The sequence below is a fragment of the Mycobacterium sp. genome (assembly GCF_046091765.1).
Classification (GTDB): Bacteria; Actinomycetota; Actinomycetes; order Mycobacteriales; family Mycobacteriaceae; genus Mycobacterium.
In genome coordinates this window covers 1-56271 of sequence record NZ_JBJTCF010000058.1, presented here as the reverse complement: position 1 = coordinate 56271, position 56271 = coordinate 1, and the positions used below count along the sequence as shown (strand labels likewise).

General features: G+C 69.5%; 57 protein-coding genes, 1 other RNA gene and 1 pseudogene (1 of these 59 only partly in view). 19 read left to right on the top strand and 40 right to left on the bottom strand.

Annotation, left to right across the window (positions count from 1 at the left end; genetic code table 11):
• The 3 genes in view from ACKOB8_RS06100 to ACKOB8_RS06090 are tightly spaced (at most 23 nt apart) and all read left to right on the top strand, a layout consistent with a single transcriptional unit that may run on beyond the window.
• Positions 1-569, top strand: the end of a protein-coding gene (locus ACKOB8_RS06100) for an alpha/beta fold hydrolase (protein WP_526376319.1). Its footprint begins 814 nt before the window's first position; 569 of the gene's 1383 nt are visible here — the last part of the coding sequence; its start codon lies beyond the left edge, outside the window; the stop codon is at positions 567-569.
• A 9-nt stretch (positions 570-578) separates the two neighbouring features.
• On the top strand, positions 579-803 hold the full coding sequence (locus ACKOB8_RS06095; RefSeq protein ID WP_526376318.1) for a hypothetical protein: 225 nt from the start codon (positions 579-581) through the stop codon (positions 801-803).
• 23 nt (positions 804-826) lie between these two features.
• Positions 827-1684 carry an aminoglycoside phosphotransferase family protein gene (locus ACKOB8_RS06090; RefSeq protein ID WP_526376347.1) on the top strand — a complete coding sequence of 286 codons (858 nt, stop codon included), beginning with the start codon at positions 827-829 and terminating at the stop codon, positions 1682-1684.
• Between the two features lie 3 nt (positions 1685-1687).
• Here the strand turns inward: ACKOB8_RS06090 and ACKOB8_RS06085 are convergent, their stop codons facing one another.
• From ACKOB8_RS06085 to ACKOB8_RS06065, 5 genes are read right to left on the bottom strand one after another with little or no spacing between them, the layout of a single operon-like run.
• Complete coding sequence (locus ACKOB8_RS06085) at positions 1688-2707, bottom strand: Acg family FMN-binding oxidoreductase (RefSeq protein WP_526376317.1); 1020 nt, start codon at positions 2705-2707, stop codon at positions 1688-1690.
• A 25-nt stretch (positions 2708-2732) separates the two neighbouring features.
• The gene (locus ACKOB8_RS06080) at positions 2733-3203 is read right to left on the bottom strand and encodes a type 2 periplasmic-binding domain-containing protein (protein WP_526376316.1); all 471 of its coding nucleotides are present in this window, start codon (positions 3201-3203) and stop codon (positions 2733-2735) included.
• Complete coding sequence (locus ACKOB8_RS06075; RefSeq protein ID WP_526376315.1) at positions 3143-3838, bottom strand: transporter substrate-binding domain-containing protein; 696 nt, start codon at positions 3836-3838, stop codon at positions 3143-3145. The genes ACKOB8_RS06080 and ACKOB8_RS06075 overlap by 61 nt, the downstream gene beginning before the upstream one ends.
• A 2-nt stretch (positions 3839-3840) precedes the next feature.
• Positions 3841-4170 carry a hypothetical protein gene (locus ACKOB8_RS06070; protein ID WP_526376314.1) on the bottom strand — a complete coding sequence of 110 codons (330 nt, stop codon included), beginning with the start codon at positions 4168-4170 and terminating at the stop codon, positions 3841-3843.
• A gap of 46 nt (positions 4171-4216) precedes the next feature.
• Positions 4217-4855 carry an LGFP repeat-containing protein gene (locus ACKOB8_RS06065; protein WP_526376313.1) on the bottom strand — a complete coding sequence of 213 codons (639 nt, stop codon included), beginning with the start codon at positions 4853-4855 and terminating at the stop codon, positions 4217-4219.
• Positions 4856-4931: 76 nt separating this feature from the next.
• Between ACKOB8_RS06065 and ACKOB8_RS06060 the strand changes: the two genes are divergently transcribed.
• Positions 4932-5915 (top strand): alpha/beta fold hydrolase, encoded by a 984-nt coding sequence (locus ACKOB8_RS06060; RefSeq protein WP_526376312.1) that lies wholly within the window; start codon positions 4932-4934, stop codon positions 5913-5915.
• Here the strand turns inward: ACKOB8_RS06060 and ACKOB8_RS06055 are convergent.
• Positions 5908-7242: a flavin monoamine oxidase family protein gene (locus ACKOB8_RS06055; protein ID WP_526376311.1), complete on the bottom strand. Its 1335-nt coding sequence runs from the start codon at positions 7240-7242 to the stop codon at positions 5908-5910. The two genes, ACKOB8_RS06060 and ACKOB8_RS06055, sit on opposite strands and share 8 nt — an antisense overlap.
• Positions 7243-7298: 56 nt before the next feature.
• Here ACKOB8_RS06055 and ACKOB8_RS06050 point away from each other — a divergent pair, with 56 nt between their 5' ends.
• Positions 7299-8297, top strand: coding sequence for a TIGR03617 family F420-dependent LLM class oxidoreductase (locus tag ACKOB8_RS06050; RefSeq protein ID WP_526376346.1), 999 nt, complete (start codon positions 7299-7301; stop codon positions 8295-8297).
• Between the two features lie 7 nt (positions 8298-8304).
• On the opposite strand, the gene ACKOB8_RS06045 is transcribed toward ACKOB8_RS06050, so the two are convergent.
• From ACKOB8_RS06045 to ACKOB8_RS06035, 3 genes are all read right to left on the bottom strand, one after another.
• Positions 8305-9678 carry an MFS transporter gene (locus ACKOB8_RS06045; RefSeq protein ID WP_526376345.1) on the bottom strand — a complete coding sequence of 458 codons (1374 nt, stop codon included), beginning with the start codon at positions 9676-9678 and terminating at the stop codon, positions 8305-8307.
• Between the two features lie 23 nt (positions 9679-9701).
• Positions 9702-10412, bottom strand: a complete 711-nt coding sequence (gene deoD, locus ACKOB8_RS06040; protein ID WP_526376310.1) for a purine-nucleoside phosphorylase — start codon at positions 10410-10412, stop codon at positions 9702-9704.
• A gap of 173 nt (positions 10413-10585) precedes the next feature.
• Positions 10586-10975, bottom strand: a complete 390-nt coding sequence (locus ACKOB8_RS06035) for a hypothetical protein (RefSeq protein WP_526376309.1) — start codon at positions 10973-10975, stop codon at positions 10586-10588.
• A gap of 120 nt (positions 10976-11095) precedes the next feature.
• On the opposite strand from ACKOB8_RS06035, the gene ACKOB8_RS06030 reads away from it, so the two are divergent.
• Positions 11096-12316 (top strand): DUF222 domain-containing protein, encoded by a 1221-nt coding sequence (locus tag ACKOB8_RS06030; protein ID WP_526376308.1) that lies wholly within the window; start codon positions 11096-11098, stop codon positions 12314-12316.
• Between the two features lie 14 nt (positions 12317-12330).
• Here the strand turns inward: ACKOB8_RS06030 and ACKOB8_RS06025 are convergent, their stop codons facing one another.
• Both ACKOB8_RS06025 and ACKOB8_RS06020 read right to left on the bottom strand, forming a co-directional pair.
• Positions 12331-13446, bottom strand: coding sequence for an Rv3169 family protein (locus ACKOB8_RS06025; RefSeq protein WP_526376307.1), 1116 nt, complete (start codon positions 13444-13446; stop codon positions 12331-12333).
• Positions 13447-14592, bottom strand: a complete 1146-nt coding sequence (locus tag ACKOB8_RS06020; protein ID WP_526376306.1) for a phosphotransferase family protein — start codon at positions 14590-14592, stop codon at positions 13447-13449. It lies immediately after the preceding gene.
• 349 nt (positions 14593-14941) lie between these two features.
• On the opposite strand from ACKOB8_RS06020, the gene ACKOB8_RS06015 reads away from it, so the two are divergent.
• Both ACKOB8_RS06015 and ACKOB8_RS06010 read left to right on the top strand, forming a co-directional pair.
• A complete protein-coding gene (locus ACKOB8_RS06015) occupies positions 14942-16171 on the top strand; it encodes a glycosyl hydrolase family 17 protein (RefSeq protein ID WP_526376305.1) in 1230 nt (409 codons plus the stop codon).
• Between the two features lie 9 nt (positions 16172-16180).
• Complete coding sequence (locus ACKOB8_RS06010) at positions 16181-17398, top strand: hypothetical protein (RefSeq protein ID WP_526376304.1); 1218 nt, start codon at positions 16181-16183, stop codon at positions 17396-17398.
• Here ACKOB8_RS06010 and nuoN read toward each other — a convergent pair.
• From nuoN to ACKOB8_RS05890, 24 genes are read right to left on the bottom strand one after another with little or no spacing between them, the layout of a single operon-like run.
• Positions 17395-18954: an NADH-quinone oxidoreductase subunit NuoN gene (gene nuoN / locus ACKOB8_RS06005; RefSeq protein WP_526376303.1), complete on the bottom strand. Its 1560-nt coding sequence runs from the start codon at positions 18952-18954 to the stop codon at positions 17395-17397. The two genes, ACKOB8_RS06010 and nuoN, sit on opposite strands and share 4 nt — an antisense overlap.
• Positions 18954-20519, bottom strand: a complete 1566-nt coding sequence (locus ACKOB8_RS06000) for an NADH-quinone oxidoreductase subunit M (RefSeq protein WP_526376302.1) — start codon at positions 20517-20519, stop codon at positions 18954-18956. Before ACKOB8_RS06000 ends, nuoN begins: the two co-directional genes overlap by 1 nt.
• 4 nt (positions 20520-20523) lie before the next feature.
• On the bottom strand, positions 20524-22419 hold the full coding sequence (gene nuoL, locus ACKOB8_RS05995) for an NADH-quinone oxidoreductase subunit L (RefSeq protein WP_526376301.1): 1896 nt from the start codon (positions 22417-22419) through the stop codon (positions 20524-20526).
• A gap of 10 nt (positions 22420-22429) precedes the next feature.
• Entirely contained in the window at positions 22430-22729 is a 300-nt protein-coding gene (nuoK, locus tag ACKOB8_RS05990; protein WP_526376300.1) for an NADH-quinone oxidoreductase subunit NuoK, read from the bottom strand.
• A complete protein-coding gene (locus ACKOB8_RS05985; protein WP_526376299.1) occupies positions 22726-23457 on the bottom strand; it encodes an NADH-quinone oxidoreductase subunit J in 732 nt (243 codons plus the stop codon). Before ACKOB8_RS05985 ends, nuoK begins: the two co-directional genes overlap by 4 nt.
• On the bottom strand, positions 23454-23945 hold the full coding sequence (gene nuoI, locus ACKOB8_RS05980) for an NADH-quinone oxidoreductase subunit NuoI (protein WP_526376344.1): 492 nt from the start codon (positions 23943-23945) through the stop codon (positions 23454-23456). Before nuoI ends, ACKOB8_RS05985 begins: the two co-directional genes overlap by 4 nt.
• A gap of 49 nt (positions 23946-23994) precedes the next feature.
• Positions 23995-25233, bottom strand: a complete 1239-nt coding sequence (gene nuoH / locus ACKOB8_RS05975) for an NADH-quinone oxidoreductase subunit NuoH (RefSeq protein ID WP_526376298.1) — start codon at positions 25231-25233, stop codon at positions 23995-23997.
• The gene (locus tag ACKOB8_RS05970; RefSeq protein ID WP_526376297.1) at positions 25230-27590 is read right to left on the bottom strand and encodes an NADH-quinone oxidoreductase subunit G; all 2361 of its coding nucleotides are present in this window, start codon (positions 27588-27590) and stop codon (positions 25230-25232) included. The genes nuoH and ACKOB8_RS05970 overlap by 4 nt, the downstream gene beginning before the upstream one ends.
• The gene (gene nuoF / locus ACKOB8_RS05965) at positions 27587-28891 is read right to left on the bottom strand and encodes an NADH-quinone oxidoreductase subunit NuoF (RefSeq protein WP_526376296.1); all 1305 of its coding nucleotides are present in this window, start codon (positions 28889-28891) and stop codon (positions 27587-27589) included. Before nuoF ends, ACKOB8_RS05970 begins: the two co-directional genes overlap by 4 nt.
• Complete coding sequence (gene nuoE / locus ACKOB8_RS05960) at positions 28888-29598, bottom strand: NADH-quinone oxidoreductase subunit NuoE (RefSeq protein WP_526376295.1); 711 nt, start codon at positions 29596-29598, stop codon at positions 28888-28890. Before nuoE ends, nuoF begins: the two co-directional genes overlap by 4 nt.
• A gap of 7 nt (positions 29599-29605) precedes the next feature.
• A complete protein-coding gene (gene nuoD / locus ACKOB8_RS05955) occupies positions 29606-30910 on the bottom strand; it encodes an NADH dehydrogenase (quinone) subunit D (protein ID WP_526376294.1) in 1305 nt (434 codons plus the stop codon).
• A complete protein-coding gene (locus ACKOB8_RS05950) occupies positions 30910-31581 on the bottom strand; it encodes an NADH-quinone oxidoreductase subunit C (protein WP_526376293.1) in 672 nt (223 codons plus the stop codon). Before ACKOB8_RS05950 ends, nuoD begins: the two co-directional genes overlap by 1 nt.
• The gene (locus ACKOB8_RS05945) at positions 31578-32132 is read right to left on the bottom strand and encodes an NADH-quinone oxidoreductase subunit B (RefSeq protein WP_526376292.1); all 555 of its coding nucleotides are present in this window, start codon (positions 32130-32132) and stop codon (positions 31578-31580) included. The genes ACKOB8_RS05950 and ACKOB8_RS05945 overlap by 4 nt, the downstream gene beginning before the upstream one ends.
• Entirely contained in the window at positions 32123-32482 is a 360-nt protein-coding gene (locus ACKOB8_RS05940; protein WP_526376291.1) for an NADH-quinone oxidoreductase subunit A, read from the bottom strand. The genes ACKOB8_RS05945 and ACKOB8_RS05940 overlap by 10 nt, the downstream gene beginning before the upstream one ends.
• A gap of 60 nt (positions 32483-32542) precedes the next feature.
• Positions 32543-32950, bottom strand: coding sequence for an Rv3143 family two-component system response regulator (locus ACKOB8_RS05935; protein WP_526376290.1), 408 nt, complete (start codon positions 32948-32950; stop codon positions 32543-32545).
• 10 nt (positions 32951-32960) lie between these two features.
• Positions 32961-33479, bottom strand: a complete 519-nt coding sequence (locus ACKOB8_RS05930; protein WP_526376289.1) for a YceI family protein — start codon at positions 33477-33479, stop codon at positions 32961-32963.
• A gap of 24 nt (positions 33480-33503) precedes the next feature.
• Entirely contained in the window at positions 33504-33845 is a 342-nt protein-coding gene (locus ACKOB8_RS05925) for a DUF6285 domain-containing protein (RefSeq protein ID WP_526376288.1), read from the bottom strand.
• Positions 33842-34798 carry a phosphotransferase family protein gene (locus tag ACKOB8_RS05920; protein ID WP_526376343.1) on the bottom strand — a complete coding sequence of 319 codons (957 nt, stop codon included), beginning with the start codon at positions 34796-34798 and terminating at the stop codon, positions 33842-33844. The genes ACKOB8_RS05925 and ACKOB8_RS05920 overlap by 4 nt, the downstream gene beginning before the upstream one ends.
• An 8-nt stretch (positions 34799-34806) precedes the next feature.
• Complete coding sequence (locus tag ACKOB8_RS05915) at positions 34807-36045, bottom strand: acyl-CoA dehydrogenase family protein (protein WP_526376287.1); 1239 nt, start codon at positions 36043-36045, stop codon at positions 34807-34809.
• A 2-nt stretch (positions 36046-36047) separates the two neighbouring features.
• Positions 36048-36668 (bottom strand): TetR/AcrR family transcriptional regulator, encoded by a 621-nt coding sequence (locus ACKOB8_RS05910; RefSeq protein ID WP_526376286.1) that lies wholly within the window; start codon positions 36666-36668, stop codon positions 36048-36050.
• Positions 36665-37579, bottom strand: coding sequence for a hydroxymethylglutaryl-CoA lyase (locus ACKOB8_RS05905; protein WP_526376285.1), 915 nt, complete (start codon positions 37577-37579; stop codon positions 36665-36667). Before ACKOB8_RS05905 ends, ACKOB8_RS05910 begins: the two co-directional genes overlap by 4 nt.
• A complete protein-coding gene (locus tag ACKOB8_RS05900) occupies positions 37576-38778 on the bottom strand; it encodes a CaiB/BaiF CoA transferase family protein (protein ID WP_526376284.1) in 1203 nt (400 codons plus the stop codon). The genes ACKOB8_RS05905 and ACKOB8_RS05900 overlap by 4 nt, the downstream gene beginning before the upstream one ends.
• Complete coding sequence (locus ACKOB8_RS05895) at positions 38775-39956, bottom strand: alpha/beta hydrolase (protein WP_526376283.1); 1182 nt, start codon at positions 39954-39956, stop codon at positions 38775-38777. The genes ACKOB8_RS05900 and ACKOB8_RS05895 overlap by 4 nt, the downstream gene beginning before the upstream one ends.
• Positions 39953-41071, bottom strand: a complete 1119-nt coding sequence (locus ACKOB8_RS05890; RefSeq protein ID WP_526376282.1) for a homogentisate 1,2-dioxygenase — start codon at positions 41069-41071, stop codon at positions 39953-39955. The genes ACKOB8_RS05895 and ACKOB8_RS05890 overlap by 4 nt, the downstream gene beginning before the upstream one ends.
• Before the next feature lie 189 nt (positions 41072-41260).
• Here ACKOB8_RS05890 and ACKOB8_RS05885 point away from each other — a divergent pair, with 189 nt between their 5' ends.
• Complete coding sequence (locus ACKOB8_RS05885) at positions 41261-42238, top strand: alpha/beta hydrolase (protein ID WP_526376281.1); 978 nt, start codon at positions 41261-41263, stop codon at positions 42236-42238.
• Here the strand turns inward: ACKOB8_RS05885 and ACKOB8_RS05880 are convergent.
• Genes ACKOB8_RS05880 through hisN form a run of 4 tightly spaced genes read right to left on the bottom strand, consistent with a single transcriptional unit; the run spans position 42235 to position 46703 of the window.
• Positions 42235-43230: an oxidoreductase gene (locus ACKOB8_RS05880; protein ID WP_526376280.1), complete on the bottom strand. Its 996-nt coding sequence runs from the start codon at positions 43228-43230 to the stop codon at positions 42235-42237. The two genes, ACKOB8_RS05885 and ACKOB8_RS05880, sit on opposite strands and share 4 nt — an antisense overlap.
• Positions 43231-43270: 40 nt before the next feature.
• Positions 43271-44485: an acyl-CoA dehydrogenase family protein gene (locus ACKOB8_RS05875; RefSeq protein WP_526376279.1), complete on the bottom strand. Its 1215-nt coding sequence runs from the start codon at positions 44483-44485 to the stop codon at positions 43271-43273.
• A complete protein-coding gene (locus ACKOB8_RS05870) occupies positions 44486-45874 on the bottom strand; it encodes an acyl-CoA dehydrogenase family protein (protein ID WP_526376278.1) in 1389 nt (462 codons plus the stop codon).
• A gap of 37 nt (positions 45875-45911) precedes the next feature.
• Complete coding sequence (hisN, locus tag ACKOB8_RS05865) at positions 45912-46703, bottom strand: histidinol-phosphatase (RefSeq protein WP_526376277.1); 792 nt, start codon at positions 46701-46703, stop codon at positions 45912-45914.
• 48 nt (positions 46704-46751) lie between these two features.
• On the opposite strand from hisN, the gene ACKOB8_RS05860 reads away from it, so the two are divergent.
• Positions 46752-47081: a hypothetical protein gene (locus ACKOB8_RS05860; RefSeq protein ID WP_526376276.1), complete on the top strand. Its 330-nt coding sequence runs from the start codon at positions 46752-46754 to the stop codon at positions 47079-47081.
• A gap of 9 nt (positions 47082-47090) precedes the next feature.
• On the opposite strand, the gene ACKOB8_RS05855 is transcribed toward ACKOB8_RS05860, so the two are convergent.
• The gene (locus tag ACKOB8_RS05855; RefSeq protein ID WP_526376275.1) at positions 47091-48467 is read right to left on the bottom strand and encodes an FAD-dependent oxidoreductase; all 1377 of its coding nucleotides are present in this window, start codon (positions 48465-48467) and stop codon (positions 47091-47093) included.
• Between the two features lie 37 nt (positions 48468-48504).
• Between ACKOB8_RS05855 and prfB the strand changes: the two genes are divergently transcribed.
• The 9 genes and pseudogenes from prfB to ACKOB8_RS05810 all read left to right on the top strand — a co-directional run.
• Positions 48505-49620 carry a peptide chain release factor 2 gene (gene prfB / locus ACKOB8_RS05850; protein ID WP_526376274.1) on the top strand — a complete coding sequence of 372 codons (1116 nt, stop codon included), beginning with the start codon at positions 48505-48507 and terminating at the stop codon, positions 49618-49620.
• 2 nt (positions 49621-49622) lie between these two features.
• Positions 49623-50549, top strand: a complete 927-nt coding sequence (locus ACKOB8_RS05845; RefSeq protein ID WP_526376273.1) for a mechanosensitive ion channel family protein — start codon at positions 49623-49625, stop codon at positions 50547-50549.
• Positions 50549-50995 carry an Rv3103c family proline-rich protein gene (locus tag ACKOB8_RS05840; protein ID WP_526376272.1) on the top strand — a complete coding sequence of 149 codons (447 nt, stop codon included), beginning with the start codon at positions 50549-50551 and terminating at the stop codon, positions 50993-50995. Before ACKOB8_RS05845 ends, ACKOB8_RS05840 begins: the two co-directional genes overlap by 1 nt.
• A 14-nt stretch (positions 50996-51009) precedes the next feature.
• On the top strand, positions 51010-51699 hold the full coding sequence (gene ftsE, locus ACKOB8_RS05835) for a cell division ATP-binding protein FtsE (RefSeq protein ID WP_526376342.1): 690 nt from the start codon (positions 51010-51012) through the stop codon (positions 51697-51699).
• Complete coding sequence (gene ftsX / locus ACKOB8_RS05830; RefSeq protein ID WP_526376271.1) at positions 51700-52593, top strand: permease-like cell division protein FtsX; 894 nt, start codon at positions 51700-51702, stop codon at positions 52591-52593.
• 2 nt (positions 52594-52595) lie between these two features.
• Positions 52596-53108: an SsrA-binding protein SmpB gene (gene smpB, locus ACKOB8_RS05825; RefSeq protein WP_526376270.1), complete on the top strand. Its 513-nt coding sequence runs from the start codon at positions 52596-52598 to the stop codon at positions 53106-53108.
• Positions 53109-53131: 23 nt separating this feature from the next.
• Positions 53132-53983, top strand: a complete 852-nt coding sequence (locus ACKOB8_RS05820; protein WP_526376269.1) for a maleylpyruvate isomerase family mycothiol-dependent enzyme — start codon at positions 53132-53134, stop codon at positions 53981-53983.
• A gap of 161 nt (positions 53984-54144) precedes the next feature.
• Positions 54145-54513: a transfer-messenger RNA gene (gene ssrA / locus ACKOB8_RS05815) on the top strand.
• Between the two features lie 385 nt (positions 54514-54898).
• A pseudogene (locus ACKOB8_RS05810) lies at positions 54899-56271 on the top strand (hypothetical protein); the annotation flags it as partial.

The window sequence follows — 56271 nt, the reverse complement described above, 5'->3', positions numbered from 1 at the left end:
GGTCGCGGATGCTCGCCCTGGTCGAATCCGCGCAGTACAACCCGACGACGGGGTGGCCGAGTCTGCGCGCGACGCTGGCCAAGGCTCTGGACGGCGAGTGGCCGGAGGTGGTGGAGGCCGCCTACTCGCCGGACCTGATGGTCAACCCCGCCGACTCGGAGTATCTGGCGGTGGTGTGCACCGACTTCGCCACCGAGCGTGATCCGCAGGAACCCGAGCGGCTGGCCCCGGAGTGGGCGCGGGAGAGTCCGGTCAGCGGCGGCAACCGGGCGTGGTCGCTGGCGCCCTGCGAGTCGTGGCCGGTGCCCCCGGTGCGCAAACCCGGCCCGGTGAATCCCAAGGGCGCGGGCCCGGTGATGTTGCTCAATACCGCGGGGGATCCGGCCACGCCGTTGGAGTGGGCGAAGTCGCTGCACGATCAGATCAGCGGCTCGACGCTGGTGATCGCACCCGGGGTGGGGCACCTGGCCAGTTCGCAGAACACCTGTGCCGACGAAGCTTTGATCGCCTTCCTCAAGGACGGCACGCTGCCGCCCGAGTCGGTGTTCAACTGTCCGCCCAACCCGTAGTCTTTCCCGGTGGCGTCCTTCACGGTGCCCTACACCGACCACCAGATCGAGGTCGATAGCGACCGCCGGGTGGTGATGTTCTACCGCAACGCCTGGAACCGCGAATCCAGTGGAACACCGGACGAGACCTACGGCTTCGACGTGCTGCGCGCGGACCGCGGTCTGCTGACGCTGCTGACCGGCATGCTCGCCACCAACGACGCCGCGGAGTTGGAGCGGCTCGTGTGGTCGTGACGGTCCCGTCCGGTGTCGCGGCGATGGCCGCCCGCGGGCCCGACTGGTCGGCGTGGGTCGACGGGCTGGCGGTGACCGTCGACGACCTGTTCTCCCGGTGGGACTTACGCGCCGACGGAGCGCCGACCAACGGGCACTGCTCGCTGGTCCTCCCGGTGCGGAGCGCCGACGACGTGGCGGCGGTGCTCAAGATCGGCTTTCCCGACGAGGAATCCGAACACGAACACCTGGCGCTGCGCAGCTGGCACGGCGACGGTGCGGTTCGGCTGCTGGCTGCCGAACCCCGCGTCCGTGCGTTGCTGCTCGAACGGCTGGGTCCGGGTGATCTGTGCGGCGTTCCCGACCTGCAGGCGTGCGCTGGGGTCGCCGGGCTCTACAGCCGGTTGCACCGTCCGGCACTGGCCCGGCTCCGGCCGCTGTCGGCGTTCGTCGAGCAGTCGACCGCGCAGCTGGCCGGACTGCCGCGCAGCGCGCCGATTCCGCGCCGGCTGGTCGAGCAGGCCGTCACACTCGGCCGCGAGCTGGCTGCCGATGGCGCGGTCGCCGATCGCGTGCTGCACACCGATCTGCACTACGCCAACGTGCTGGCCGGCGTTCGCGAACCGTGGCTGGTGATCGACCCCAAACCGGTCAATGGCGATCCGCACTACGAGATCGCGCCGATGCTGTGGAACCGCTGGGAGGAGATGGCCGGGGACGTTCGGGCCCGCGTGCGGGCCCGGTTGTCGGTGCTGGTCGAAGTCGCCGGGTTCGACGCCGAGCGGGCACGTGCCTGGGTGGTCGTGCGCATGATGCACAACGCGGCGTCGGCGCTGACCGAGGGAGCGGATCCGACGTGGCTGACCACCTGCGTCGCGGTCGCCAAGGCCGTGCAGGACTGAATCTCAGTCGGTGAGCACGTCGGCTACCGGCAACCGGCTCGCGGCATGCACCGGCTCGGCCAGGCCGAACCGGAGGAGCAGCTGTGGGTTGGTGACCTTCAACTGCCGGGCCAGCTGTTGTCTCGCTGCTGGTAATTCACACGGCTGGTTCATGTACGCCGACGCCCGCCCGGCCGACTCGGCCAGCAGCGTGACGTGCGCGAGCGCGCGGCCGGTGGCAAGCCAGGATGTCGCATCGTCAGCCCTGGTCCACAACGCCGCCAAGTCCGGTGAGCCCTCCGTGAGCTGCTGATCGCGGGCGGCCTGCATCTTGCCCACGTCGAAGGTGCGAACCACCAGTGGCGCGACGTAGGCGGCTACGCCGCGCTGTCCGAGCAGATCGGCCGCCATGCCGTCGTCGCTCGCGGAGTTCTTGGGGCGCATCCACTGCGCGAGTTCATGGCGGAACTCCCGGGAGGACATCTGCTCACGGTCGGACTCCATGATCAGCTGCACTATCGCGGCGCGGGTCGCCTCGTCGGCGAGCCATCGCAGTTCGATCCCGAACCGGGCACACGACCCCTCCAGCAATGACCGCAGCGGCTGTCCCATCGGGTCACCGTGGTAAGCCGTGCGGTTGGTCCGCCGGGTTGCCATCGCGTGGATCAGGTCGGGGTGGTTCTCGTAAGGCTGACCCGACCCGGTTCGCACCCGCGCCAGCACGTCGCGGTCGTCTGTGTCGGGCAGAATCTCGACGTCGACGGGTACGCCGTCGAGGCCCAGCCGGAGCAGCAGGTGTTCCAGGGCGGCACCGCACCCGATATGCAGTTCCCGACCGTCGGGGTCGCACACCGGGAGCAGCCGCGAGTTGTCGGCCCGGAGATCGATGATGCCGTCGCGCACAGACCACGACCACGGCTGGGTGTTGTGCGGTGAGGGGGCCAGTACGGCCCACGCCAGCAGCGCGCGGAGCCGATCGTCGCCGCCCGGCGGCGGCTCCTCGGTGATCGCCAGATAGGGGTCCAACTCGAGCAAGCCCGGCACGCCCCTAGTTTATCCGGCTTCAGCCCTACCGAGTCCGCTTCTCACCGAACCATTTCCGCTCGATAAGTTCGTAGTCACCGGTCTCCCGGATCCCAAGCAATCCTTCGTCGACCTTCTTGCGCAAGTCGCTGCCCAGCGGGAAGGCGATCCCGTAATCCTCGTGGTGGAAGACCGGGCCGACGAGCTCGGCGACTCCGGCGCCCTGGTTCTCCAGGTAGTACATCAATAGCGGCGCGTCGAACACGACCGCGTCGAGCTGGCCTTGTTCGAGTTGTGAGTAACAGTCGTCGATCTTGGGTGCCGCGTCGAAGCCGACGCCGATGCTCTCCAGGTAGTTCGCGGTGGTGCTGTTGGCCAGCGTGCACACCCTCTTGCCGGCGAGATCCGACGGCGAATTGATCTCCCCCTTGAACTTCTCCACCGTCAGGTTGGCGGTCAGGATCGCGGTGTAGTACGCGACGAAAATGATGCTGACGAACGCCCACAGCAGTGCCACGCTGCGGGTCTATGTCGGGGGGCGTCGTCGGGCTGCGCCGCGAGCATGCCCAGACTCCATCGGAAAGCCTGAAATACGCCGGGGAAATAGGACTTCGACACCATTGACTGGGGGTGGCGGCGTTCCAGCAGCCAGGTGATGTGGGCCGGAATCACCGTCAGCACCAGGGCGACGCCCAGCCAGACCAGCATGGTGCTGGAGAACAACAGCTTGAGGAAGTCGGTCAGCCCGGGCGCAATGGGTTTGTCTCTGCCGATCGGGACAGCGATCTGCAGGCCGGAGTTGAGGATCGGCTGGGAGAAGTCGAACGACTTGCGGCGTTCGGCGGTGATGGAGATCGACCCGACGGCGGCGTCGGCGCGGCCGTCGGTGACCGTCGTGAGTTGCTCGGTGCTGTTTGTGGCCCCGGTGTCGAGGTAGGTGATGGTCCAGCCGGTGCGCTTGGCGATCAAATCCAGCAGGTCGACAGCGAAGCCGGTCTTGACCCCGTCGCGCGTCATCACGAAGGGCGCGACCTCGCGGGTGGCCACCGTGATCTCGCGCGGGGACTCCGGTGCGGCCGACGCCGATAACCTGGTAAGGCCGCTGACGGACGCGAGCAGCAGGGCGACGACGATCGCTACCCGCGCGCGCACGATCAGAAGCAGGGAGCGTTGCCGGGTGTGTAGTAGGGCTGGCCGGTGGGCAGATAGCACGGCAACTCGCCCGGGAACGACGGGAAGGCCAGATAGCCCACCGGCAGCGGCGGCCAGCCGGCGGCGGGCGGGATGCCGTAGGGATGGTCGACCGCGGCGCCGAGGACTGCGGCGTCGGCGATGTCGCCACCGATGTTCGCGCAACCTCCGACGTCGACGTGGCGGCCGCCCACGTCACCGCAGACGTCTGCCTGGGCCGCCGGAGCGACCGCGATGCCCACCGACGCCGAGACTAGCGCGGTCAGCAGTGCCACCTGAAATGTGTTTCTCATAGCGTCCGATTATCGCCGATCCGGCCGCCGCCGCGGGGACCGGGGGCTATTTGTTGACGACCGTCGCGGTGAAGTTCCCCGAGCCGTCGTTGAGCCAGGTGATGGTGCCGTTCTGGAACTCGCCGATCCAGCCCCCGTTGGTTTGACTCGGGCCGCCGCCGGTCTCGGTCTCGTCGGCGGTCGGCCAGCCCAGCGGGCCGGCTGGGCCGCCCGCGGCGAGATAGGACCGAAGGATCTCGCCCTGCACGACGTGGGCCCCGGCGGCGGGGGAGGAGTAGACGGTGCCGTTGGCGAAGGCCACCGCGGTGCCGTCGCCGATCTTCTGCGGCTGGCCGGTCGGCTGTCCGAGCGCCGCCTCGCCGCCGGCCTTCTGGTAGGCCTCGGCGGCGGGTCCGTCCAGCGCCACTTCGCCGCCCGGGGCGCTGACCGTGGTGGGCGCACCGCTGAGCACCGAGGACACCACGCTGGAGGCAGCACTGCTCGCGCTGCTGGCCGCGCTGCTGGCCGCACTGGCGGCGCTGGAGGCCGCGCTGCCCGCCGCGCTGGCCGCCGACGAGCCGATGCTGGAGGCGCTGGAGGCGATCTCGCCGCCGATTTCGCGGGCCTGCGAGCAGCTGACCGCGACGGCGGTGGCAATGGCCAGGCAGCCGGTCACGGCGGCGGCCCGGGCGAAGGTGGTGTTCATCGTGCCCAAGTATGGGCCGCGGGCGGGCGAAAAAAGAGGGGAAAATTTGCTGCGGAATGCTGAGATTTTGCTTAGAATGGGATTCCTGAGCGGTCATCCTCTCCGACGGAGCGGCACCGACGCCGCTCCGGCGAGGAGCCCCGTGGACGCCAGCCTGCCGCCGAGCAAGGTCCTGGCCGTGCGGGCGGCCGACGGGACCGCCCTGCACGCCGAGGTGTTCGGCCCCCGTCGCGGCTATCCGATCGTGCTGGCGCACGGCATCACCTGCTCGATCCGGGTGTGGCATGAGCAGATCAACGACCTCGCCCGCGATTTCCGGGTGATCGCCTACGACCATCGCGGCCACGGACGCAGTGCGGTGCCCGGGCCCAGGGCCTACAGCCTCGACCATCTGGCCGCCGACCTTGACGCGGTGCTCGACGCGGCGCTGCGGCCCGGCGAGCGTGCCCTGATCGCCGGCCACTCGATGGGCGGTATCGCGATCAGCTCGTGGTCGGCGCGCTTCCGCGAGAGCGTCGCGCGTCGCGCGGATGCGGTCGCCCTGATCAACACCACCACCGGCGATCTGCTCAAGGAGATCAGGCTGCTGCGCGTTCCCGGTGTCGTGGCACCGGCGCGAATCACCGCGGCGCGCAACATGATCCGGGCGGTGGGCGGCGCACCACTGTTCCGCGGCGCACAGCCCGGGAGCCGGTGGTTCCTGCGGATGATGGCGGTCGGCGAGCATGCGGATCCGGCTATCTGCGACTTTCTGCACGACCTGTTCGCCGCGACCCCGCCCGCCGGCCGGGGCGCGTGGGCGCGGGCGCTGGTCGACGAGATGGGGTCGCGCCACATCGACCTGAGCGGTCTGACGGTGCCCACGCTGGTGATCGGCAGCACCCGGGACCGGCTGCTGCCGATGTGTCAGTCCCGCAAGATCGCCAAGGCCGCGCCGAACCTCGTCGAACTGGTCGAGGTGGCCGGCGGTCACTGCGCGATGCTGGAGCATCCCGGCGAGGTCAACCGTAGGCTGCGGGAGTTGGCCGCGCTGGCCACCTCGGCGCGGCGCATCAGTTAAGCGATCGCGCCACTTCGTCGGCGGCGCGGTGACCCGACCGCACCGCACCGTCCATGAAGCCGGTCCACTCGTCGGCGGTCTCGGTCCCGGCCCAGTGCAGCGGTCCGACCGGCCGGCGCAGCAGCGGACCGAACTGCGTCCACGAGCCCGGCGGCACCGCGGCCGTCGGGCCGCCCGGGGCGAAGTTCTCCGCGCCCCAGCGCTGGTCGAGGTAGTCGATCGGGTCGGCGGCCTGCGGGCCGAAGATCTCGGCGAACTCCGCGAGCGCGACGGCCCGGCGCTGTTCGGGGGGCAGACCGTCGAAGCCCTGCGGGTCGGTGAAACCGAGCAGGATGCCCGGGCCGCCGGCGCCGGGGCTGACGTCGAAGGTGATGAACACCGGGCCGCGATCCGACAGCGACTGTCCGGAAAGCCCGGCGTCCCGCCAGAACGGACGAGGGTACGCCGCGTAGGACTTGGTCAGTGCGCCCTGCGGCCAGCGTTGCGCCAGTTGCTGGTACTCGATCGGCGGGGCCGGGGCGATGTCGATGTCCAGCCGCTGGGCCGGCGGGACGGTCACGATCGCCCGCTGTGCCTCGACCGTCCCGGCCGAGGACATCACCGCCACCGCGTCGTCGGACCATTCGATGCGGGAGACGATGGCGCCCAGCCGGATTCGGTCGCCGAGTTCGGCCGCGATCCGCACCGACATGTCGTGCGTACCGCCGGGGAAGTGTTCCTGCTGGGCGCCGCCGGGCGTGTCGAGCATGCGATTGAGCCCACCGGCCGCCTTCACGTAGCGCGCGGCGTGCAGCAGCGAGATCTCGTCGGGCATCGCGCCCCAGCTGACCCGGGTCATGATCGACATCAGGTCGCGGGAACCCGAACCGGCCCGGATGGAGCGCAGCCACGCGCCGAGGCTGATGCTGTCCAGCTTGGCGGCGTCGGCGGAGGACCACGGCGCGGTGAGGCTCACCCCGCGCGCGATGCGCTCGAACTGCCACTGGATCCGGCCCATGTCCAGTAGCCCGATGAGGCCCAGTTTCGGGATGGTCCCCCGGTAGCGGCGGAGCCTGCCGCGCCAGCGGATCAGGTTGTCGCCGGCGTCGTAGGTGGGGACCGTGGTGCACCCCAGGTCGGCGGCCAGCTTGAGCACCGCGTCCTGGGTCGGCCCGACGAACGAGGCGCCCAGATCGACCGGGACGCCGGCCAGGGTGGCGGAGTTGGTGCGTCCCCCCACCCGGTCGCGGCCCTCGAGGACGACCACACCGAATCCGCGGCGGGTCAGTTCGCGCGCCGCCGTGAGTCCGGCCAGACCCGCCCCGATCACCACCACGTCGTGCGCCATGGCACCAGGGTAGGGGTTCCGGCGCATCCGTTTAGGGTAAGAGGGCCGTGAAAGTCCTGACCGCCCTGTTCGGGCCCGCCGACGCCGTCACCCGGGCGCGCGCCCTGCGCGAGGCCGGTGCGGCCGGGGTGTTCACCTTCGAGGGGCCGCACGACGTGTTCGCCCCGCTGACCCTGGCCTCGACCGTGGGCGGGCTGGACCTGATGACCAACGTGGCGATCGCGTTCCCGCGCAACCCGATTCAGCTGGCCCACCAGGCCTGGGACCACCAGCTGCTCAGCGGCGGGCGGTTCACCCTGGGGTTGGGCACCCAGATCCGCACCCAGATCGAGAAGCGCTACGGCGCGGCGTTCGACCGGCCGGTGGAGCGGATGCGCGACCTGGTCGGCGCGCTGCGGGCGATCTTCGCCGCGTGGCAGACCGGTGAGCGGCTGAACTACCGGGGCGAGTTCTACCGGCACACCTTGATGACCCCGACGTTCACTCCGGGGCCGAATCCCCATGGGCCGCCGCCGATCTACCTCGGCGCGCTCGGTCCGCGGCTTACGCGGGCGACCGCGGAGGTGGCCGACGGGCTGCTCGTCATGCCGTTCGGCACGACCCGGTTCCTGCGGGAGGCGACCATGCCCGCGGTGCGCGACGGCTTGGCCGCCGCCGGCCGCGATGCGGCCGATTTCGCGGTGGTGCCGGAGGTGATCGTCTCGGCGGGGGAGGATGACGCCGCTCATGACGCCACCCGGCGGCTGCTGGCATTCTACGGATCCACCCCGGCTTACCGCCCGGTGCTGGACCTCCACGGCTGGGGCGAGCTGCAGCCCGAACTGCATGCGCTGTCCAAGGCGGGCCGCTGGGCCGAGATGGGTGCGGTGATCACCGACGACGTGCTGCACACCATCGCCGCCTGCGGAACCCCGCGGCAGATCGCCGAGCACATCCGTGCGCGCACCGACGGCATCGCCGACACCGTGTGCCTCTATCAGCCGGGGCCGATCGCGGCGGAGACGCTCGCGGCGATCGTCGCCGAACTGGGCCGCGAGACGCGGAGGATCGAGTGACGACGAGCTATCCGGGCAACGCTCCGGCGGCCCTGGCGTCCTCGCCGTCGAGTGTCCGGATGAAGATCCGGTACAGCAGCAGGGCGAAGACGGTGATGGCGGCCAGGATCAGCAGTACCGAACCATAGGACGCCTCCTCGGCCGACTCCCCGGCGAAGGACGTCAGAGACAGTTTGAGGTTCAGCAATTTGGCGGCGTAGGCGATACCGATGGGAACCGCCATGTTGATGATCAGGTTGTAGAAGCCGATCGCGATGCCGCCCTTGGACTTTGGGACGTCGCGAATCGCCGTGGACAGCAGTGGCGCGTACATCAGGGCGAAGCCTGATCCGAACAGCACCATGGAGATCACGAAGGTGCCGACCCATCCGCCGACGATGAACGCCGGGAGCAGCAACGCCACCGCGATCATCGCCATGGCGGTCACGATGGCCTGCTTGGAGTTCAGGCGCTGGGCGATCCTGCCGGTCAGCACCCCGACCACGACGGCTGCGGTGTAACCGGGAACCAGCAGCAGCGATACATCGGAGAGCTTCCAGCCGTACACGCCCTTGATGATGAACGGGAAGATGAACTGGTAGCCCAGTTGCACCGAGTAGACCGCGAAGACGACGACCAGCATCGACGTGTAGCGCTTGTTGGCGAAGAAGTCCTTGGTGATCAATGCCTTCGGGTTGGTCGAGATGTGCCGGATGAAGACGCCGATCGCCACGACGGCCGGCAGCACGAACCACCAGTTGAAGTCCTGCAGGAACAGCACGATCCCGGTGGCGATCACGGCGACCAGGAACAGGCCGAACACGTCCAGGTTGGTCTCGCCGGTCTGTTCGGGTGGGACGTTCTTCAGGATGAACGGGATCGTCAGAAGAGCAAGAAGATTGATCAGGAAGAAGGCGGTCCAGCCGACGTAGGTGGCGATGAATCCGCTGCCGACCGCGCCGAGCAGCAAGGACAGCTGAAACGCCGCGGTGCTGTATCCCAGGTACTTCTTCTGTTCGTCACCCCGGAAGTGTTTGGTGACCCAGATGACGTAGAGGGTTTCCGCCGCCGCGAGGCCCGCGGTCTGAATGATGCGACCGACAAGAACGCCGGTGAATGTGCCCTGCAGGGCGAAGCCGATCAGCGATCCGATCGACATGACGATGACGGCGAAGATCATCAACCGGCGGATGCTGACCGAGTCCGACAGTGCCGCGTAGACCACCGCGCCGACGCCGATCAGGATGCCGGGCAGGGTGGCCTGCAGGCTGACCGTGTTCTCCGACAGGCTCAGCGACGAGGCGATCGACGGCGACATCAGCTTGAAGCCGTTGTCCATGATCAGGGAGAACACGAACAACGTGAGTAGGACAGGGACAGCCCGCTTGGGGTCCAGTGCCAGAGGGGTCGTGCGCTCGGCGTCGGTCACGCCAATTCCAGGGCGATTTCGATCATCTTGGTGAACGCCGATTGCCGTTCCTCCGGTGTGGTGTGCGCATCGGTGAGGATGTTGTCGCTGACGGTGAAGATGCCCAGGGCGTCCACACCGGCCGCCGCGGCATTGGCGAAGAGGCCCGCGGACTCCATTTCGACGGCCAGGATGCCCATCTTGGCCCACTTGCCCAGCGCGTCGGGATCGTCGTTGTAGAAGATGTCCGAAGACAGGATGTTGCCGACGTGGCTGCGCTGCCCGTGCTCATCGGCGATGCGCTTGGCCTTCTCCAGCAGTCGGTAGGACGACAGCGGCGCGTAGGTCCCCGGCAGGCCGAACTGGGTCAGGTAGTTGGAGTCCGTCGAGGCGCCCTGGGCGATGATCACGTCGTAGAGGTCGATGCCGTTCTGGATGGTGCCGCAGCTGCCGACCCGGATCAGATTCTTGACGTCGAAAAAGTGAATCAGTTCGTAGCTGTACAGCGAGATCGACGGCACGCCCATGCCGGTACCCATGACCGAGACCTTCCGGCCGCGGTAGGTCCCGGTGAAGCCGTACATCGCGCGAACCTCGTTGAAGCACCGGGGATTGTCCAGGTAGGTCTCGGCGATGAACTTGGCCCGAAGCGGGTCGCCGGGGAGCAGGATCGTCTCGGCGATCTCCTCGCCCTTCGGGTCGATATGCGGGGTGCGCGTGCTCGGCATGACGGCGGGGCTCCGGTTCGATGGTGAGGACCTTCGGACGGTAGCGCCCCGGGGATTACCGCGGCGGCGGAATCGACCCGCCGTGGCCTGACAGCGCGTGCAGCTGGGGTGCGCGCCTACCAGCCGGTGCCGATCGCGGCGGAGACCCTCGCCGCGATCGTCACCGAGCTGTCCTAGCGGCCGATGCCGACCGGACCGACAGGTCCGGCCACCGGGCCGAGGCCGCCCACACCGACCGGACCGACGGGCCCGGCCACCGGGCCCAGGCCACCCACTCCGACCGGACCGACAGGCCCGAGGACCGGGTCCGGACCCACCCCAATCGGGCCGGCCGGTCCGAGCACCGGATTGAGCGCGTTGAGGCACTGGTTGGTGTCGGCGTTCCAGTACATGTTCGGGGTGTCACAGAACTCGCACTGGTTGGTGATCGGGTTCCAGAAGAAGTTGAACCCGCAGGGATCGGCCTGGCTCACCGCGGGAGCGGCCAGGGCGGCCAGCGGAAACGCGGCAGCCGCCAACACCAGGGCGCCCAGCGCGGCGCGAAGGGGGGAGGGGTTTTTCATCTGTGGATCTCATCTCCGTTGTCGGGTGGGGAGTTCTGATTGATCTCACCATTAACCAGATCGCATCGGCCACCCGGTTCGTTTCAGCGGTTGTCGGGGGGCACCCCTAGTATCGAAAGCATGTTCGAAGACGTGTTGACGATCGACCCGGCGGCCGACGAGAAGGCGCTGGTCGCGCGGATCGAGGCCCTGGAGAGGCTCAAGTCCGCCGCCGCCGCCGCGCAGGCGCGCGCCGCCGCGGCCTTCGCGACGGCCCGGCGGGCCGCCGAGGCCGCCGCCGGAGTGCCGGCCCATCGGCAGGGCCGCGGCGTGGCCGCCGAGATCGCCCTGGCCCGTCGGGATTCCCCGGCCCGCGGCAATCGCCACCTGGGCGTGGCCAACGCCCTGGTGCAGGAGATGCCGCACACGCTCGCCGCACTGCAGAGCGGCGTGCTCTCGGAATGGCGGGCAACGCTGATCGTGCGGGAGAGCGCCTGTTTGGACCTGGCGGACCGGCGCAGCCTGGACGCCGAACTGTGCGCCGATCCGCACCGGCTGGTCGGGCTCGGTGACGGCCGCATCGCCGCTGAGGCGCGCGCGATCGCCTACCGGCTGGATCCGCATGCGGTGGTCGAGCGGGCCGGCCGCGCCGAGCGGGAGCGCACCGTCACCATCCGGCCGGCTCCGGACTGCATGACCTACCTGACCGCGCTGCTTCCGGTGGCCCGGGGTGTCTCGGTCTACGCGGCTCTCAAGCGGGCCGCCGACACCTGCGGCGACGGGCGGGGCCGCGGCCAGGTGATGGCGGACACCCTCGTCGAACGGGTCACCGGCCAGTCCGCGGCGGTCGCCACGCCCATCGCGGTCCACCTGGTCCTCTCCGACGAGAGCCTGCTGGCCGGATCGAGCACGCCGGCGACGGTGCCCGGCTACGGCCCGATCCCCGCCGCGGTGGCCCGACAGCTGATCGCCGCGGCCGGCGCCGACCAGCGCTCCCGGGCGACGCTGCGCAAGCTGTACCGCCACCCGCGGTCGGGGGCGCTGGTGGCGATGGAGTCGCGCTCGCGATTGTTTCCCGCCGGGCTGAGGCATTTCATCGCCCTGCGGGACGGAACCTGCCGGACCCCCTATTGCGACGCCCCGATCCGCCACATCGACCACGCCACGCCGGCCTGCCGCGGCGGGCCGACCAGCGCCGGCAACGGCGACGGCCGGTGCGAGGCGTGCAATTACGTCAAAGAAGCACCCGGCTGGACGGTGGCGACGCGCACCGATGCTGATGGCACCCACACCGTGGAGGTCACCACCCCGACCGGTGCGACCCACCACTCGACCGCCCCGCCGATCGTCGCCGTCGCCTGACGGGGCGCGCACCGCTAGGGCGCGACGGTGAGCCAGTCGGCGAAGCCGGAGGGGTCGTGACGTCCCAGCGCCCCGTGTTCAAAAAGGCCCCAGCCCTCGGCGGCGGTGCCGTCGGGTTGCCGGCACACCGCGCGGCCGACGTGGTCGATCACGCCGAATCCGGCCCTGGCGACGATGGCCGGATCGGTCATGTCATAGGTGCGGCGCTCGGTGAACTTCTCGCCCTTCCACTCGCCGTGCAGCCAGTCGATGTCGCCGCCGTAGCCGCCGCCGACGTGGATGGGCACCGCGAGTTTGGACTCGACGTCGACGTGCAGCGCCCGCCCGTCGGCGTCGGTGGCGTCGATGGTCGCGCCGGTCGGAATCCGGGTGCCCGAGCGGTAGTGGATCGTCACCCGCGGCCAGCCCAACTGCTCGACGCGGCCGTCGCGCCAGATGCGGGTGCAGTCGTTGAGCGAGCGGAACCCGCTGGGCTCCTCCTGGAGGATCACCACGATCGCGAAGTCGTCGAAGGCCATCGGCACATAGAGCCACCACATACCCTCGAACGGTGGATCGGCGGGCCGGCCGGCCGGTTCGCGCTCGCCGACGGGGCGGACGCCCCACGAGCGGTCGCGGGTGCCGATCCACACCGCCGGATCGACGGGGATCTCTTCGCCGTCGACGACCAGTCCGCCGCTCCACGAACCGACCTGGGCGAAGCGCTGGGCGTCGAGGGTGACCCGGGTGCCCGAACGCAGCACGTGGCGCTGCTCCTGGACGACCGGAAAAAGGCCCTCCCAGATCAGGTCGGCCGCCACGCCCTCGGTCTCCTCCAGGACGATCCGGATTTTCCGCAGCGGTTCGATGACCTCGACGTGATAGCCGTTGACGCTCTGGTGCAGACGATTCTGGTCGATCGCGTCGCACAGGTGCACCGCGGTCTGCTCGTCGCCGCGGCGGATCAGCAGGAACGCGTCCTTGACCCCGAGGTTGGGGTAGTAGCCGATGCCGGTGATGACGAACACCCCGCCGCTGCGGTCGTGGGCGTTGAAGTAGGAGCGGTCATAGAAGTTGCGATCCGAGGAGCCGGGCCAGGCGATCGGCTGAGGGACCTGATGGACGGGGTACTCGTCGAGGGGTCCGATCACCTAGTTCTCCTCCTCAAGCAGTCGCCGCAACAAACCCCCGTGATAGAACAGCGACTCGACGTCGCCGGGCTTCTCGATCTCCCCGAAGTGCACGCGGCGGGCACCGGTCCGCATGAACACCACGCACCAGATCACCCCGCAGTAGACGTAGAACCACCGAAGGTCGCCCAACTCGACGCCGGAGAGCCGCCGATAGGTGGCGCGCACGTCGTCCTCGCGCAGGACATCGGGCAGGCCGGGCAGGCCGGCCAGTCCGGCGAGTTCCTGGAAAACCATGTGCGCGAAAATGATCCACGATACGTCGAGCTCGCGCGGACCGATGGTGGCCATCTCCCAGTCCAGCACCGCGACGGGCCGGAAGTCGTCGTAGAGCACGTTGCCGATGCGGGAATCGCCCCAGGTGAGGACCGGCGCGCCAGCGGCGACGTCGGCGGGGAAGTTGTCCTCCAGCCAGGTCAGCGCGCGCTCGACCAGCGGCGAGATGCCGATGTCGGGGACGGCGAACTCGTACCAGTGGCGCAGCCAGGAGAAGTGCCGGCGCAGCGGGGTGTCCCCCGGGGGGTCGGCCTCGGAGAGGAAGCCGAAGGTCGCGGCGGCGTCGGGGATCGCGTGCAGGGTGGCCAGCACCCCCACCGTCGAGTCCTGCAGCACCCGCTGCCGCTCGGCCGGGGCGTCGGCGAACCAGTTGCCGCCGAAGGTGTAGGGCATCACGTCGGGGGGGACGATGCCTTCGACGTGATCCATCAGGAAGAACGGGCTGCCGAGCAGTTCGCCGGTGGGTTCGAGCCAGCGCACCCGCGGTACCGGGACGTCGGTCAGTTCGGAGACCAGCCGGATGACGTCGAACTGGTGGTCCATCCGGTAGGCGGGGAAGACCGGGACGTCATCGGCTTTCGGCGCCACCCGCGCCACCCACTTCTGCTCGACCGGACCGCCGTCGTCCTGCCAGCGCCCGGTGAGGATGATCGTCTCCGAGGACATGCCGTTGGAGTCCACGCCGCTTTCCACGGTGACCTGCGGGGTGGCGCCCAGCTGCGGTGAGAGCCACTCCGAGATCAGGGTGGGGATTTCGGTGACGTCGCGGGCCGACCGCTGCAGGCGCTCCACCTCGGTGTCGACCCGCGGTTGGTCTCGGCGCCCGGCCACGGCCCAACCCTACGTCGTCGGCCCAGGCGGGATCGCCGATTGCTTCGCAGCCCCGCGTTGACAGGCGGTCACCGACCGCATTACGGTCTCGACGTAGCAACCTCAGCCGGGGGCTGCAAGGGGGTGGTGGCCGATGTACGGCGGCGTACGACTGGGTGTGGTGGCGTTCGCCGCCGGCCTGTCCCTGGTGGCGAGTCCCGGGGTGGGCACGGCGGGTGCCGAACAGAATGGAGCAGACCACGAGGCGACCGCCTCGACCGGGCGGGCTACGGCGACGTCGGCCCGTGCGCCCCGAGTCGCGCCAGCCGGCCGCGCACAGCGGTCGGTTCCCCGAGCGTCCGTCGGGTCGATGACAGCACCACCGAAACGGCCATCCGGCGGCCGGGTGTCGGGTACGACGCTCAACCCGGTCTCCGAGTTCCTGCAGGGGGCGCTGCTGCTGCTGCGGAGGCCGACCGCTCCGGCGGTCTCGCCGGCGATCGGGATCGACTTCAGCACCGCTTACGCCCACCCGAAGCCCGGCTACGCCCAGAGCGTGGGCGTGGTCAGCGGTCAGGGCATCACCCGGGTGCGCATGTACGACGTGATTCCCGACGCGCTGAGCGCGATTCAGACCCAGATCCCCACCGCGCGGGTGTCGGTAGCGGTACCCAACGGGTCGGTGTCGCAACTGGCGACCGATCCCAGCTATGCCGCCAGCGTGGTCAGCTCGCTCACGCCGTTCGCGTCGATCGTGGACGCCGTCGTCGTCGGTAACGAGGTCGACACGGCGTTCGTCGGCGATCTGCCCACGGTCACCGCCGCCGTGACGAACATGCAGAACGCGATCGCCGCCGCGCAGCTGCACGTTAAAACCACGGTCTCGTTCACGATGGGCATGGTCACCGGGTCCTATCCGCCGTCGAATGCGACGCTGAATCCGGCGCTGAGCGGGCTGACCGGTCTGCTCCAGGCGCTGAAGGACTACGTCGAGATCGACATCTATCCGCTGCTGACCCTGCAGCAGAACCCGGGCATACCGCTGTCCTACGCCCTGGGTTCGCCGACGTGCCGGAAGAGCAACAACTGCGCCGTGGTCGACCACGGCGTCGTCTACCACAGCCTGTTCTGGGCCGAGTACGACGCGGTCAGGTGGGCATTGAACAAGGCAAACGTGTCGCTGCCGCTCTATGTCGGTGAGACCGGCTGGGCGACCGACTCGTCGGGCGGGGTGTTCCCCAACGCCAACGTCGCCAACGCGCAGGACTACAACCAGAACCTGATCAACAGCCTGCTGGCCACCGGATCGCCGAAGTTCAATCAGCGCGGGTTCCCGACGCACCTCTTCGAATTCATCGACGAGAACCAGAAGACCGACGGCATCTTCGAACAGTTCTGGGGACTCAATGCGTACTCCGGCGGCACGATCAGCGCGAAGTACACCCTCAACCTCACACCGTCGTTGAGCTCGCGGCCCAGATCGGGCCGGGTCCTGGTGGTGGGCAGTGGCGTCGCGGAGGCGACTCAAGTGGTTCCGCGCAACGGCTGGAAGGCCTTCGAGGTGATCGCCGCCGGCGCGAACCCCGGCGGCGACGGGTAGGACTGGAGCATGCCGGGCACCTTCGACGGCCTGGGCGCCCAAAAAGTGGGCGACTCCACGCTGCGGGTGCAGATCAACCATGAGGAGTTCGACGGCGCGATCAGCGAGATCGACCTCGACCTGGGTGCGTTCACCGCAGCGATCGGCACGGCGATCGAGCAGGGCAGCCCGGGTTCGGCCTCCTGGGTCACCTCCGCTCGGCAGGCCTACCGCCGGTGGAGCTCCGACGGCGGCGCGAGCTGGACCGCAACCTCCGACCCGTCGACCACCGCGTTCAGCCGCTTCTGCTCCGGGCAGTCCTACTCTGCCGACACCTTTGGTGCGGGTCGGGGGTTCGTCGACGACATCTACATCACCGGCGAGGAGGTCGGCGGTGGTCGGCTGTTCGCGCTGGATCTGGCCAACCGCGACTTCTATCAGCTCAGTGGGGTAGCCGGGGCGGCACCCGGCGGGGTGGCCGGCATGCCGTTCGACGCGTGGGAGAACGCGGCGCTGGTCGACACCGGCGAGACCGGGCACGTGGCGATCCTGCTCTCGCCGGACGGCGGGACCCGCACCCTGACGCTCTATGTCGGCGAGAAAGGCAAGAACGCCAGCGGCGCGGCGGCCTCGGACTTCCTGTCCCGCAACGGCCTGGCCTACGGCAGCTACTACTACCTCAACGGCGGGCTCCCGGGTGCCGGATCCACCGCTGCCGGCACCTTCGACGCCACGTCGGCCGGCGCGTTGAGCGCCGGGAAACTCGAGGACGTCGACACCAGTCCCGGTGATCCGACCCGGGTTGTCCTGGGCGTGCAGGAAACCGGACTATTCACGTTCGGCTTCGATCTCGACTTCGGCTCGGGCGCGTTCGCGCCGGCTAGCTCAGGCTTCACCGTCACCGGCATCCAGGCCCACAACAACGACACCGACGGACTGTTCGGCGACGCCGACAACGTGGACTGGACCGCGCCCACCGCGCTGGGCGGGCAAGCATTCCCCGACGGGCTGATCTTCGTCAACGAGGACTCCGGGACAGCGAACGGCGAGATCTGGATGATGCGCCCGGACGGCAGCGGCCTGATCAAAATCGCCGACACGATCGGCGTCGACACGGCTGCCGAGACCTCCGGTGTTCTGGACATCTCAGCGCTGGTCGGGTACCGCCCCGGCAGTATTGTGCTGACCGCTAATCAGGGCACCAGGAGTGCACTGACCGTGTTGATCAATCCGGCGGCGCAGCGCTAGTTCAGGAAGACCGCGGCCCGCTCGGCCAGATTGAGCAGGGGCTGAGGAAGCGCGCCGAGGGCGAAGGTGATCAGCGCCGTCAGGCCGATCGCCGCGATGCTCAGCGAGCTCGGTGGTGACACCTCGGGGGCGCCGTCGGGCGGATCGGTGAAGAACATCAGCACGATCACACGCACATAGAAGTAGGCGGCGATCGCGCTGGCCAGCACGCCGATCACGACGAGCGCGATCGCCCCGCCCTCGGCGGCGGCTTTGAACACGGCGAACTTGCTGACGAAGCCGCTCGTCAGCGGGATGCCCGCGAAGGCCAGCAGGAACAGCGAGAAGACCACGCCGGCGACCGGATAGCGGCGGCCCAGTCCGGCCCAGCGGGACAGCTCGGTGCACTCCGCGCCGTCGCTGCCGCGAACCACGCTGACGACGGCGAAGGCGCCGACGGTGCTGAACCCGTAGGCCACCAGATAGAACAGGGTGCCGCTCAGCCCGGCCTGGTTGGCGGCGATGACGCCGGTCAGGATGAAACCGGTGTGCGCCACGGCCGAGTAGGCCAGCATGCGCTTGACGTCCTTCTGGGTCACCGCGGCGATGGTGCCGACCGCCATGGTCACGATCGCGATCGCCCACAGCAGCGGCCGCCACTGGTCTTTGAGCTCAGGTACGGCGACGTAGAACACCCGCAGGATGGCGCCGAACGCCGCGATCTTGGTGGCTGCGGCCATGAACGCGGTGACCGGGGTCGGGGCACCCTGGTACACGTCGGGGACCCAGGCGTGGAACGGGACGGCGCCGACCTTGAACAGCAGCGCCACCGCGACCAGCGAGACGCCGATGAGCGCGAGCCGGGTGTCCGAACCGGCGTCGATGGCTGCGGCGATCCCGGTGAGCCGGAAGGTGCCGGCGTAGCCGTAGAGCAGGGCGGTGCCGAACAGGAAGAAAGCCGAGGAGAACGCACCCAGCAGGAAGTACTTCAACGCGGCCTCCTGCGAGAGCAGGCGGCGGTGGCGGGCCAGCCCGCACACCAGATAGAGCGGAAGCGAGAACACCTCCAGCGCGATGAACATCGTCAGCAGGTCGCCGGAGGCCGGGAAGAGCATCATCCCGCCGACGGCGAACATGGTCAGCGGGAACACCTCGGTCTGTACGACGGCGGCTTTGGTGGCGACCTGTTCGGCCACGCTGCCCGGCACGGCGGAGGCCTGCGGGGTGAAGGCGTGCAGACCTTGCGAGCCGGGCAGTCCGGTGCGCCGTTCGGCGATGAGCAGGACGCCGATCACCGCGACCGCCAAAATTGCGCCCTGCAGGAACAGCGCGGGCCGGTCGATGGTGACCGCCCCGACGACTGCTTGCTGGCCTGCCTGCTGGTCCATCCCGATGCCGCGGTACACCCCGACCAGCGCGGCGAAAGCCAGAACCAAACCGGAGACGCTGAGCACCACCTGGACCGGGTAGCGGCTGCGGCGCGGCAGGAAGGCCTCGATGAGAACGCCCACGATGGCGACGCCGAACACGATCAGCATCGGTGAGAGCACGCCGTACTCGACGCTGGGAGCAGTCATCATCGCGCACCTCCGGCCGTCAGGGTGGGCGGCGGGTCGGGTTGGTTGATCGACGACAGGGTGTCGGCGACCGCCGGGTTGATCACGTCGAGGGCGACCTTCGGGTAGATCCCGAGCACCAGCAGAAGCGCGATCAGCGGCGCGACCACGATCAGCTCGCGCGAACGAAGGTCGCTGATCCGTTCGTTGCCGGCGGTGAGGGGGCCGGTCATCATCCGCTGGTACATCCACAGCACGTACACCGCGGAGAGCACCAGTGCCAGCGTGGCGAACACGGCCAGCGCCGGGTAGCGGGTGAAGGTGCCGATGAGCACCAGGAACTCGCTGATGAAGGGCGCCAGCCCGGGCAGGGACAGGGTGGCCAGTCCGGCGATGAGGAAGGTGCCGGCCAGCACCGGAGCCACCTTCTGCACCCCGCCGTAGTCGGCGATGGCGCGGGTCCCGCGGCGGCTGACCAGAAAACCGGCGATGAGGAACAGTGCCGCGGTGGCGATGCCGTGATTGACCATGTAGAGCGTCGACCCGGACTGACCCTGGCTGGTCATCGCGAAGATGCCCAGGATGATGAACCCGAAGTGGCCGATCGAGGTGTAGGAGATCAGCCGCATGACGTCGGTCTGCCCGATCGCGACGACCGCACCATAGATGATGCCGATGACCGCGAGGGTGACGATCAGCGGCCGGAACGTGGTCGAGGCGTCACCGAACAGCGGCAGACAGTAGCGCAGCATCCCGAACGTGCCTACCTTGTCCATCACCGCCATCATCAGCACCGCCGACGCCGGGGTGGCGTGCACTGCGGCGTCGGGCAGCCAGCGGTGCAGCGGCCACAGCGGTGCTTTGACCGCGAAGGCGAACATGAATCCGGCGAACAGCGCGTTGGCCACCGCGGGCGCGATCACGAACTGCCCGGAGGCCACCGCGTCGGCGATCTCGCGGAAGTCGAAGGTGCCGCCGCCGAACACGCCGGAGTTGGCGGTGACCACGTACAGGCCGACCACCGCGGCGAGCATCACCAGCCCGCCGAAGAGGTTGTAGAGCAGGAACTTCACCGCAGCCTTGGATTTCTCCGGGCCGCGCGCGCCGAAGCCGCCGATGAGGAAGTACATCGGGATGAGCATCGCCTCGAAGAAGACGTAGAACAGCAGTATGTCCAAGGAGGTCAGTGAGACCAGCACCATGCCCTCGACCGCGAGCATCAGCGCGACGTAGCCGTGCGGTGCGCGACTGGACGGCTGGTCGTCGGCGTCGTGCCAGCCGGCGATCAGCAGCAGCGGCATCAGCACGGCGGTGAGTACCACCAGCGACAGGGCGATGCCGTCCACGCCGAGGATGTAGCCGGTCCCGAAGGAGCGGATCCACACGTGCTTCTCGACGAACTGGTAGCGCTCGCCGGCCGGGTCGAACTGCACCGCCAGCACGACGGTCAGCGCCAGAACGGTCAGCGAGACGGCCAGCCCGGCGTACTTGGCAACCCCGCGAAGCGATCGAGGCAGCACGATGATGATCACCGCGCCCACAATGGGCAGCGCCCACAGCAGGGTCAGCCACGGGAAGCTGGTCACGCCATCACCTCCACGCCGTGGTGATCAGGACGAATCCGACGACGAGGGCGGCGCCGGCCAGCATCGACAGCGCGTAGGTGCGGGCGAAGCCGGTCTGCAGGCCGCGCAGCCCGTCGGAGACCCGGCCGACTCCGCGGGCCAGTCCGCCGACCCCGCCGTCGATGGCGCGGTCGTCGACGGCGACCAACGCTTTGGTCAACTGCTGGCCGGTCCGCATGAACGCGGCCTCGTTGAGAGCGTCGCCGTAGAGGTCCCGGCGCGCGGCGACGGTCAGCGCCGAGACGTCGGCGGGGGCGTCGCGGAGCACCTCGCGCAGCGCGTACTGCCGGTAGGCGATGAGCACCCCGACGGCGACCGCGCCCAGCGCCAGCGTGGTGGTCACCCACACCGGGACGTGATGGTGGGCCTCGTGGGTCCCCACGACAGGCTCGAGCCAGCGGCCCAGGGTGTGCCCGACGGCCAGGACCGCGCCCGCGCCGACCGAACCCAGTGCCAGCACCACCATCGGCGCGGTCATCACCGCCGGGGACTCGTGCGGGTGGACCGCCGGGTCGTTCTCCTTCCAGCGCGGCCGACCGAAGAAGGTCAGCAGCATCACCCGCGTCATGTAGAAGGCGGTGATCGCCGCGCCCAGCAGAGCGGCCCCGCCGAGCAGCACCGCCTTGATCCCGCCGGAGTTGACGGCGGTCTCGATGATCGCGTCCTTGGAGAAGAAGCCGGCGAACGGAGGCACGCCGATGATGGCCAGATAGCCCAGCCCGAACGTCACGAAGGTGACCGGCAGCAGCGTGCGCAGCCCGCCGTAGCGGCGCATGTCGGTCTCCTCGTCCATGGCGTGCATGACCGAACCGGCGCCGAGGAACAATCCCGCCTTGAAGAAGCCGTGGGTCAGCAGATGCATGATCGCCACCGCGTAGCCGGCCGGTCCCAGACCGGCGGCCATCACCATGTAGCCGATCTGGCTCATCGTGGAGGCCGCCAGTGCTTTCTTGATGTCGTCCTTGGCGCAGCCGATGACCGCCCCGAAGAGCAGGGTGACCGCGCCGACGGTGACCACCGCGGTCTGAGCGGCCGGGGCCAGGTTGAACACCGGACCGGAGCGCACGATCAGATACACCCCGGCGGTGACCATGGTGGCCGCGTGGATCAGGGCCGAGACCGGGGTGGGGCCCTCCATCGCGTCACCCAGCCAGGACTGCAGCGGGACCTGCGCGCTCTTCCCGCACGCTCCCAGCAGCAGTAGCAGGCCGACCGCGTTGAGGGTGCCCTCGCTCATCGCGGGCGCGGCGGCGAACACCTCGGCGTAGCCGACCGTGCCGACCGCGGCGAACAGCACCATCAGTGCGACCGCCAGGCCCATGTCGCCGACCCGGTTGACCACGAAGGCCTTCTTGGCCGCGGTGGCGGCGCTGGGCTTGTGGTACCAGAACCCGATCAGCAGATAGGAGGCCAGGCCCACGCCTTCCCAGCCGAGGTAGAGGCCGAGGTAGTTGTCGGCCAGCACGAGCAGCAGCATCGCCGCGACGAACAGGTTGAGGTAGGCGAAGAAACGCCGGCGGTCGGGGTCGTGGGACATGTAGCCGATCGAGTAGAGGTGAATCAGTGCGCCGACGCCGGTGATCAGCAGCACGAAGCAGATCGACAGGGTGTCCAGCTGCAGGCCGAAGTCCACCCGCAGCACGCCGACCGGGACCCAGGAGAACAGCACCTCGCGCAGCAGGCGGTCCTCGGCCGGCTGGCCGAGCAGGTGGGCGAAAAGGGCAGTGCCGCACAGGAATGAGCCGATCACGGTGGCACACCCCAGCAGGTGGCCCCAGGCGTTGGTGGCCTTACCGCCGAGCAGCAGCACCACCGCCCCGATCAGGGGCAGCGCAATAGTCAGCCAGAGCAGTGTCGTCATCAGCAATCCGTCAATGCCGCAGCAGGTGGGCTTCGTCGACGTCGGAGCTGCGTCGGGTGCGGTAGATGGTGACGATGATGGCGAGCCCGACGACCACCTCGCAGGCCGCCACCACCATGGTGAAGAACGCCACCGCCTGACCGTCAAGACTTCCGTGCATGCGGGCGAAGGTGACGAAGGCCAGATTGGCCGCGTTGAGCATCAATTCCACGCACATGAACATGACGATCGCATTGCGCCGCAGCAGCACGCCGGCCGCACCGATGGTGAACAGCAGGGCCGATAAATAGAGGTAGTTCACCGGGTTCATCGCGACCCCCGGACGGTCGCGCTCACCGATGTCCGCTCTTCGGAACCGTCGGGCAGTAGCGCGGGGGTATCGACGGCGTTGCGCCGCGCGTAGACGCCCGGGTTGGGCAGCGGCGTGGCGCGCTCCCCGGTGCGGAAGCGTTCGATGACCATCTCACGCTGGGTCTTGCGCCGACCGACGCGTTCGCGGTGGGCCAGCACCATCGCGCCGAGCGCGGCGGTGATCAGCAGGGCGCTGGTGAGTTCGAAGGCCCACAGGTAGCGGGTGAAGATCAGCGCCGCGAGACCCTCGACGTTGCCGCCGGCGTTGGCCTGGGTGAGTCCGACGAACGGGCGGGTGGACGCCGTGCCGATCGCGGCGATCAGCAGGACGCCGAAGCCCACCCCGGCCAGGATGCCCGCGAGGCGCTGTCCCCGGATGGTTTCGACCAGCGACTGCGCGGAATCCACCCCGACGAGCATCAGGACGAACAGGAACAGCATCATCACCGCGCCGGTGTAGACGACCACCTGCACGACGCCGAGGAACACCGCGTCCTGGGCGACGTACATGATCGCCAGGGAGATCATCGTGGTCGCCAGGAAGATCGCCGAGTACACCGCCTTGGGGGCGGCGATGACGCCGATCGCGCCGAGCACCGCCAGCGCGCCGAGGATCCAGAAGGTGACGGCCTCGGCGGTGGTGGTGCGGGTGAGCGCCTCGGCCGAGGACACCGCCAGCGGGATCATCGGCGCACCTCCCGGCCCTGCAGGCCGCGCGGGGTGATCCGGCCCCGGTAGTAGTCCTCGTCGGTGGACTCGGCCGCCATCGGATGCGGGGGTTCGACCATCCCCGGTTGCAGCGGCGCGAGCAGTTTGTCCTTGCCGTAGATCAGGTCGGAGCGGTTGTCGTCGGCCATCTCGTAGTCACCGGTCATCGTCAGCGCCCGGGTCGGGCAGGCCTCGATACACAGCCCGCATCCGATGCAGCGCAGGTAGTTGATCTGATAGACCCGCCCATAGCGTTCGCCGGGGGAGTACCGCTCGGTCTCGGTGTTGTCCGCGCCCTCGACGTAGATCGCGTCGGCCGGGCACGCCCAGGCGCACAACTCGCAGCCGATGCATTTCTCCAGACCGTCGGGATAGCGGTTGAGTTGGTGTCGGCCGTGGTAGCGCGGCGCGACCGGACCGGGCTCCTCCGGGTACTGCTCGGTGATGGGCTTCTTGAACATCGTCATGAAGGTCACCCGGAACCCGGCGAGTGCGTCGAGGAAGCGGAAGCGGGGCTTAGGCACGGGTGGGCTCCTTGACCTTGGAGGGCATCGGCGGGACCGGGAAGCTGCCCGCACCCGGAGGCGGCGGCGGGGGCGGCGGCAGGACTTCACGTTCGGCGGCCCGGCGCCGCAGTGCGTTGACCGCCAGCAGCACCGCCAGCAGCGCCGTCGCCGCAACCAGGCTGGGAACCGCGCCGGTCAGGTCGGCGGTGCGCAGCACGGCGACGACGAGTATCCACACCAGCGACACCGGGATCAGCAGCTTCCAGCCGATCGCCATGAACTGGTCATAGCGCAGCCGGGGCAGCGTCGCCCGCAACCACATGAAGACGAACAGGAACACCCACACCTTGGCGACGAACCACAGCAACGGCCACCAGCCGCTGTTCGCGCCGTCCCACATGCTGAGCGGCCACGGGGCGCGCCAGCCACCGAGGAACATCGTGGCGGCCAGCGCGGAGACGGTGGTCATGTTGACGTACTCGGCAAGGAAGAACATCGCGAACTTCAGCGACGAGTACTCGGTGTGGAATCCGCCGACCAGTTCGCCTTCGGCCTCGGGCAGGTCGAAGGGAGCGCGGTTGGTCTCGCCGACCATCGCGATGATGTACACCGCGAACGACGGCAGCAGCAGCACGACGAACCAGACCCGGGTCTGGGCGTCGACGATGCCCGAGGTGGACATGGTGCCCGCGTAGAGGAAGACCGCGGCGAAGGTCAGCGCCATGGCGATCTCGTAGGAGATCACCTGCGCGCTGGAGCGCAGTCCGCCCAGCAGCGGATAGGTCGAACCGGAGGCCCAGCCGGCCAGCACGATTCCGTAGACGCCGATCGAGGAGATCGCGAGCACGTAGAGAACCGCGACCGGCAGGTCGGTCAGCTGCAGCGGCGTCTGGTGGCCGAACACCGAAACCACCGGACCCAGCGGGATCACCGCGAAGGCCATGATCGCGGTGATCACCGAGATGACCGGTGCGAGAAGGTAGAGGGGCTTGTCGACCCCGGCCGGGATCAGGCCCTCCTTGAGGGCCAGTTTGATGCCGTCGGCCAGTGACTGCAGCAGCCCGAACGGCCCGACCCGGTTCGGCCCGAAGCGCATCTGCATGCGGCCCAGCAGCTTTCGCTCGACGAGGATCGCCACCAGCACGGTCAGCAGCAGGAAGGCGAAGACGCCCACGGCCTTGGCGCCGATCAGCCACCAGGGATCGTGGCCGAAGACGGCCGGGTCGGGGTAACTCGCTGCGTAGTTCACTGCGCACCCCCCGACCTGATCTGGACGACCGCGCCTGTGCCGACGCCGAGTTGGCGGTGGACCGCGCTGCCCGGGGAGTTCAGCGGCAGCCACACCACCCGGTCCGGCATGTCGGTGACCGCCAGCGGCAGGCTGATCGACCCGCGCCCGGTCGAGACCGTCACCATCGCGCCCTCGGTCGCGCCGATGCCGGCGGCCGTTGCGGCCGACATCCTCGCCACGGGCGGTCGCGCGGTGCCGGCCAGATGCGGCTCGCCGTCCTGCAGGCGCCCGGCGTCGAGCAGCGGACGCCACCCGGCGAGCACCGCCTCGTGATTGTCGAGCACCGGAGCCGACGCCGGATCGGTCTTCGGTGCGGAACTCCGCGCGCCGCCCCACGGGCCGAGCCGGTCCCGTTCGGCGCGGGCTTCGCCGGCCGTGCGGAAGCCGAGGTCGACGCCGAGTTCGTCGGCGAGGGTCTGCAGCACCCGCAGGTCGGGCGCCGCGTTGGAGTCCAGCGCCGCGTCGAAGGGCCGAGACCGGCCCTCCCAGTTGGTGAACGATCCCGCCTTCTCCGCCACCGGGGCCACCGGGAACACCACGTCGGCCAGCGCGGTCACCTCCGACTCGCGCAACTCGAGGCTGACCACGAATCCGGCGGCCTCGATGGCGGCCAGGGCGGCCGACGGGTCGGCGAGGTCGGTGAGCTCGACGCCGGCGACGAGAATCGAGTCCAGTTCGCCGAGTGCGGCCGCGGCCAGGATCGCCGTGGTGTCGCGGCCCGGCTCGGCGGGCAGCTCGCCGGCACTCCAGAAGCGGGCGGTCTCCTCGCGGGCGGCCGGGTCCGCGACGGGCCGTCCGCCCGGCAGCAGGTTGGGCAGGCAGCCCGCGTCGAGCGCGCCGCGCTCGCCCGCCCGCCGGGGGATCCAGGCCAGGCGCGCGCCGGTAGCGGTGGCCAGCCGGGCCACCGCGGACAGAGCGCCGGGGCTCGTTGCCAGCCGTTCGCCGACCAGGATCACCGCGCCTGGAGTGATGTCGCCGGCCAGCGCGTCCAACGCGGCGGCCTCACCGCCGGGTGCGGTGGCGATGACGCGGCCATCGAGTTTGACGGTGCCCCGCGACGCGAACGGCGCGATCGTCACCACACGCAGGCCGTGCTTGCGCACGGCCTTGCGCAGCCGCAGGTACACGATCGGCGATTCCTCTTCGGGCTCGAAGCCGACCAGCAGCACCATCGAGGCGGCCTCCAGGTCGGCGTAGCCGACCTCGGTGCGGCCGGCCACGTGTGCGGCCAGGAACGCGGTCTCCTCGTCGGAGATCGGCCTGGCCCGGAAGTCGATGTCGTTGGTGCCCAGGGCGATCCGGGCGAACTTCGCGTAGGCGTAGGCGTCCTCGGCCGTCACCCGCCCGCCGACCAGAACCCCGGCCCGGCCGGACGTCAGACCGTTGACGGCCCGCTCGATGGCTTCCGACCACGACGCCGTGCGCAGGCTGCCGTGGTCGTCGCGCACCATCGGGGTGCTGATCCGATCACCGACGCGGGCGTAGGTGAAGGCCCACCGGCCCTTGTCGCAGTTCCACTCCTCGTTGACCTCCGGGTCGTCGCCGGCGAGCCGGCGCAGCACCACGCCGCGGCGGTGATCGGTGCGTTGCGCACAGCCGGACGCGCAGTGCTCGCACACACTCGGCGAGGAGATCAGATCGACCGGGCGCGCCCGGAACCGGTATGCGGTGCCGGTCAGCGCCCCGACCGGGCAGATCTGCACGGTGTTGCCGCTGAAGTAGGAGTCGAACGCCTCCCCGCCGGCGATGCCCACCTGCTGCAGCGCACCGCGCTCGAGCAGTTCGATGAACGGGTCGCCGGCGATCTGGTTGGAGAACCGGGTGCAGCGTGCGCACAACACACAGCGCTCGCGGTCCAGCAGTACCTGGCTGGAGAGGTTGATCGGCTTGGGGAAGGTGCGCTTGACGTCGGTGAAGCGGGTCTCCGCGCGGCCGTTGGACATCGCCTGGTTCTGCAGCGGGCACTCGCCGCCCTTGTCGCAGATCGGGCAGTCCAGCGGGTGGTTGATCAGCAGCAACTCCATGACGCCGTGCTGGGCGGCGTCGGCGGCCTCGGAGGTCACCTGGGTGCGCACCACCATGCCGTCGGTGACCGTGGTGGTGCAGCTGGCCATCGGTTTGCGCTGGCCCTCGACCTCCACCAGGCACTGGCGGCAGGCGCCGACGGGATCGAGCAGCGGGTGGTCGCAGAACCGCGGTATCTGCACGCCGATCAGTTCGGCGGCGCGGATCACCAGCGTGCCCTTGGGAACCGACAGTGTCGTGTCGTCGATGGTGAGGGTCACCAACTCGATGTCGGGGGGCGCCTGCGTCATCGGGCCGCTCCCTGGGGGGCCGCGAGCATCGAGGCGTAGGGGTCGAAGGGGCAGCCGCCGGACAGGTGTGCCTCGTATTCGGGCCGGAAGTACTGCAGCGACGAGAGGATCGGCGCGGCCGCGCCGTCGCCGAGCGCGCAGAACGACTTGCCGTTGATCGTGTCGGAGATGTCCAGGAGCTTGCCGAGATCCTCGGCGTCGGCGCGGCCCTCTTCGAGGCGTTCGTAGATCTGCGCCAGCCAGTAGGTCCCCTCCCGGCAGGGGGTGCACTTGCCGCAGGACTCGTGCGCGTAGAACTGGGTCCATCGCCGCACCGCGCGCACCACGCAGGTGGTTTCGTCGAAGATCTGCAGCGCCTTGGTGCCCAGCATCGAACCGGCCGACGCCATGCCCTCGTAGTCCAGCGGCGTGTCGAGGTGCTCAGCGGTGAGCAGCGGAGTCGAGGACCCGCCCGGGGTCCAGAACTTCAGTTCGTGTCCGGTGCGCACACCGCCGGCGTAGTCCAGCAGTTCGCGCAGCGTGATGCCCAGCGGCGCCTCGTACTGTCCGGGACGGTTGACGTGCCCGGACAGCGAGTAGAGCGTGAAGCCGGGCGACTTCTCGGTGCCCATCGACTTGAACCAGTCCACCCCGTTGGCCAGGATCGGCGGGACCGATGCGATCGACTCGACGTTGTTGACCACTGTCGGGCAGGCGTAGAGGCCGGCGACGGCGGGGAAGGGCGGGCGCAGCCGGGGCTGGCCGCGGCGACCCTCCAGCGAGTCCAGCAGGGCGGTCTCCTCACCGCAGATGTAGGCCCCGGCGCCGGCGTGCACGACCACGTCCAGGTCGAAACCCGAGCCGAGGATGTCGGTGCCCAGGAAGCCCGCCGCATACGCCTCGGCGACGGCGGCCCGCACCCGGCGCAGCACGCTGACCACCTCGCCGCGCAGATAGATGAATGCGTGCCGCGCGCCGATCGCGTAGGCGGCGATGATCACGCCCTCGATCAGGAAGTGCGGCGTGGTCATCATCAGCGGCATGTCCTTGCAGGTGCCGGGTTCTGACTCGTCGGCGTTGATCACCAGGTAGCGCGGCTTGGCCGAGTTGCGGTCGATGAACCCCCACTTGGTGCCGGTGGGGAATCCCGCCCCGCCGCGTCCGCGCAATCCGGACTCCTTGACCTCGGCGATGACGGCTTCCGGGGACATGTCCAGCGCCCGGCGCAACCCCTGATACCCGTCGTTCTGCTGATAGGTCCGCAGCGTCCACGGCGCCGCCGCGTCCCAGAAGCGGCTCAGCACCGGTGTGAGCGGGGTCATGCGTTCCTCCCGAGTTCGCGGGCGACCCGAAGGCCGGCGAGCGTGGCCTCGCCCGGTCCGGCCCCGGCGTCGCGGTCGATACCGGCATCGAGGCCGGCCAGTTCCCGCTGGATCTGGGTGAACCCGCACAGCGGGCCGCCGCGGCTCGGGGTGACCGTGCCGCCGCCGCGCAGCGTGGTGACGAGTTCGCGTGCGCTGGTAGGGGTCTGATTGTCGAAGAACTCCCAGTTCACCATCACCACCGGCGCGTAGTCGCATGCGGCGTTGCATTCCACATGCTCGAGGGTGATCCGCCCGTCCGCGGTGGTCTGCCCGTGGTGGATGCCGAGTTCGTCCTGCAGCGCCTCGAGGATGGCGTCGCCGCCCATGATCGCGCACAGGGTGTTCGTGCAGACCCCGACGAGGTACTCCCCGGTCGGGGTGCGCCGGTACATCGAGTAGAACGTCGCCACCGCGGTGACCTCGGCGTCGGTGAGGTCGAGTTGGTCCGCGCAGAAGGCGATGCCGGCCTTGGTCACATAGCCGTCCTGGGCCTGGACGAGGTGCAACAGCGGCAACAGCGCCGAGCGCGGCTCGGGATAGCGGGCGATGATGCCTTCGGCATCGGCGGCCAGCCGTTGGGTCACCTCGTCCGGATAGGACTGCGGACCACCGACCGGCGGCCCGGGTTCGTCGGGCCGCGGCCCGAGCGTCAGGTCGATCGTCATCGGGCACTCACCTGTCCACTCCGCCCATCACCGGATCAATGCTTGCCACCGCGGCGATCACGTCGGCGACCATGCCGCCCTCGCACGTCGCCGCCACCGCCTGCAGGTTGGTGAAGCTCGGGTCGCGGTAGTGCACCCGGTAGGGCCGGGTTCCGCCGTCGGAGACCATGTGCACGCCGAGCTCGCCGCGCGGCGACTCGACCGCGGTGTAGACCTGCCCGGCCGGCACCCGGATGCCTTCGGTGACGAGCTTGAAGTGATGGATCAGTCCCTCCATCGAGGTGCCCATGATCTTGGCGATGTGGGCCGGGGAGTTGCCCAGGCCGTCCGGACCGACCTTCAGGTCCGCCGGCCAGGCGAGTTTCTTGTCCTCGATCATCACCGGGCCGGGCTCCAGGCGCTTGAGGCACTGCTCGACGATGCGCAGCGACTGGGTCATCTCGCCGACCCGAATCAGGTAGCGCCCGTAGCAGTCCGCCCCGTCGTCGGTGACGACGTCGAAGTCGTAGTTCTCGTACCCGCAATACGGCTGGGACTTGCGCAGGTCGTGCGGCAACCCGGTGGACCGCAACACCGGGCCGGTGATGCCCAGCGCCATGCACCCGGTCAGGTCGAGGTAGCCGACTCCCTGCGTGCGGGCCTTCCAGATGTAACTCTCGGTGAGCAGGTCGGAGAGCTCGCGCAGCCGGCCGGGCAGGATCTTCACCAGGTCCGCGATTCGGGACGACCCGTCCGGGGGAAGGTCGGCGGCCAGCCCGCCGGGGCGGATGTAGGCATTGTTCATCCGCAGGCCGGTGATCGCCTCGAACGTGCTCAGGATCAGCTCGCGCTCGCGGAAGCCGAAGAACATCGGCGTCATCGCGCCCAGTTCCATGCCGCCGGTGGCCAGGGCCACCAGATGCGAGGAGATCCGGTTGAGCTCCATGAGCATCACCCGGATCACCGAGGCGCGCGGCGGGATCGCGTCGGTGATGCCCAGCAGTCGTTCCACGCCCAGGCAGTAGGCGGTCTCGTTGAAGAACGGTGACAGATAGTCCATCCGGGTGACGAAGGTCACGCCCTGGGTCCAGGTCCGGTACTCCAGATTCTTCTCGATCCCGGTGTGCAGATAGCCGATGCCGCAGCGGGCTTCGACCACCGTCTCGCCCTCGATTTCCAGGATCAGCCGCAGCACGCCGTGGGTGGACGGGTGCTGGGGACCCATGTTCACCACGATCCGCTCACCGGCCTCACCGGCACGGGCGGCGGCGAGGACTTCCTCCCAGTCCTGGCCGCCGAGGACGATTGCGGTCTCCGACTCAGACGTGCTCATCAGTGATACGACCTGCGCTGGTCGGGCGGGGGGATCTGGGCGCCGTGGTACTCCACCGGCACGCCGCCGAGTGGATAGTCCTTGCGCTGCGGATGACCGACCCAGTCGTCGGGCATCTCGATGCGGGTGAGCCCGGGATGGCCGTCGAACACGATGCCGAAGAAGTCGTAGGTCTCGCGTTCGTGCCAGTCGCAGGTGGGGTACACCGAGAACAGCGACGGGATGTGCGGGTCGCCGTCGGGGCAGGAGACCTCGAGTTGCAGCCGCCGGTTGTGGGTGATCGACATCAGCGGATAGAACGCGCGCAGTTCCCGGCCGGCGTCGTCGGGGTAGTGCACACCCGATACGCCGCAACACAATTCGAAGCGCAGCTGATCGTCATCGCGCAGCGCCGAGGCCACGGCGATCAGGTGTTCGCGACGGACATCGAGGGTCAGCTGTTCGCGGAACACGACGACGCGCTCGACGGCCGCGTCGAATACGTCGGCGCCCAGAACCTCGGCGAGCCGATCGACAATCTCGTCGAAGTAGCCGCCGTACGGGCGCGGCGTGCCGCCCGGCAGGGTGACCTTGCTGACCAGACGGCCGTAGCCGGAGGTGTCCCCGCTGCCCTCGATACCGAACATGCCGTGGCGGGTGGTGATCACCTCGCCGCGCTCTTCCTCACTCACCGCAGCAGACCCTTGAGTTCGAGAGTGGGTTGCGAGGCGAGCGCGGCCTGCTCGGCTGCGGCCACCGCTTCGGCCCGGTGCACCCCCAGCGGCATCTCAGCGATTTTGGCGTGCAGGGTGAGGATCGCGTTGAGCAGCATCTCCGGGCGGGGCGGGCAACCGGGCAGATAGATGTCGACGGGCACCACGTGATCCACCCCCTGCACCACCGCGTAGTTGTTGAACATCCCCCCGCTGGATGCGCATACTCCCATCGCGAGCACCCACTTGGGTTCGGCCATCTGGTCGTAGACCTGGCGCAGCACCGGGGCCATCTTCTGACTGACCCGCCCGGCCACGATCATCAGGTCGGCCTGGCGGGGAGTGGCCGAGAACCGCTCCATGCCGAAGCGGGCGATGTCGAAGCGCGGGGACGCGGTGGCCATCATCTCGATCGCGCAGCAGGCCAAGCCGAAGGTGGCGGGCCACAGCGAACCCTTGCGGAAGTAGCCGGCGACTTTCTCCACGGTGGACAGCAGGATGCCCCCCGGGAGTGATTCCTCTAATCCCACTCAAGACCTCCCCGTCGCCATACGTAGGCGTAGGCGACGAACACCGTCGCCATGAAGATGGCCATTTCGACCAGCGCGAAAAGGCCGAGCTGGTCAAACGACACCGCCCACGGATACAGAAACACGATCTCAATGTCGAACACGATGAACAGCATCGCCGTCAGGTAGTACTTGATCGGGAAGCGCTGGCCGATCGGTTCGCCGCTCATCGGTTCGATCCCGCACTCGTAAGCGGCGAGCTTGGCGCGATTGAAGCGGCGCGGCCCGACCACCAGAGCCACCACCACCGACACCACCGCGAAAGCAGCAGCGATAGCGCCGAGGACCAGGATTGGCGTGTAGAGGTTCAAACCGCTCAATCCTTCCTCGCTCAGGCGGCCGGTGGGGATCCGACTCAGCCTAGCGGGGGGCTATTGCACCGGCGAACGCAGCAGGCCCACCACCGCGTCGCCCAGGCGGATCGGGTCGATCGGGTGCGGTACGGCGGCCTCCGCTCGCGACCAGTTGGCCAGCCACGCGTCGTCGGCGCGACCGGTCAGGACGAGCACCGGTGGACAGCCGTCGAGCTCGTCCTTGAGCTGTTTGGCGATACCCATGCCGCCGACCGGGGACGCCTCGCCGTCGAGGATCACCAGATCGAATCCGCCGGCGTCCATCAGGGAGATCACCATCGGACCGGTCGCGACGTCGGTGTAGGTCAACTCCGGCAGTTCGGGATGAACGCGGCGTCCCAGCGCGAGCCGGACCTGTTCGCGGGTGCGGGCGTTACTGCTGTAGACCAGGACGTGCAGCGGCGCCTCGGTACCTCGGCTGGACACGCTGCGAATGCTAGCGTGCCGACCGGAAGACGGTATCGGCCGCCAGGGTCGTCGTGGTGGGCATCATGCCCATCATGTTGCCGCTGACGCCCCATCGGGTGCGGTCGACCTGGGCGCGCGCGCTCACCTGCACGCTGTGCTCATCGAGCAGGGTGACGGTGGCGTCGAGCGGCAGCGCCAGGGTGGTACCCCGGATGCTCAGGGTCGCCTCAAGTTCGCCGCCCGGCCCGGCGCCGGTGACCTCGACGGTGATCTCCGGGAAGTTCTCCGCGTCGAAGAAGTCCGCGGAGCGCAGATGCTCGTCGCGCTTGCCGATCCCGGTCCGCAGCGATGCGGCCCGGATCGTGAGGCGGCCGGACACCACACCGCCGGCGGCGACGGTGCCCTCTCCGCTGACGTCGGTGAAGCGGCCGTTGACCGGGATCAGGCCCCACAGCGTCTTGTTGGTGAAGGTGACCGAAGAGCGCTCCGGTACGAGTTTCCAGGTCCCGATCGCGGCCGGGTCCGCCAGCACGGTCTGCACAGTCATGGAGGTGATTGTGACCGATGGTGTCTAGCCCGGCTCGCCGTAGCCGGGGTGGGCGACCGCCACCCGCAGTCCGACCAGGGCCCGCAGACAGGCCAGGACCTCGCTGTCGCGTCCGTCGAGGTGGCCGGCCCGGATGGCGTCGGCCAGGGCGTCCTCGTCGGCGAAGCCCAGACGGTGCAGAGCCGAGCGTGCCTCGGGTGCGTTCTGGTCGAGGATCTCGCGTTCCACGATGCGCAGCGCATTGGCGGCGACCAGGGCGTGGAATCCGACCGCACCGGGGGCGGCCGCGCGTACCTCGTCCTCGAGGAACTCCGCGACGGCGGCGAGCAGTTCGGCGGCGGTGGGACGCCCGTGCTCCCCCTTCATCGGGCGGCCTCCAGCAGATCCAGAAGGTCGGATTCGGTCTCGCAGACCCGTCGTCCGATGGCGGCCAGTTCCACCGAGCGGTGCTGGCCGGAGAGGTGCCGCTCGGCCTGGTAGCGGCAGATGATCCCCCAGCGCAGCGTCCCCAGCACCAGCCACCAGTGCAGCGCCGCCCGGTCCACGGGCGTCCCGCCGGCCTGTTCGTAGTCGGTGACGAAGTCCTCGACGGAGCCCAGTCCGCCGGCGGAGAAGCGTGCCGGTGCCCCGAAGCGCCACGCCCGCAGACAGAACCAGGCGATGTCCTCGTAGATCTCGCCGAGGTGCACCGCTTCCCAGTCGAGCACGGCGGCCAAGCTGCCGTCCTCGACGATCAGGTTGCCCATCCGGAAGTCGCCGTGCACGAGCCGGGGCCCGGTGACCGGCGGACGGCGCGCGGCAAGCCAGCGGAAGGCCCACTCGAAGGTGGCCGTGGTGTCGCCGATGTCATCGAGGCGCTGGCGCCATTCGGTGAGCTGATCCACCGCGACCAGACCGAGGGTGTCGGTGCCGGCCCGGTGGATCGCCGCCAGTGCCGCCGCGCACTGCGCGAGCAGGGCACGCCGGCCGTCGTCGTCGAGCCGGCGCTGGATGCGCCGCACGATGGTCTCCCCGGGGACCTCGTCGCAGATCAGGAACGGATCGCCCAGCGCGGTGGCCGAGTCCGAGGCCAACAGGATGTTCGGCACCGGCGCGCCGGCCGCGGCCGCCGCGGCCTGGGCGGCGGCCTCAAGTTCCATGCTGGCGTAACGACCGTCGGGCGGTGCGCTGCGCAGAATCAGCGGCCGGCGTTCGCCGGATCCGCTGACCGCGTCGAACGCCCACGTCGTCCGACTGGCCCCGCCGGTCAACAGGCGCAGGTTCGCCACCGAGACATTGCCCAGCAGCGGCCCGACGACATCGGTGAGCCGTTGGGCCAGTTGGTCGTTCACCCCCGGCCGAACCTGAACATCCGCTGCGCGACGCGCCGCATCTGGATCTCCTCGGCCCCCTCGGTGATCCGGTAGCGGCGGTGGTGACGGTAGATGTGCTCGAAGGGTTCGTGGCGGCTGTAGCCGATGCCGCCGTGGATCTGCATGGCGCGGTCGGCGGCCTCGCAGACCAGCCGGTTGGCCCGGTAGTTGGCCATCGACACCTTGTCGGACACCTCCATGTGGTGGTTGCGGTCGAGGTGCCAGGCGGCGTAGTACACCAGCAGTCGCACCATCTGGGCCTCGGTCTGCAACTCCACCAGCGGCCACTGCACCGCCTGGTTGACCGACAGCGGCTTGCCGAAGGTGACGCGTTTCGACGCGTAGTCCACCGCACGGTCGATGCAGTACTGAGCCGCCCCCAGGCTGCTGGCGGCCTGCCGGATGCGGTTCTCGTGCAGGAAGGTCTGGGCGACCTCCAGGCCGCGGTCGACCTCGCCCAGCACCGCCTCGGCGGGAACGCGGACGTCGCGCAGCACCACCTCGCCGTGGTCGCTGGGCATGTTGAAGGTCCACCAGTAGAACGGCACCTCGAAACCGGGACTGTCGCAGGGCACCAGGAATGCGGTGATGCCCAGCGCCTGGCCGGGTTGCCCGGAGGTCCGGGCGAAGACCAGGTCGTGGGTGGCGCGGTGCACACCGGTGTTCCACCGCTTGGAACCGTTGATCACCCAGTGGTCGTCGTGCAGCTCGGCGGTGGTCTCCAGCCAGGTCGCGTCGCTGCCGTGGGCCGGCTCGGTCAGGCCGAAGGCCATCGACCGCGTGCCGGTGAGCATGGCGTCGATCCATTCGGCCTGCTGCGCCTCGGTGCCGAACCGGTCCATCATGATGACCTGCGGGAAGTTACCGACGATCGAGGACTCGTCCTGCAGGTCGTTGTGCAGCCCGAGTCCCCGGTGGGCGAGGTGCTCGCGGATGACGGCCATGTCCAGGTTGGAGCCGTCGCGGCCGCCGAACTTCGACGGCAGGCCGTAGCGCAGCCAGCCGGCCGCGTCGGCGCGGCGGCGCATCTCGTCGAGGAGGTCCTCCCATTCGCGGCGGGGCACCCCGCCGTTGTCGAGGTCGGTTCGCGCGAACTCGCGGCGACGATCGAAGTACTGCAGGTGCTCCTGCTCAAGCGGAGTGATCTCGGCCTCGATGAAGGCGTCCATGTCGGCCAGCAGCGCCGGAAGGTGGTCGGGCAGGGTGAAATCCATGGTCACTTCCTCGGTGGGCCGTAGAGCGTTCTCATCCAAATGGCTGACAGCGTGTCGACCGCTTCGGCGTCGGACACCGGAGTGCCCAGCGCGGCCGCGTCGGGGCGCAGGCACACCGTGGTGAAGCGCTCGAAGAGCAGCGCGATGGCCAGCGCGGTGCGCTCGGCGTCGAGGCCGCCGGCGTAGCCCTGCTGCTGAGCGCGGTGCACCGACGCCGCGACGACGTCCATGCCGAAGCGGCGGAATTCGTTCTGCACGGCGGCAAAACGCGCTTCGGTGGCGGCGAGCTGATCGACGGCCAGCATGATGCCGATGTTCTGCTTGAAGGTGTTCCAGTAGCCGCTGACGGCGGAGACGAAGTAACGGGTATCGGCCGGCGAGGCCGGAAGGTGCACGCGGTGCGGTGTGACGTCGGCGAGGAACGACTCGGCCAGCGAGGCGAGCAGATCCTCCTTGTCGGTGAAATAGCGGTAGAACACCGCGGGGGACTTTCCGGCGGCCGAGGTGATGTCGGCCAGCGTGGTGCCGTGAAAACCCCGCTCGGCGAATAGTTTCCGGGCGGAGTCCTCGATGGCCTGCCGGGTCTGGCGGCCCTTGGTGCTCAGCGCCCGGCCCGGGGTCATCGCGGGTTTACCGGGTCAGGGCGGTCGCCGGCCCGCAGCAGGGCGCCGGGAAGATCGTGGCCGACGACCGATCGGGCGACCTTGGCCGCCGCGATGGCCGCCGACAGGTCGACGTCGACGCCCACACCGCTGTCGCGCAGGAGGTACACGAGATCCTCGGTGGCGATGTTCCCGCTGGCACCCGGCGCGAACGGGCAGCCGCCGAGTCCGCCCACCGAGGCGTCCAGCCGGGTCACCCCGGCGGTCACCGCGGCCCAGGCGCTGGCCAGGCCGGCGCCGCGGGTGTTGTGGAAGTGCGCACCCAGCGGCCGCTCGCCGATGCGCGGTCGCACCATGTCGACCAGTGCGGTGACACGCCCCGGAGTGGCGGTGCCGATGGTGTCGGCCAGGGCCACCCGGTCGGCGCCGTGCTCGCAGGCGGCATCGATGACGTCGAGCACCCGCTCGGGCGGGGTGGGTCCGTCGAACGGGCAGTCCCACGCGGTGGCGATGATGACTTCGACGCTCGCCCCGGCGGCGTGGGCGATCCCGGCGACGTCGGCGATCTGCGCGCACGCCTCGGCGCTGGTGCGCCCGACGTTGGCGCGGCTGTGCCCGTCGGCGGCGGAGACGACGTACTCCAGCGAGCGCAGCCCGGCGGCGACCGCCCGCGTGGCACCGCCCGCGCTGGCCACCAGCGCGGAGAACTCGATCTGCGGGTAGTCACCCAGTGCCGCGGCCACCTCCGCCGCGTCGGCCAGCGCCGGCACCTTCGACGGGGAGACGAAGGCGGTGGCCTCGACCTCCCGAACGCCGGTGCGGGCGATCGCGTCGAGCAGCTCCAGTTTGGCGGCAAGCGGTACCGGGCTTTCGATCTGCAGCCCGTCGCGCATCGCGACCTCGCGGATCGTGACGTGGCCCGGCGTGCTCACAGCACGCCCTGATCGGTGAGTTCGGCCAGCTGTGCCGGAGTCAGGCCGAGCAGTTCGCCGTACACCTCGGCGTTGTGGCAGCCCGGCCGCGGAGGACCGGCGCGCCGCACCGTGCCCGGGGTGGCCGACAGCTTCGGGATCACCCCGGGACCGAGGACGTCGCGGCCCACCCGTTCGTCGAAGTGCTCCACGAGCATGTCGCGGGCCCTCAGCTGCGGGTCGCGAACCACCTCGGCGACGGTGTTGATCGGCCCGGCGATCACCCCGGCCGCGCTGAGGGTGCCGATGACGTCAGCCGGCTGGCGGCTCGCCGCCCACTCGCCGATGATCGCGTCGAGGACGTCCTGATTGCGTCCGCGGGCGCCGTGGTCGACGAAGCGGTCGTCGTCAGCCAGTTCGGGCCGGCCCATCGCCGCGCACAGCCGCCGGAAGACGGTGTCCTGGTTGGCCGCGATGACCACCCAGCTGCCGTCGGCGGTGCGATAGATGTTCGACGGCGCGATGCCTTCCAGCCGGGTGCCCGACGGCCCGCGCACCACACCGCCCACGTCGTAGTCGGGGATGGTGGACTCCTGGATGGCCAGGCACGCCTCGGTGAGCGCGGCGTCGACGACCTGCCCCTCGCCGGTCACCGTGCGCCGGTACAGCGCGGCCAGCGCGCCGAGGGCGGCGAACATACCCGCCAGGCTGTCGCCCAGGGACAGCGCCAGCCGGGGAGGTGGCCCGTCGGGGAATCCGTTCATGTGGCGCAGGCCGCTGGCCGCCTCGGCGACCGAGGCATAGCCGGCCTTATGGGCATCGGGCCCGTCCTGGCCGTAGCCGGACACCCGGACCAGGATGATGCCCGGGTTGCGTTGGCGCAGAACGTCGTAGCCGAGGTCCCACTTCTCCAGCGTGCCGGGCCGGAAGTTCTCCACGATGATGTCGCTGCGTTCGGCGAGCTCGAGAAAGATCTCGCGGCCGCGAGGCTGGCGCAGATCCAGAGTCACCGACCGCTTGTTGCGGGCGTGCACCGTCCAGAAGAAGTGGTGGCCGTGCAGCTCGGCCTGACCCCAGGTGCGCAGCGGGTCCGGGGCACCCGGCGGCTCGATCTTGACGACGTCGGCACCCATGTCGCCGAGCAGGCGCCCTGCGAACGGGCCGGAGATCAGCGTGCCGACTTCGATGACCCTGATCCCGTCGAGGGCACCGGTCGTCACGGCGCGGCCCCGGCCAATCCGTGGCGGTCGAGCCAGTCACTGATGACGCCGACGGCCTGATTGAGTGCGTCACGCTGATCGGGGCCGGCGTAATAGTGTGTCGCGCCGGGGATTTCGTGCATCTCCTTGTCGCTGTGTCCGATTGCCTCGAACAGCCGACGGGTGTGGCTGGGCGTGCACGCGTCGTCGGCGCGGTTGCCGATCACCAGGGTGGGCACCGCGACGTCGCGCCCGCAGGCGACGCCGTCGCCGTGGGCGTCGTCGTAGCTCCACTGCGAGAGCCAGCTGCGCAGCGTGCAGTACCTGGCCAGGCCGACCGGACTGGTGTTGACCCAGCGGGGATCACCCAGATAGCAGGTACCCGGTGTGCGCTCGTTGGGGTCGACGGCGGGATCCAGCCAGCGGGGATCGGCCATGGTGCCGTGCACGACGAAACAGAACTCCTCGTCCGCGCGGCCCTCGGCCTTCAACTCGGCCAGCGTGGCCTTGACCCAGGCGGTGATCCGGCGGTTGCGCTCGATCTGCGCTCCGCGGTAGCGCTCGAGAAACTCCGCGGTGTAGGGCGGCTGGTTGGGGTTGGCGGGGTCGTAGAGGTCGAGTTCGGGGTCGCGGTCGCGCGGGTTCGCCTCGTCGCGGATGGAGGCGTCCAGCCACTCGGCGAGGGTGCCGTGCCGGCTGACGTGGGCGGCCAGCAGCATGACCCCGTCGGCCGGGATCAAGCCGAGCCGGGTGAGGTCCGGGCCGTCCCCGGACGGGCTGGCCGTGACCGTCGGGCGTTGCGCCTGCTGCTGGTAGAACAGCGACAGCGAGCCGCCGCCGCTCCAGCCGGCCAACACGACCCTGCGGTAGCCGAGCCGCTCGCGCGCGTCCCTGATCGCCGCACCGAGATCCTCGACGACCTTCTCCATCAGCAGCGCGGAGTCGGTTCCCCGGTAGCGGCTGTTGGCGTAGATCACATGGTGACCGGCGCGGGCCAGCGCGTTGACCATCGGCAGGTAGGCCCCGCCGCCGATGGGGTGCATGAACACCAGCACGGTGTCGCTGGCGACGTCCCTCGGTTTGAGCAGATAGCACTCCAGCACGACCATTTCGGCGACTCCGCCGTAGACGTCGCGGACACCCGAATCATTCTGGAAGGCAACCAGATACGGGATCCGGTCGTAGGCGTGCTTGGTCATGCGTGCTGGCCGAGGTCGCTCGCGAGGACCTCGGGCGAGGGCGTCAGCCGCTGCCGGGTGTCGATCGCGATGACCTGCCAGTCCACAGTGGTGAACTCGTTGAACTTGCGGCGGGTGCTCTCCCGCGCCCGCTCGGGCGCACCGTGGTGGATGCCCTGCGGGGCGTGGCTGATCAGGCCGGGCGGCATCGGGATGCCGTAGAGCGAGCCGCCGTGGAAGAAGGCGATCTCGTCGAAGTCGACATTGCGGTGATACCAGGGCGTGCGCTCGGTGCCGGGCCTGGTCTCGGCGGGCCGGGGCAGGAAGTTGCACACGTACACCCCGGTCGCCTCCATGAACAGATGCACCATCGGGGGCAGGTGCACGCTGTCGGAGGTGACGACGTTGTAGTCCTCGACGTTGAAGGTGAACGGAAAGTTGTCGCCGCGCCAGCCCTCGACGTCGAGCGGATTGTGCCGGTAGAACAACGCGCTGGCGCTCGCGCCGTCGACCGGACGGTGGTAGAGCCGGACCTCGTACTCCCCGTCGGCCTGCGGGCCGTCGTCGTCGTCGAGCGGTGCGGGCTCGGGAATGGTGGCCTGCGAGGGGTCGAACGGCCAGTGCCGCCCGAGGGTGCCCGGTGGCGGAGTCCGGAACTCGTCGGATGCCTCGATCATCAGCCAGGTGGTCTCGGTGAGCGGCACCTGCCGCCACGTGCAGGCCTTGGGCAGGTAGATCCAATCCCCGACGCGGTAGTCCAGCGGACCGAACTCTGTCTGCACGCGGCCGGCGCCCTGGTGCACGAAGCACAGCAGGTCGCCGTCGATGTGCCGCACGTAAAACGGCATCGCGTCGGTGCGCCGGCTGAGCAGGACCCGGCAGTCCGAGTTGGAGAACAGCAACAGCGGGGCACCGGCCGGGTCGGTGGCGTCGGGCGGTTTCAGCTCCCCGGCCAGCACGTCGACCGGTCGCAGCGGGCCGGTCGCGCGGTAGGCCACCGGATCGTGGCGCCGGTAGAGGTTGGCGGTGCGGCCGACGAAGCCGCCGCGGCCGAGTTCGTCGTCCTTGAGACCGTTGAGATCGGCGTGCAGACGCCGGGGGGTCGTGCCTTTGCGCAGGTGGACGAAGGATTCCATGAGTGCTCCCGGGGGCGGCGCGGTCGGACGACGGGACGAAAACTGAAGATGACTTTAGTTTTGTTTGGCCACGTCGACAAGGCTTTGGTCACAACGGGGTAACGATTCGGATTTCTCTGGGTCGCTGCGCCGTGCTTTACTCATTGCTGCAATCCGACAATCCGGGGTACAGAAAGCTGGGGTGGGTTGGTGAAGTCTGTCTTGGACACCGTGCGTACATGGTCGCGACGGATCACGGTTGCCGCGATCGCGGCAGCGACGATTCCGGGCCTGGTCGGTTTGGGCGGCGGTACGGACACCGCGCACGCGTTCTCCCGTCCCGGACTGCCCGTCGAGTACCTCGACGTGCCCTCGCCGAGCATGGGCCGCAACATCCGGATCCAGTTCCAGAGCGGTGGCCCGAACTCGCCGGTGGTCTACCTGCTCGACGGCCTGCGCGCGCAGGACGACTACAACGGCTGGGACATCAACACCCAGGCGTTCGAGTGGTACCTGGACTCCGGGCTGTCGATCGCCATGCCGGTCGGTGGCCAGTCCAGCTTCTACGCCGACTGGTATCGCCCCGCGTGCGGCAAGGCCGGCTGCTCGACCTACAAGTGGGAGACGTTCCTGACCCAGGAGGCACCGTCCTGGCTGGCCGCCAACCGTGGCGTCAAGCCCAACGGCAGCGCGGCGATCGGCCTGTCGATGGCCGGCTCGGCGTCGATGATCCTGGCGACCTTTCACCCGGACCAGTACATCTACGCGGGCTCGATGTCGGGATTCCTCAACCCCTCCGAGGGGTGGTGGCCGTCGCTGATCGGCCTGTCCATGGGTGACGCCGGCGGCTACAAGTCCCAGGACATGTGGGGCCCGTCCAGCGATCCGGCCTGGCAGCGCAACGACCCGATGGTGCAGATTCCGCGCCTGGTCGCCAACAACACCCGGCTGTGGGTGTACTGCGGTAACGGTCAGCCCAACGAGCTCGGCGGCGGCGACCTGCCGGCCACCTTCCTGGAGGGCCTGACCATCCGCACCAACGTCTCGTTCCGCGACAACTACCTCGCGGCCGGCGGGAAGAACGGCGTGTTCAATTTCCCGAACAACGGCACCCACAACTGGGCCTACTGGGGCCGCGAACTGCAGGCGATGAAGCCCGACCTGCAGCGCGTCCTCGGCGCGGTCTAACCCGCGGCGACCCGCACCACCGCACGGCCGGTGTACCGGCCGGCGCGGACGGTGTCGATCACGTCGATCACGTTCGCGAGGTCGACCTCGTGGGTCAGCCGGTCCAGGTGGGGCGGCTTGAGCGGTCCGGCGAGCAGCTCCCACAGCGCGCGGCGCGCCCCGATGGGCAGCGCGACGGAGTCGATGCCCAGCAGCGACACCCCGCGCAGAATGAACGGCATCACCGTGGTGTGCAGCGCCGCGCCGCCGGTCAGCCCGCTGGCCGCCACCGCGCCGGCGTACTCGAGCGTGCTGAGGACGTCGGCCAGGGTCGCCCCGCCCACGCAGTCCACCGCGCCCGCCCAGCGCGCCTTGGCCAGCGGGCGCGGTTTGGCGTCGGGATCGGCCGGCAGCCTGCCGATCACCTCGGCGGCTCCCAGCTCGCCGAGCAGGGCGGCGGCCTCCGGCTTTCCGGTGGAGGCCACCACCCGAAAGCCCGCCGCGGCGAGCAGGTCGACGCTGATTGACCCGACGCCGCCGCTGGCCCCGGTGACCACCACCGGGCCGTCTCCGGGTGTGATCCCGTGGCGCAGGAGCGCCTGCACACTCATCGCGGCAGTGAAGCCCGCGGTGCCGATCGCCGCGCCCTCCCGCGCGCTCAGCGCCCCCAGCGCGACCACCTGCTCGGCGGGCAGTCGCGCGTACTCGGCGTAGCCGCCGTGCCGGCCGGTGCCGATGTCGTAGCCGTGCGCCAGCACCTGATCGCCGACGGCGAAGTCCGGGGAGTTCGACTCGACCACCTCGCCGGTCAGGTCGATGCCGGGGACGATCGGGTAGCTGCGCACCACTCCACCGCCGGGTGTGAGGGCAAGGGCGTCCTTGTAGTTGACGCTGGAGTAGGCCACCCGCACGGTGACGTCGCCGGGCGGTAGGTCGGCTGCGGTGAGCGGCTCGATGGACGCGGTGACCGTGTCGCCGTCCTGGCGTGCCAGCAGGGCCTGAAAGGAGTCCATGACCGTTGACGCTAGCCGGTGGGCGGTCGGCCCGCGGCGGCTACTTCAGTTCGGCCGAGGTGAGCCCGAGCAGCCGGCGGGCGACCACCAGCAGCTGAATCTGCTGGGTGCCCTCGAAGATGTCGAGGATCTTGGAGTCCCGGGCCCACTTCTCCAGCAGCGTCTGCTCGGAATATCCTGTGGTGCCTGCCATTTCAACCGCCTTGAGGGTGATGTCGCTGGCCACCCGGGCGGCCTTCGCCTTGCCCATCGAGGCTTCCTTGGAGTTGGGGATCGCATTGTCGGCCTGCCACGCCGAGCGCAGGGTCAGCAGGTAGGCCGACTCCCAGTCCGCCTCCATCCGCAGGAACTCCGCGGCGGCCGCACTCTGGGCGTGTGCCGGTTTGTCGTAGCTGATCTGCACGCCGGCCTCGGTGAGGATCCGGCGCAGTTCCTCCAGGGCGGCGCGCGCGACCCCGATGGCCATCGCCGCCACGATCGGGCGGGTGTTGTCGAAGGTCTCCATCACGCCCGCGAAGCCCTTCTCGACCTCGATGTCGGGACTTCCGAGCAGGTTCTCCTTGGGGACGCGCACGTTGTCGAAGCGGATCGCGGCGGTGTCGGAGGCCTTGATGCCCAGCTTGTGCTCGAGTCGTTCGACGGTGACGCCGGGATGCTCGCGGGGCACGACGAAGGACTTGATGGCCGCCCGGCCCTTTGAGCGGTCCAGCGTCGCCCACACGACGATGTGGGTGGCGCGCGCGCCGGCGGTGACGTAGATCTTTTCGCCGTTGATCACGTAGTCCTCGCCGTCGAGGACCGCGGTGGTGGACACCGCCGCCGAGTCCGAGCCGAAGGACGGTTCGGTGATCGCCATCGCCGCCCACACGCCGGAGCCCAGCCGGGCCAGTTGCTCGTCGGTGGCGACGCCGGAGATGGCGGCGTTGCCGAGGCCCTGCCGCGGCACCGAAAGCAGCAGGGCGATGTCACCCCAGGCGATCTCGCACGCGTTGAGCAGCGCGGACATGTTGGCGCCGTTGATGTTTCCCTTCGGCCCGTCCTCGGCGTCGCGGAAGGCATCGGTGCCGGCGAAGGAGATGGTCTTGGCGGCGGTCATGCCCTCGAACAGGGTGGCGACGGTGTCGAGTTCGACGGGGTAGGCGTGTTCGTTCAGGTCGTACTTGCGGGAGATCGGCCGCAGGATCTGCGCGGCGCCTTTGTGCGCCATGCCGATGACGGCTTCAAGCTTGCGGGGGAGTTCGAGATTGATCGCCATTTACAGAACCACCACTCCCTCGGCGACGCCGATAGCTCGAAGGTCCCGGTACCAGCGCTCCACCGGATGTTCCTTGGTGTACCCGTGGCCGCCGAGCAGCTGCACGCCGTCCAGGCCGATGCGCATTCCCTTGTCGGCGGCCAGCTTTCGGGCCAGGGCGGCTTCCCTGGCGAAGGGCAGCCCCTGGTCGGCGCGGGCGGCCCCGCGCCAGGTGACCAGCCGCAGGCCGTCGAGTTCGATCGCGATGTCGGCGCACATGAACGCCACCGCCTGGCGGCGCGCGATCGGTTCCCCGAAGGCCTCGCGCTCCTTGACGTAGGGCACGACGTAGTCGAGCACCGCGTGGCAGGTGCCGACGGCCAGCGCGGCCCAGCCCAGCCGGGACAGCGCCACCGCGTCGGAGTAGTCGGCGTCGGCGGCCCCGTCCTCGCCGAGGCGGGCCGAGAGCGGCACCGACACCTTCTCCAGGCTCACCTGTCCGAGCGCGGCGGCGCGCAGACCCATGCTGCGGTCGGCGGCGACGGTGACTCCCGCGGTGTCGGACTCGACGACGAACAGCGCGGGCTTGCCGTTGAGTTGCGCTGCGACGACGAACAATTCGGCGTCGGCGGCGGCGGGCACCAGGGACTTGACGCCGTCGAGCCGGTAGCCGCTCGGGGTGCGCACCGCGGTGGTTTTGAGCGCGGTCGGGTCGAACAGCGGGTGCGGTTCGGTGATCGCGACGCAGCCCTGCGGCGCACGGTCGCCGGCGAACTCGGCGAGGTAGGTCGCCTGCTGGTCGGCGCTGCCCCACAGGGTCAGCGCGGAGGCCACCCCGGCGGGGGCGAGTATCGGCAGTGCCAGGCCCATGTCGCCGTAGCCGAGCGCCTCGGTCACCAGTGCGTTGGTGACGGTGGTGCGGTTCTCGGCGATCCCGTCGAACTCCTCGGGCACCTTGATCGCGGTGATCCCCAACTCGGCGGCCTTGGCGAGCAGGCCGGCGGGCGTGGCGGCGGCGTCGTCGGCCTCGCGGGCCGAGGGGCGCAGGAACTCCTCGGCGAACTCGCTGACCGTCTCGACGATCATCCGCTGGTCGTCGTCGGGGGTGAGGTCGAAGTACCCGGCGCCGCCGGGGGGTCCCGCACCGGCCAGCCGGGTGGGCGGCTTGCCCAGTCCCTGGATCCTGGTGAACTGCCGGGTGGAGGCGCCGATGGCGGCGAAGCCGTGTCGGACCCCGGATTTCAGCGCCCGGTTGAGGGGGTCGCGCAGGCCGCGGCGGTCGAGGAACTCGCGACCGAGCAGGGGGGTGAGCAGGCCCATCCCGACGTCGAGCACGGAGCGTTTGGGGCGATGCTCGCCGACCGCGCTCTCGCGGGAGCGACTGCTGGGCGTGCGCGCGGGACCGGCCATGGGAACAGCGTATCTTACTCTGGAGTAAGGTAGCGTTTTAGCCGCTCAGGTGGGCCAGGACGGCGCCGTGGAGCAGGCCGTTGGTGGCGATCGCGCTGCCGCCGTGCGGCCCCGGGGAGCCGTCGAGGTCGGTGAACGCCCCGCCGGCCTCGCGCACCAGAATGTCCAGTGCGGCGAGGTCCCAGAGCTTGACCTCCGGTTCGGTCGCGATGTCCACCGCCCCCTCGGCCACCAGGCAGTAGGAGAAGAAGTCGCCGTAGGCCCGCACCCGCCACACGGCGTCGGTCAGGGCCAGGAACGCCTCGCGCCGGCCCCGCTCGGCCCAGCCCGACAGTTCGGAGAACGACAGGCTGGCCGAGTCCAGGTCGGCGACCCCGGACACCGCCAGCGATCTGGGGGGACTCGCGCCGACGGCGACGTGGGCCCCCAGGCCGCGGGCCGCCCACCAGCGCCGGTTCAGCGCGGGCGCGCTGACCACCCCGACGACGGGCGCGCCGTCGTCCAACAGCGCGATCAGACTCGCCCACACCGGGACGCCGCGCACGAAGTTCTTGGTGCCGTCGATCGGGTCGATCGCCCACTGGCGCCCGCGCAGCACCGGCGTCCCGCCCTGCTCCTCGCCGAGGACCGCGTCGTCGGGCCGCGTGGCGGCCAAGACGTCGCGCAGCTGCGCCTCGACCGCCTCGTCGGCGTCGGTCACCGGGGTCAGGTCGGGCTTCTGCTTGATCCGCAGGTCCAGCGCGCCGAATCGGGCAACGGTGATGGCGTCGGCGCGGGCGGCCAGGTCGAGAGCCAGCGCGAGGTCGTCCGCGATGCGCTCGGAAGCCACGCCTGCAGTCCTACCACGGCGCCCCTAGGATGGCGTCATGGTGGCCGCATGATGGAGTTCGCGGCGCTCGTGGTCATCCTCGGTGCGCTGGCGCTGCTGCTGGGGCCGCGGCTGATGCGCCGCGGGCCGCGCGGGGAGATGGCACCCGGCACCCTGCTGGTGACCGGCGTGAGCCCGCGTCCGGACGCCGCGGGTGAGCAGTTCGTCACGATCAGCGGCGTGATCAACGGTCCGACGGTCAACGAGCACGTGGTCTATCAGCGCATGGCGGTCGACACCGCCAACTGGCCGACTATGGGTCAGCTCATCCCGGTGGTGTACGCGCCGAAGAACCCGGACAAGTGGTTCTTCGCCCCGCCGGAGCCGCCCGGCCCCTGATCGCAGGGGCTAGTCGTGGGCGATCCGCAGCAGGTCGGCCACCCGGGCCACCTTGCGCCGGGGCCGGCCGTGCGGCTCGCCCGCCGAGCGCTCGTGGGTGTCGATCAGCTGCCAGTGGTCGTCGCTGACCAGCAGTGGCTGGCGCCCCAGCAGCCAGGTCACCAACTCGCCGGCGTGGTCGGGGCCGACCTCGCGCAGGTCCGCCGCCGCCAGATCGGCCAGCAGGGTGTCGACGGTGTCCTGCGAGTCCTTCTTGTTGGTGCCGATCACTCCCGAGGGGCCCCGCTTGATCCAGCCGGCCACGTAGTCGTTGGTGCGGCCGACGACACGGCCGGACTCGTGCGGGATGGTGCCGCCGGCGTCGTCGAACGGCAACCCGGGGATGGCCACCCCGCGGTAGCCGACCGCGCGCACCACCAGCTGCGCCGGCAGGGTCTCGCGCTCGCCGGTGTCGCGGGCGACCGTCCGGCCGTCCTCGGTGACGAGTTCGTTGCGGCCCAGCACGATCTCCTCGACGCACTCGGCACCCCTGATCTCGATCGGCGAGGCGCAGAAGCGGAAAACGATGCGGCGCAGGCCCTCCCGGGGTTCAGCCCCGGTCGTCTGCTGTGCGTAGCCGCGCAGCACCTTGATGTTGCCGGTGACGATCTTGCCCGCGGCGGCGACGTCCTCGTCGGTGATCCCGGCGAAGTCGTCGGGGTCGACGACGACTTCGACGCCGTCGAGCTCACCCAGTTCGCGGAGTTCGAGGGTGGTGAACGCCGCCTGCAGCGGGCCGCGGCGGCCGACGATGACCACTTCGGCGACGCCACGCTCGTGCAGCGACTCCAGCGCGTGGTCGGCGATGTCGGTGGCCCCCAGCACCTCGGGATCGGTGACCAGGATGCGGGCGACGTCGATGGCCACATTGCCGTTGCCGATGACGACCGCACGTCCGGTGGAGATGTCGGGTTCCATGTCGACGAAGTGCGGGTGGGCGTTGTACCAGCCGACGAAATCCACCGCGGCGATGCTGCCCGGCAACTCCTCGCCGGGGATCCCCAGCGGCCGGTCGGACTGGGTGCCCACGGCGTAGACGACCGCGTCGTAGCGCTGGGCCAACTCGTCAGCGGAGACGTGCTGCCCGACGGTGATGTTGCCGAAGAACCGGAACCGGGGATCTGAGGCGGTCTGCTCGAAGGTCCGACTGACCGACTTGATCTTCGGGTGGTCGGGTGCCACCCCGGAGCGGACCAAACCCCAAGGAGTGGGAAGCATTTCAAGCATGTCGATGCGCACGTCGGGGCCCTCTTGGGAGACCGAGGAGTCAGCGAACTTCAGTAGCGACGCGGCGGCGAAATAGCCCGAGGGCCCCGCGCCGACGATCGCGACGTAGTAAGGACGCATGCTGGCGATGGTAACCGCGACGGTAACCTGAGATCTCGTGGACCTCGACCGCCAGTCCGACATTGACGCCCTGGACGCCACGCTGACCACGGTCGAGCGAGTCCTCGACATCGAGGCCATGCGCACCCGGATCGGCAAGCTGGAGCAGGATGCCGCCGATCCGAAACTGTGGGACGACCAGGCGCGGGCGCAGCGGGTCACCAGCGAGCTCTCGCACGCCCAGGGCGAGTTGCGCCGCGTCGAGGACCTGCGCCGCCGACTCGACGATCTGCCGGTGCTCTACGAGCTGGCCGCCGAGGAGGGCGGTACGGAGGGCGCCTCGGCGCTCGCGGAGGCCGATTCCGAACTGGCGTCGCTGCAGACCGACGTCGAGGCGATGGAGGTCCGGACGCTGCTGTCCGGCGAGTACGACGAGCGTGAGGCGCTGGTCACCATCCGCTCCGGGGCCGGCGGAGTGGATGCCGCGGACTGGGCCGAGATGCTGATGCGGATGTATGTCCGGTGGGCTGAGCAACACGACTATCCCGTCGAGATCTTCGACACCTCCTACGCCGAGGAGGCCGGCATCAAAAGCGCGACCTTCGCGGTGCACGCGCCGTATGCCTACGGCACGCTGTCGGTCGAGCAGGGCACCCACCGGCTGGTGCGGATCAGCCCGTTCGACAACCAGAGTCGCCGGCAGACGTCCTTCGCGGAGGTCGAGGTGCTGCCGGTGGTCGACACCACCGACCACATCGATATTCCCGAGTCCGACGTCCGCGTGGACGTCTACCGCTCCAGCGGGCCGGGAGGGCAGTCGGTCAACACCACCGATTCGGCGGTTCGACTCACCCACATCCCGACCGGTATCGTGGTGACCTGCCAGAACGAGAAGTCGCAGTTGCAGAACAAGGTGTCTGCGATGCGGGTGCTCCAGGCCAAGCTGCTGGAACGCAAGCGCTCCGAGGAGCGCGCCGAACTCGACGCGCTCAAGGGAGACGGCGGCAGCTCCTGGGGCAACCAGATGCGGTCCTACGTTCTGCACCCCTACCAGATGGTCAAGGATCTGCGAACCGACTACGAGGTCGGCAATCCGGCGGCGGTCCTGGACGGGGATATCGACGGATTCCTGGAAGCGGGAATCCGGTGGCGTAACCGACGAGATGACGACTGACTTTGACCACTGAGCTTCTGGCCAATCCCTTCACCCAGCGCTGGGAAGAGTTCTGGCGCGGGGACTACGGCGATTGGATCCTGACCCGTGGGCTGCGGATCACCCTGCTGCTGGTCGGTGGACTGCTGGCGGCCAGGTTCATCAACTGGGCCGCGCACTGGGTGAGCCGCCGCATCGACACCCGCTTTCAGCGCAGCGACGAACTGGTCCGCTCGGAGAGCGCCAAGCATCGCCAGGCCGTCGCGTCGGTGATCTCCTATCTGGCGATCGCCCTGCTGGTTGTCCTGGTGACCGTGCAGATCACTGCCACCCTGGCCATCCCGGTCGGCTCCCTGGTGGCGCCGGCGGCGGTGCTCGGCGCGGCGCTGGGGTTCGGCGCCCAGCGTCTGGTGCAGGACCTGCTGAGCGGCTTTTTCATCATCACCGAGAAGCAGTACGGCATCGGCGATCTGATCGAGGTCACCATGGGAACCAGTGGTGATGCGATGGGTCACGTCGAGGAGGTGACGCTGCGGGTCACCAAGCTGCGCACCGCCGAGGGTGAGCTGTACACCATCGCCAACGGCCAGATCATGAAGACGCTCAACCTGTCCAAGGAGTGGGCGCGGGCGGTGATCGAGATCCCGGTGCCCCCCGGAGCCGATCTGGTGAAGGTCCACGAGGTGCTGCGCGGGGTCTGCGAGGAGGCGACGGAAGACCGCGAGATCGGGTCGCTTCTGCTGGACAAGCCCGAGCTGATGGGGGTGGAGCGCATCGAGGTCGACACGGTCAACCTGAGGATGGTGGCCAAGACGCTGCCCGGAAAGCAGTTCGAGGTGAACCGCCGGCTGCGCCTGCTGGTGGTGGCGGCGCTGAACCGGGCCGGCTTCGTGACCGCGGTGACGACCCCGGAGGGAACGACGCTGCAGACCCAGGAACCGGTGGGCTGATGCGCCTCGAACACGACACCGCCGGTCGCGGATGGCCGGGTTATCTGCTGGGCGGTCGCATCCGGACGTCGACGGTCGCGCTGCTCATCGTGTTCGCCGGCGTGTGGTGGGTCTATGAGACCTACGAACCCCCGCCCGCCCCTCCCGAACAGATCCCGGCCACCGACGTGGTGCCGCCGGGCTTCGTGCCCGACCCGGCCTACACCTGGGTGCCCCGCACCGACGTGCGCACGACGACGCCGACCACCAGTCCGACGACGGCACCGGAGACCCCGGACAAGACGGCCGAGGCCACCACCGAGGAGTCGTTGGGTGCGCCGCCCACCGGGGGCTCCCCGACGGCCACCCCGACCCCCTCCGGGCCGCCGTCTGCGGCGCCGGTGACTCCGACCAGGACATCCGCACCGGTCTCGCCGGCGCCGGAGCCGGTGCGGGCACCCGGCTAGACTCCCCTGTCGTGATGATCACCGTCGACCACGTCACCAAGCAATACAAGTCCGCGGCGCGGCCGGCGCTCGACAACGTCAGCGTCAAGATCGACAAGGGCGAGTTCGTCTTCCTGATCGGGCCGTCGGGTTCGGGGAAGTCCACCTTCATGCGCCTGCTGCTCGCCGAGGAGACCCCCAACTCCGGTGAGGTCCAGATCTCGAAGTTCCACGTCAACAAGCTGCCGGGCCGCCAGATCCCCAAGCTGCGCCAGGTCGTCGGGTGCGTCTTCCAGGATTTCCGGCTGCTGCAGCAGAAGACGGTTTTCGAGAACGTGGCCTTCGCGCTGGAGGTGATCGGCAAGAAACCCGACACCATCAAGGACGTGGTGCCCGAGGTTCTGGACATGGTCGGGTTGTCGGGCAAGACCAACCGGCTGCCCGCCGAACTGTCCGGAGGCGAGCAGCAGCGGGTGGCGATCGCCCGCGCCTTCGTCAACCGGCCGCTGGTGCTGCTGGCCGACGAGCCGACCGGCAACCTCGATCCGGAGACCAGCCAGGACATCGTGGACCTGCTGGACCGGATCAACCGCACCGGCACCACCGTGCTGATGGCCACCCACGACCACCACGTCGTCGATTCGATGCGCCAGCGGGTCGTCGAGTTGTCACTGGGCCGGCTGGTTCGCGACGAGCAGCGCGGCGTCTACGGGATGGACCGCTAAATGCGTTTCGGGTTCCTCGTCAACGAGGTCGTCACCGGTCTGCGCCGCAACGTCACCATGACGATCGCGATGATCCTGACCACGGCCATCTCGATCGGGCTGTTCGGCGGCGGCCTGCTGGTGATCCAGCTGGCCAACCAGTCCCGCAGCATCTACCTCGACCGGGTGGAAAGCCAGGTCTTCCTCAACAACGACATCTCGGCCACCGACCTCACCTGCGACGGAGAGCCGTGCAAGGCGCTTCGGGCGACGATCGAGTCGCGCGACGACGTCAAGAGCGTGCGCTTCCTCAACCGCGACGACGCCTACAACGACGCGGTGACGAAATTCCCGGAGTACAAGGACGTCGCCAGCAAGGACGCCTTCCCGGCCTCGTTCATCGTCAAACTCGACAACCCCGAACGGCACCAGGACTTCGACTCCGCGATGCAGGGCCAGCCCGGTGTGCTCAACGTGCTCAACCAGAAGGATCTGATCGACCGGCTCTTCGCGATCCTGGACGGTCTGTCCCGGGCGGCGTTCGCGATCGCGATCGTGCAGGCGATCAGCGCGATCCTGTTGATCGCCAACATGGTTCAGGTCGCGGCCTACACCAGGCGCACCGAGATCGGCATCATGCGGATGGTGGGTGCGACCCGGTGGTACACCCAGCTGCCGTTCCTGCTAGAAGCGGTGCTGGCGGCGACGATCGGTGTCGTGCTCGCGATCCTCGGCTTGATCGTGGTGCGCGCGCTGTTCCTGGAGAACGCCCTGCGCCAGTTCTATCAGGCGGGCCTGATAGCCCGGATCGACTATGCCGACATCCTTTATATCGCGCCGATCATGTTCGCCGTCGGTGTCACGATGGCGGCGATCACCGCCTACGTCACGCTGCGGCTGTATGTGCGGAAGTAGCCGTGTCCAAGAAGGCGGCGTCGCGGAAGTCGTCTGACGGCGGGAAGAACGGCGGTCGCAAGGTCATCGCGACCAACCGCAAGGCGCGGCACAACTTCGCCATCGAGGAGGTCTTCGAAGCCGGCGTGGTGCTCACCGGTACCGAGGTGAAAAGCCTGCGCGAGGGACAGGCGTCGATGGCCGAGTCCTTCGCCACCATCGATGACGGCGAGGTCTGGCTGCGCAATCTGCACATCCCCGAGTACCACCACGGCTCGTGGACCAATCACGAGCCGCGGCGCAACCGCAAACTGCTGTTGCACCGGCGTCAGATCGACACCCTGGTCGGCAAGATCCGCGACGGCAATCTCACCCTGGTGCCGCTGTCGCTGTACTTCGCCGACGGCAAGGTCAAGGTGGAACTGGCGTTGGCCCGGGGCAAGCAGGCCCGCGACAAACGCCAGGACCTGGCCCGCCGGGACGCCCAGCGCGAGGTCATCCGCGCACTGGGCCGCCGCGCCAAGGGCAAGACCTGACGAGGTCCACTAGCATCGTTTCGATGGCCGCTGCTGATCGTCCCCGGACCCTCCTGGACAAGAACGAGGTGCTCGGAGGATTATTCGCGTCCTGGGACTCCCTGGACGCGCTGCTGTCCGGACTCTCCGATGACGACTGGCGACGTCCCACCTCGCTTCCCGGCTGGACCGTGCACGACGTCGTCGCCCATATCGTCGGCGCCGAGATGATGCTGTCCGGTGTGCCGACGCCGGAGTCCGGCGCCACCGTCGCCGAGCGCGATCACGTCCGCAACGAGATCGGAGCGCTCAACGAGCGCTGGATCGAGCATCTTCGCGACGAGTCCCCGGCGCAGCTGCTGGCGACGTTTCGTGAAGTCATCGCGGGGCGGCGGGCGGCGCTGTCGGCGATGGATGCCCGGGAGTGGGATGCGGTCGGATTCACCCCCGCCGGCCCGGACAGCTACGGCCGGTTCATGCGGGTGCGGGTGTTCGACTGCTGGATGCACGAGCACGACATCCGCGAGGCGGTCGCCCGGCCGGCCTCGGATTCCGGGTTGTCCGGGGCTGACACCGTGCTCGCCCTCGACGAGATGAACTCGAGCATGGGTTTCGTGGTGGGCAAGAAGGGGCAGGCGCCGGAGGGTTCGCGGGTGCTGCTGAAGCTCACCGGTCCGGCGGCGCGGGAGATCCGGGTCGCGGTCGACGGCCGTGCGGCGGTGGTCGAGGACTTCGGCGGTGCGGAGCCGACGGTCACCATCGCCGTGGATGGCCTGCAGTTCAGCCGGCTGGGCGGGGGCCGCCCCCTGCTGGCCGACCGGCCGCAGGGCATCGACTACGGCGGGGACGCGGAGGTCGGCAGGCGGATCGTGGAGAACCTCGCCTACGTGATCTGACCCCCCGCGACGGTGCGGTTTCGTACGGGGACACGCCGTGCGGGCGTCGTAATCCGCACCGTCGAGGGGCTTTTCCGCAGGCCCGGAATGATCGGGTATCGGTCTGTCGTTGTACCCGCGTACCATGAGGTCAGCGGCCGAAGCCATCGGCTGTGATGCGAGGGGCTGAAAGGTTTCGACTTCGCGCATCGAATCAAGGGAAGCGTGCCGGTGCAGGCAAGAGACCACCGTAAGCGTCGATGCAACCAATTAAGCGCCGATTCCAATCAGCGCGACTACGCCCTCGCTGCCTAAGCGACGGTGAGTCTGTCAGACCGGGAAGGCCCTCGGCCCGGACCCTGGCATCAGCTAGAGGGATCCACCGGTTAGTTCGGTCGCGGGACTGATCGGGACACTCACAGCGACTGGGATCGTCATCCCCGGCTTGTTCGCGTGACCGGGAGATCCGAGTAGAGGCACAGCGAACTGCGCACGGAGAAGCCTCGAGGGAATGCCGTAGGACCCGGGTTCGATTCCCGGCAGCTCCACCGCAAACAGGTCAGGCCGACGGGCCTGGCCTGTTTCATTTGCCGGCAACCTACACTGGGCGAAACTGAACCGTGGTCCTGAACCGAGGGTCTGCGCCAGGCGAAGCGTTGAGGAGGGGACCCGATGGGCTCATCAGGCGCTTCGGACCGGCTCAAAGCTTCCCTGCACCTGGGTCGGGTGAGCGCCGCGGCGGTCGCCCTGGGCCTGGGTGCCGCGGTCGCGTCGCTGCCGGGGGTGGCATTTGCCGACACCGCCGGTCCCGGCGCCCAATCCGGGTCGAATTCCACCTCGGGGCCCGCATCGGGTGCCGCGCAGGACGCGAAGCCGCGGGAGAGGTCTACCCGCTCGGGTAGGCCGGGCCGGACCCGAGCAGCCGCGGCGGATGCCGTGGACGCCGCGGACGCAGTAGGCGGACCCCCGCCGTCGGCGGCGCGGGTGGCTGCCGCCGGGGCATCGCGCACCGGCGCACAGCCGCGCGGCGGTGGACGGGGCACTCCGGCGCTGGCACCGTTGGCGTGGGCCGAGTTGGGGTTCGTGCGCCGTGAAGTCGGCACGTCGATAGACCCCCCGACGCCACCGGTGCGGGTGCGACCGGTCGCAGCGCCGACGGTCCCGACGGTGCCGACGGTGCCGACCATCGTGACGTCGGCGATCGTGGCGACGCCGTTCGGCGACTTCTGGCTGTTCGGCGACGGCACGGCCGAGCATCCCAACGGCGGCATCCTCATCGGTAACGGCTATTCGTGGACGGCCACCACATGCACCGGGACTGCCGCGTGCACCGGCGGCAACGGCGGGCTGATCGGTAACGGCGGCAACGGCTGGAACGGCGGCAACGGCGGCTCGGCGGGCTGGTTCGGGTACGGCGGCAACGGCGGTGACGGCGTGGCCGCGGCCGACGGCGGCGCCGGCGGTGACGGCGGTTCGGGCGGTCTGATCAGCGGCGATGGCGGCAACGGCGGCATCGGCGGGGCAGCGACCGGCGCCGGCGGAAATGGCGGCGGCGGGGGTAACGGCGGCAGCACCGGATTTCTGTCGATCCTCGGAAACGGCGGATCGGGCGGTGGCGGAGGGCTCGGGCTGGCCGGTATCCGGGGTGCCGACGGCTTGACTGCGGGCCAATCCGGCACCAGCGGCGGAGTCGGTGGCAACGGCGGAACCGGTGGTCGGGGCGGTGCGGGCAGCTGGGTCGTCGGCACCGGCGGCTCAGGTGGTGCCGGCGGGTCGGCCGCAGCAGGCGGCGCCGGCGGCAACGGTGCCCGTGGCCGCGACGCGGTCATCGCCGGGGGAGCCGGGGAAGCCGGCGGCAGCGCCGGAGACGGCGGTGCCGGCGGGGCCGGCGGGGCCGGGGGTGCCGCCGGGGTCGGCCGGATCCTGTTCCTGTTCGACAATGCCGGCGCCCACGGCATCGGCGGTATCGGCGGTGACGGCGGGGACGCCGGCACCGCGGCCGACGGCGGTGACGGTGTCGGTGGTCTTAACGGCGGCGGGACCGCCCGCAATGGCCAGGACGGCGGCGGCGGCGGCGCCGGTGGTGACGGCGGTGATGGTGGCGCGGGCGGTTCGGGCGGGGCTGGCGGTGACGGGAGCCAGGCGGTGTCGGGTCGTGGGGGTAATGGTTCGGCCGGTGGTGTGGGTGGTGCTGGTGCCGGTGGCGGTAATGGGTTTGATGCCTCGGGGTTGATTGATGGCAGCCGTGGGGGTTCGGGGGGTTCTGGTGGTGCCGGGAGCCAGGCGGTGTCGGGTCGTGGGGGTAATGG

Coding starts and splice junctions, on each gene's coding strand:
- ACKOB8_RS06090 (WP_526376347.1), top strand. CDS start 827: ATGGCCGCCCGCGGGCCCGACTGGTCGGCGTGGGTCGACGGGCTGGCG.
- ACKOB8_RS06070 (WP_526376314.1), bottom strand. CDS start 4,170: ATGAGAAACACATTTCAGGTGGCACTGCTGACCGCGCTAGTCTCGGCG.
- ACKOB8_RS06065 (WP_526376313.1), bottom strand. CDS start 4,855: ATGAACACCACCTTCGCCCGGGCCGCCGCCGTGACCGGCTGCCTGGCC.
- ACKOB8_RS06060 (WP_526376312.1), top strand. CDS start 4,932: ATGGGATTCCTGAGCGGTCATCCTCTCCGACGGAGCGGCACCGACGCC.
- ACKOB8_RS06055 (WP_526376311.1), bottom strand. CDS start 7,242: ATGGCGCACGACGTGGTGGTGATCGGGGCGGGTCTGGCCGGACTCACG.
- deoD (WP_526376310.1), bottom strand. CDS start 10,412: ATGCCGAGCACGCGCACCCCGCATATCGACCCGAAGGGCGAGGAGATC.
- ACKOB8_RS06035 (WP_526376309.1), bottom strand. CDS start 10,975: ATGAAAAACCCCTCCCCCCTTCGCGCCGCGCTGGGCGCCCTGGTGTTG.
- ACKOB8_RS06030 (WP_526376308.1), top strand. CDS start 11,096: ATGTTCGAAGACGTGTTGACGATCGACCCGGCGGCCGACGAGAAGGCG.
- ACKOB8_RS06015 (WP_526376305.1), top strand. CDS start 14,942: ATGACAGCACCACCGAAACGGCCATCCGGCGGCCGGGTGTCGGGTACG.
- ACKOB8_RS06010 (WP_526376304.1), top strand. CDS start 16,181: ATGCCGGGCACCTTCGACGGCCTGGGCGCCCAAAAAGTGGGCGACTCC.
- nuoN (WP_526376303.1), bottom strand. CDS start 18,954: ATGACTGCTCCCAGCGTCGAGTACGGCGTGCTCTCACCGATGCTGATC.
- nuoL (WP_526376301.1), bottom strand. CDS start 22,419: ATGACGACACTGCTCTGGCTGACTATTGCGCTGCCCCTGATCGGGGCG.
- nuoK (WP_526376300.1), bottom strand. CDS start 22,729: ATGAACCCGGTGAACTACCTCTATTTATCGGCCCTGCTGTTCACCATC.
- ACKOB8_RS05985 (WP_526376299.1), bottom strand. CDS start 23,457: ATGATCCCGCTGGCGGTGTCCTCGGCCGAGGCGCTCACCCGCACCACC.
- nuoI (WP_526376344.1), bottom strand. CDS start 23,945: ATGACGATGTTCAAGAAGCCCATCACCGAGCAGTACCCGGAGGAGCCC.
- ACKOB8_RS05970 (WP_526376297.1), bottom strand. CDS start 27,590: ATGACGCAGGCGCCCCCCGACATCGAGTTGGTGACCCTCACCATCGAC.
- nuoF (WP_526376296.1), bottom strand. CDS start 28,891: ATGACCCCGCTCACACCGGTGCTGAGCCGCTTCTGGGACGCGGCGGCG.
- nuoE (WP_526376295.1), bottom strand. CDS start 29,598: ATGACGATCGACCTGACGCTCGGGCCGCGGCCCGACGAACCCGGGCCG.
- nuoD (WP_526376294.1), bottom strand. CDS start 30,910: ATGAGCACGTCTGAGTCGGAGACCGCAATCGTCCTCGGCGGCCAGGAC.
- ACKOB8_RS05930 (WP_526376289.1), bottom strand. CDS start 33,479: ATGACTGTGCAGACCGTGCTGGCGGACCCGGCCGCGATCGGGACCTGG.
- ACKOB8_RS05925 (WP_526376288.1), bottom strand. CDS start 33,845: ATGAAGGGGGAGCACGGGCGTCCCACCGCCGCCGAACTGCTCGCCGCC.
- ACKOB8_RS05915 (WP_526376287.1), bottom strand. CDS start 36,045: ATGGATTTCACCCTGCCCGACCACCTTCCGGCGCTGCTGGCCGACATG.
- ACKOB8_RS05910 (WP_526376286.1), bottom strand. CDS start 36,668: ATGACCCCGGGCCGGGCGCTGAGCACCAAGGGCCGCCAGACCCGGCAG.
- ACKOB8_RS05895 (WP_526376283.1), bottom strand. CDS start 39,956: ATGACCAAGCACGCCTACGACCGGATCCCGTATCTGGTTGCCTTCCAG.
- ACKOB8_RS05890 (WP_526376282.1), bottom strand. CDS start 41,071: ATGGAATCCTTCGTCCACCTGCGCAAAGGCACGACCCCCCGGCGTCTG.
- ACKOB8_RS05880 (WP_526376280.1), bottom strand. CDS start 43,230: ATGGACTCCTTTCAGGCCCTGCTGGCACGCCAGGACGGCGACACGGTC.
- ACKOB8_RS05875 (WP_526376279.1), bottom strand. CDS start 44,485: ATGGCGATCAATCTCGAACTCCCCCGCAAGCTTGAAGCCGTCATCGGC.
- ACKOB8_RS05870 (WP_526376278.1), bottom strand. CDS start 45,874: ATGGCCGGTCCCGCGCGCACGCCCAGCAGTCGCTCCCGCGAGAGCGCG.
- ACKOB8_RS05860 (WP_526376276.1), top strand. CDS start 46,752: ATGATGGAGTTCGCGGCGCTCGTGGTCATCCTCGGTGCGCTGGCGCTG.
- ACKOB8_RS05855 (WP_526376275.1), bottom strand. CDS start 48,467: ATGCGTCCTTACTACGTCGCGATCGTCGGCGCGGGGCCCTCGGGCTAT.
- ACKOB8_RS05840 (WP_526376272.1), top strand. CDS start 50,549: ATGCGCCTCGAACACGACACCGCCGGTCGCGGATGGCCGGGTTATCTG.
- ftsE (WP_526376342.1), top strand. CDS start 51,010: ATGATCACCGTCGACCACGTCACCAAGCAATACAAGTCCGCGGCGCGG.
- ftsX (WP_526376271.1), top strand. CDS start 51,700: ATGCGTTTCGGGTTCCTCGTCAACGAGGTCGTCACCGGTCTGCGCCGC.
- ACKOB8_RS05820 (WP_526376269.1), top strand. CDS start 53,132: ATGGCCGCTGCTGATCGTCCCCGGACCCTCCTGGACAAGAACGAGGTG.